Here is a 57,473-nt window from a genome sequence, read left to right on the forward strand (position 1 = left end):
CGCCGGTGTATCGGACGCGGCTGCGCCGCGGCTCGGCCGCCTGCGCTCCTTCCCGAGGACGTAGCACTTCTCCCATCCCAGGCCGGGCTCTGTCCGGACCGGAGATGTACGTCCGAGAAGGAGGAACGAAATGAGTTCTCAGGTTCGTGGCGGGACCAGATGGAAGCGCTTCGCGCTCGTCATGGTGCCGTCCATCGCGGCCACGGCCGCGGTCGGTGTGGGTCTGGCGCAGGGCGCCCTCGCGGCCTCGTTCAGCGTTTCCGGCCAGGACTTCAAGGTGTCGGCCGACGAGCTCGTCGGCCATGACCTGATCCAGTACGGCAGCGTCGCCGACGGTGCCACGCTGGGTTCGAAGGAGACGGCCCACCACCCGGTGACCATCTCCGGCTTCAGCTCCGCCAAGATCACGAACATGTGCCAGTCGCTGGTCACCCCGGTGCCGGTCCTCGGCGGGGCCATCACGCTGCAGCTGCGTACCGGCAACAAGGGCCGCTCGGCCGAGGCCACCAACCTCTACCTCGACGTGGCCGAGCTGGACGCGGATGCCAAGTTCGACCAGCTCGACATCGGTGTCGCGGTGGGCGACGGCAGCCACACGACCAAGCCGGTCCCCGGCACGGTCGCGGACAACGGCCTGTTCTCGCAGCGGGCCAAGACGGCCACGCTGACGAACGTCCGTCAGAAGGCGTGGGCGACGACGGCGGGTACCTTCACCCTGCCCGACCTCAAGCTGCGTCTGCTGAGCGGCAACCAGCCGTGCTACCAGGACGAGAAGTAGGCCGGTTCCGTCCTGTGAGGTGACCGGGCGGGCGGCGGCGGTCGCCGTCGTGCGCCCGTCCGGGCTCCACAGAGTTCTCCGTACCACCGTTTTCAGGGAGCTGTTGTCCATGAACCCCGAGGCCCCGGTTCGCGCCGCAGACGACCACTGGCTCACCGTCGTGTACTACCGGTTTCGCGCCTGGCGGGGCCAGCGTCCCTTCTGGGCGGGTCTGTTCACCCTTCTCGGTGGTGTACCCATCGCCTACTTCCCCTACGCGGACGTCCGGCTGGGCAACATCACCCTCGCGATGGCGACGACGGCCGGGTCCGGTTCGCTGATCATCGGCGTCCTGCTGATCACGCTGGGGCTGGCCGTCTGGTTCCAGAAGGGCATCCGCGTCTTCGCGGGCGTCGCCGCGATCCTGCTGGCCCTGGTGTCGATCCCGGTGTCCAACCTCGGCGGTTTCTTCATCGGCTTCCTCTGCTCCCTGGTCGGCGGTGCCCTCGCACTGTCCTGGGCGCCCGGAGTGCCCGTGGAGGAGGAGCCCCACGAGGGCGACGCGGAGCAGGCGCACGACCTGCCGGACGCCTTCCAGGGCATCCCGGCTCCCCGTGAGACGGAAACGCCGTACGTGACCGAGAAGACTGCCCACGCCGATGGCGGGAGGAACAGTGCGGGGTGACGAGACGCAGCGGGGCGTGGCCCCCGGTGCAGAGTCCCGTGAGAGAAGGGGCCGCCACGCGGCGCCCAGGAAGTCGCTGCTGAACAAGCTCCAGATACCCGTCGGCAAGACGATGGCGCTCGCGGCGATGCCGACGGCCGTGCTCGTCGGGATGGGCATGGCGCCCAAGCTGGCCCTGGCCGACGACAAGGAGATCCCCTTCGCGCCCGGCCCGTGCGTGACGCGCTCCGACGAACCCTCCCCGTCGGCCTCGCCGTCCCCGTCCGGCTCCCCGTCCGCCTCGCCCTCGCCCGGTACGTCGCCGGGCGCGAGCCCCGCGCCGGACGCGAGCAAGGCTCCCAAGCCCGGTGCGAGCCCCGCGGCGACCCCGTCGGCGAAGCAGCCCGAGGCCCCCAAGGAGCGCAAGCAGGAGACCCCGGCGGCCAAGCCGTCCGCCAGTGCCTCCCCGTCCCCCTCGGCGGCCAAGACGACGAACCCGCTCGACCCGCTGGGCGTCGGCGACGCCCTCAAGGGCCTGGTGGACGCCCTCGGCAGGCCCCTCCAGGGCGCGCAGAAGCCGGCGCCCGCCCCCAGTACGCCGAGCACCCCGAAGGCCCCCGCCGCCGACCCGCAGGCCGACGCGATCCGCGACGCCGCCCACCAGGCCGGCGCCACGGTCGAGGAGCTGCCCCAGTCGGTCAAGGACACCGTCAAGACCCCGAAGGACGAGACGGGCAAGACGGCGGACGACGCGGGCAAGGCGGACACCGACAAGGCCGACGGCGCCTCGCCCTCCCCCTCCACCACGGCGGACCCGAACGGCAAGCAGCCCTTCCCCTGCCCCACCTTCGACGCCAAGGCCCTGGCCGACGCGAAGCTGGAGCAGGGCATCCCGCTCCTGCCCGACGAGCCCTGGTACCTGGACAGCTCGCTGCTGACCCTCTACGGCCTGGACTACGAGGGCATCGTCGAGGTGAAGACGGCCGGCGGGCACACCAAGAAGGTCCTGAAGTTCACGGCGGACTCGCTGGACATCAAGGACCTCTACCAGACGGTCGGCAAGACGGGGAACGTCGCCCACCTGAAGTCGCGCCCGGGCTCCACGTCCAAGATCCGCGACGGCAAGGTGACGATGTACACGGAGAGCCTCAAGGGCAACCTCTTCGGGCTCATCCCGATCGAGTTCACCCCGAACAGCCCGCCGCCCCTGAACGTCCCCTTCGCGTTCTTCACGAACGTCAAGGTCGTCCAGGCCGGCCAGTTCGGCGGCAACCTCACGGTCCCGGGCCTGCACAACTACATCGGCCCGCCGGAGGGCTAGTCCGCGCCACGCCGCGCCGCATCCGAGCGGAAAGCACCGAGGGCGGCACCCCGGGTCCCTGTGACGGGACCGGGGTGCCGCCCTCGGTCTCTGTGCGGCGGAGTGGGGCGGCCCGGGGGCTCAGTCGCGGGCGGTGCCGCCCAGGTGGTGGACGCGGACCATGTTGGTCGTGCCCGGGACACCGGGGGGAGAACCGGCCGTGATGATCATGGTGTCGCCCGGGTTGAAGCGCTGGAGCTTCAGCACCTCGGCGTCGACCAGGTCGACCATGGCGTCGGTGCTGTCCGCGTGCGGGACGACGGCGGACTCGACGCCCCAGCTCAGGGTGAGCTGGTTGCGGGTGTTCACGTCGGTGGTGAACGCCAGGATCGGCTGCTGGGCGCGATAGCGGGACAGGCGGCGGGCGGTGTCGCCGGACTGGGTGAAGGCGACCAGGGCCTTGCCGTCGAGGAAGTCCGCGATCTCGCAGGCCGCGCGGGCGACGGAGCCGCCCTGGGTACGCGGCTTCTTGCCCGGGACCAGCGGCTGGAGGCCCTTGGAGAGGAGCTCCTCCTCGGCCGCCGTGACGATCTTCGACATCGTCTTGACGGTCTCGATCGGGTACGCGCCCACCGAGGACTCGGCGGAGAGCATGACCGCGTCGGCGCCGTCGAGGATGGCGTTGGCGACGTCGGAGGCCTCCGCGCGGGTCGGGCGGGAGTTGGTGATCATCGACTCCATCATCTGGGTGGCGACGATGACCGGCTTGGCGTTGCGGCGGCACATCTCGATGAGCCGCTTCTGGACCATCGGGACCTTCTCGAGCGGGTACTCGACGGCCAGGTCGCCGCGGGCCACCATGACCGCGTCGAAGGCCGCGACCACGGCCTCCATGTTCTCGACGGCCTGCGGCTTCTCCACCTTGGCGATGACGGGGACCCGGCGGCCCTCCTCGTCCATGACGCGGTGGACGTCCTTGACGTCGTTGGCGTCGCGGACGAAGGACAGGGCGACCATGTCGCAGCCCATCCGCAGGGCGAAGCGCAGGTCGTCGACGTCCTTCTCCGACAGGGCGGGGACGTTCACGGCGGCACCCGGCAGGTTGATGCCCTTGTGGTCCGAGATGACACCGCCCTCGATGACGATGGTCCTGACCCGCGGGCCCTCGACCTCGGTCACCCGCAGCTCGACGTTGCCGTCGTTGATCAGGATCTGGTCACCCTTGGCGACGTCGCCCGGGAGGCCCTTGTAGGTGGTGCCGCAGATGGACTTGTCGCCCGGGACGTCCTCGGTGGTGATGGTGAACTCGTCACCGCGCACCAGCTCGACGGGGCCCTCGGCGAAGGTCTCCAGACGGATCTTCGGACCCTGGAGGTCGGCGAGTACGCCGACCGCGCGCCCGGTCTCCTCGCAAGCCCTCCGGACGCGGTCGTACCGCTCCTGGTGTTCTGCCTGGGAACCGTGGCTGAAGTTGAATCGGGCCACGTTCATGCCTGCCTCGATGAGTGCTTTCAGCTGCTCAAGCGAGTCGACGGCGGGGCCCAGCGTGCAGACGATTTTGGAACGGCGCATGAAGCGGATCCTATCCGTTTGTTTCGTAGCGGAATATTCCGTCTGGTGGAAAGTCCAAGTGACTACCTGGTAACCAGCGCGTACGCCTGGGTGGCGATCTCCAGCTCCTCATCGGTGGGCACCACGGCCACCGCCACCCGCGCGTAGTCCGTCGAGATGAGCCGGGGCTCCGGGGAGCGCGCCGCGTTCGCCTCCAGGTCGAGCGCGAGCCCCAGCTCCTCCAGTCCGGAAACCGCCGCCTCCCGCACCACCGAGGCGTTCTCGCCGACGCCCGCCGTGAACACCACCGCGTCCACCCGGCCCAGCACCGCCGTGTAGGCGCCGATGTACTTCTTCAGCCGGTGCACGTACGCCGCCAACGCCAGGCGCGCCGACTCGTCGCCCTCGCCCGCCCGCCGGGTCACCTCGCGCATGTCGTTGTCGCCGCACAGACCCAGCAGACCGCTCTTCTTGTTGAGCAGCGAGTCGATCTCGTCGACCGAGAGCCCGCCCACCCGCGCCAGGTGGAAGACCACCGCCGGGTCCAGGTCCCCGGAGCGGGTCCCCATGACCAGCCCCTCCAGCGGGGTCAGCCCCATCGAGGTCTCCACGCACACCCCGCCGCGCACGGCCGAGGCGGAGGCCCCGTTCCCCAGGTGCAGCACGATCACGTTGACCTCCTCCACCGGCTTGCCCAGCAGCGCGGCCGCGGCCCGGGAGACGTAGGCGTGGGAGGTGCCGTGGAAGCCGTACCGCCGGATGGAGTACTTATCGGCGGTCGCCGCGTCGATCGCGTACCGGGCCACGTGCTCCGGCATCGTCGAGTGGAAGGCCGTGTCGAAGACGGCCACCTGCGGGAGGTCCGCGCGCAGCTCGCGGGCCACCTCTATGCCGGTCACGTTCGCCGGGTTGTGCAGCGGGGCCAGCGGGATCAGGCTGCGGATCTCCGCCAGCACCTCGTCGTCGATCACCGTCGGGGCGGTGAACCGGGTCCCGCCGTGCACCACCCGGTGTCCCACGGCGGCCAGTTCGGGGGAGTCCAGGCCCAGGCCGTCCGCCGCCAGCTCCTCGGCCACCGCCCGCAGCGCCTGCGCGTGGTCGGCGATCGCGCCGGTCCGTTCGCGCTTGCCGCCCGCGGCGCCCGGCCCGGCGAGCGGCTCGTGGACCAGGCGCGAGCCGTCCTCCCCGATCCGCTCCACCAGGCCCACGGCCAGCCGGGACGAGTCGGCCATGTCGAGGAGCTGGTACTTGACCGACGAGGAGCCGGAGTTGAGGACGAGTACGCGCGTTGCGGTCACGGCGGGAGTCTTTCCTTCGGACGGAGGGATGCGGGGGAGGCGGGGCGGGGTCAGGCGGTGGGCGCTGCCGCGCCCTGGGACTGCGCCTGGATCGCGGTGATCGCCACCGTGGTGACGATGTCCTGGACGAGCGCCCCGCGCGAGAGGTCGTTGACGGGCTTGCGCAGGCCCTGGAGGACCGGGCCGACCGCGACGGCGCCCGCCGAACGCTGCACGGCCTTGTAGGTGTTGTTGCCCGTGTTCAGGTCCGGGAAGATCAGCACGCTCGCCCGGCCGGCCACCTCGGAGCCGGGCAGCTTGGTCGCCGCCACCGAGGGCTCCACGGCCGCGTCGTACTGGATCGGCCCCTCGATCAGCAGGTCCGGGCGCTGCTCGCGGACGGTCTCGGTGGCCTTGCGGACCTTCTCCACGTCCGCGCCGGAGCCGGAGGTGCCGGTGGAGTACGACAGCATCGCGATCCGCGGCTCGACGCCGAAGGCCGCGGCGGTGGCCGCCGACTGGACGGCGATGTCGGCGAGCTGCTCGGCGTTCGGGTCCGGGTTGACCGCGCAGTCCCCGTACACGAGGACCTGGTCGGCCAGGCACATGAAGAAGACGGAGGAGACGATCGAGGCCTCCGGCTTGGTCTTGATGATCTCGAAGGCCGGGCGGATGGTCGCGGCGGTGGAGTGCACCGCGCCGGAGACCATGCCGTCGGCCAGGCCCTCCTGGACCATCAGCGTGCCGAAGTAGTTGACGTCGGTGACCACGTCGTGGGCCAGCTCGACGGTCATGCCCTTGTGGGCGCGGGCCTGCGCGTAGTACTCGGCGAACCGTTCCCGCAGGGGCGAGTCCGCCGGGTCGATGAGCTGCGCGCCCGAGATGTCGACGCCCAGGTCGGCCGCCTTCTTGAGGATCGCCTGCTCCTCGCCCAGCAGGGTCAGGTCGCAGACCCCCCGGCGCAGCACCACGTCCGCGGCGCGCAGCACCCGCTCCTCGGTGCCCTCGGGCAGGACCACGCGCCGCCGCTCCGAGCGGGCCCGCTCCAGCAGCTCGTGCTCGAACATCATCGGGGTGACGCGCTCGGAGCGGGCCACCGACAGCAGGCCGCGCAGCTCGGCGGTGTCCACGTGGCGTTCGAAGAGGCCGAGCGCGGTCTCCAGCTTGCGCGGGGTCGCGGAGTTCAAACGGCTCTGCAGGGAGAAGAGTTCGGCAGCCGTCGGGAAGCTGTTGCCGGCCACCGAGACCACCGGGGTTCCGGGCGCCAGCTTCGAGGCGAGGGTGAGGATGTCCTGCCCCGGGCGCTCGCCCAGGGTCAGCAGGACGCCGGCGATCGGCGGGGTGCCGGAGGTGTGCGCGGCCAGGGCTCCGACGACCAGGTCGGCGCGGTCCCCGGGGGTGACCACCAGGCAGCCGGGGGTCAGGGCGGCCAGGAAGTTCGGCAGCATCGCACCGCCGAAGACGAAGTCCACGGCATCGCGCGCCAGCCCGGCGTCGTCGCCGAGCAGCACCTCGCCGCCGAGGGCCCGGGTGATCTGGGCGACGGTCGGCGCGGAGAGGGTCTTGTCGTCCGGCAGGACGTAGCAGGGCACGGGCAGACGGGCGGCGAGCCGCTCGGCTATGGAGTCCCGGTCCGCCGCGGCGACCCGGTTGACCACCATCGCCACCACGTGGCAGCCCAGGCCCTCGTAGGCCCGGTAGGCGCCCTGGGCCTCGGCGCTCACGGCGCCGGCGGGCTGCTTGGTGCCGCCCACCACGGGGATGACGACCGCGCCCAGCTCGTTGGCGAGCCGGGCGTTGAGGGCCAGCTCGTCGGGGAGGTTGGTGTCGGCGTAGTCGGTGCCGAGGACCAGCATGACCTCGTAGTCGCGGGCCACCCGGTGGTAGCGGTCCACGAGCGTGGAGACCAGCTCGTCGGTGCCCTTCTCGGCCAGGACCGCGGCGGCCTCCCCGTACTCCATGCCGTAGGCGGCCGAGGCGTCCTGGTCGAGCCGGTAGCGGGCCTTGAGCAGGTCGAAGAGGCGGTCCGGTGCGTCGTGCAGCAGCGGACGGTAGACGCCGACCCGGCCCGTCTGCCGGGTCAGGAGCTCCATGATCCCCAGTTCGACGACCTGGCGGCCGTCCCCCCGCTCGATCCCGGTCACATACACGCTGCGCGTCACGCGTGCTCTCCGTCCATGCTGTGGCTGTCGGTTTTGGTCTGGCGGTTTTGGTCTGGCTCGACCTCTTGACAATACCCCGGTCAGTGGATAAAGCGCCCGCCGGAACAAAGGCCCGGGAGGCCGGGACCAAAGGCCTGGTGGCGCAGTGGTGCGGAGGGTGCGGCGCCCCGCCACCGTGGAACAATCGGACAGGTGGGATCAATACGCCCACCAGGTGCGGCCAGTACCAGGACCAGGAGCAGGAGACACAGGACGATGCGTATCGGAGTTCTCACCGCAGGCGGCGACTGTCCCGGCCTGAACGCCGTCATCCGGTCGGTCGTACACCGCGCACTGGTCGGCCACGGCGACGAGGTCATCGGCTTCGAGGACGGGTTCAAGGGACTCCTCGACGGCCACTACCGCCCCCTGGACATCAATGCCGTCAGCGGCATCCTGGCCCGCGGCGGCACCATCCTCGGCTCGGCCCGCATGGAGCGCGCCCGGCTGCACGAAGCCGCCGAGAACGCGGCGGAACTCGCGCGGCGCTACCAGCTCGACGCCCTGATCCCGATCGGCGGCGAGGGCACCCTGACGGCCTCGCGGATGCTCGCCGACGCCGGGATGCCGGTCGTCGGCGTCCCCAAGACCATCGACAACGACATCTCCGCCACCGACCGCACCTTCGGCTTCGACACCGCCGTCACCGTCGCCACCGAGGCCATCGACCGCCTCAAGACCACCGCGGAATCCCACCAGCGCGTGATGGTCGTCGAGGTCATGGGCCGCCACGCGGGCTGGATCGCCCTGGAGTCCGGCATGGCCGGCGGCGCCCACGGCATCTGCCTGCCGGAGCGGCTCTTCGAAGTGGACGCCCTGGTGAAGATGGTGGAGGAGCGGTTCGCCCGGGGCAAGAAGTTCGCCGTCGTCTGCGTCGCCGAGGGAGCGCACCCCGCCGAGGGCTCCATGCCCTACGAGAAGGGCGCCATCGACGCGTACGGCCACGAGCGCTTCGCCGGCATCGGCAACCGCCTGGCCGTCGAGCTGGAGCACCGGCTGGGCAAGGAGGCCCGCCCGGTCATCCTCGGCCACGTCCAGCGCGGCGGCGTGCCCACCGCCTACGACCGCGTCCTGGCCACCCGCTTCGGCTGGCACGCCGTCGAGGCCGTGCACCGCGGGGACTTCGGCAACATGACGGCCCTGCGCGGCACCGAGGTCGTCATGGCCCCGCTGGCCGATGCCGTCGCCGAGCTGAAGAGGGTCCCCGACGACCGCATGTACGAGGCCGAGTCCGTCTTCTGACCGGGCCCTGCGTCCCGGCCCGCCGGGACCTTCGTCCCCGGTTCCGCGCCGGACGGCCCCGGTCGCCCTCCCGTGAGAGGGGCGACCGGGGCCGTCGCGTACGGGCGCGGGGTGCCGGACGTGCCGTTGCGCGTGCCGCCGGACGTGCCGCCTCACGCACCGCCGCCGGCCAGCGACCAGAACCGCTCCGAGATCGCCTCCAGGTACTCCCGGCCGGCGTCGCCGGTCCAGGTCGCGCTGTCGCCGCCGCCCCAGCTGACCGTGGCCACCATCCGCTGCTGGTACTCGTTGTAGAGCAGCTCCAGGATCCGCTCCAGATGGGCCTTGGGTACCGGCAGCAGCTTGGCCAGCGGCTTCACGTACGCCTGCCAGCGGGTGGTCGCCGCGCTGCGCAGCAGCCCGTCGAGCTCGTCCTGCCTGCCGCTCACCCCCACGAACTGGGCCAGGCTCAGCTTCAGCACCGAGGCGAGGGCGGCGGACTGGCGCTCGTTGCCCCTCCAGCGCCCGCTCTCCTCCATCTTCAGGTACGCGCCCGGCTCCACTCCGACCCGGCGGGCCAGGTCCTCGGGGTCCATGCCCCGGGCCAGCCGGTGCTCCCGCAGGGTGACGGGCTCGGCGAGCAGCTCCCCGGGGGAACACCAGAGCACGCCGGCGAGGGCGGTGAGCTCGGCGGAACTGGGCGACTGCTCGCCCTGCTCCCAGGCCATCACGGTCTCGGGTGCGACGAGCAGGCCGTACTGCGCCCGCAGGCCGTAGGCGACATGACCGGGCGCCATGCCCAGGGCCGCGCGCAGGCGGCGCGCGGCGGGGGCATTGAAAGGTGGGCTGGAGTGCACACGGCACACGGTAGGAGTGGCCGAGCCTCGCCGACTACAGACTATTCAAACAAGCCAATAACTCGTAGGAAAGTCCTATGGAGTTCATGACTTTATGCGGTTTTCCCGGCGACTGTCCGGTAATCGGATGCAGGAAGATCCATTGACAGCGTACGGATCCGGCCACTGCGATGTGGGCGCCTTTCCCGGACCCGCCGCGTGATCCCCGCCACACACCGTGAACCGCACCCCCACGCCGTACGTGATCCATATCGGGGCCCTCGCATACGGGGGTGGCGAGGGCCCCCGCACGTCCCGCCCCGCAGCCCCTATCCCTGACGTCGGCGTCAAGGAATACGGTCGGCCCATGCGCATCGGCGAACTGGCGAAACGGGCCGGGACCAGCACCCGCACGCTGAGGTACTACGAGTCGCGCGGTCTGCTGACCGCCCGGCGGACCGGCAACGGCTACCGCGACTACGACGAGGACGACCTGCGGCTCCTGCTCCAGATCCGCACCCTCCAGGACTTCGGCTTCGACCTGGAGGACACCCGCCCCTTCGTCGACTGCCTGCGCGACGGCCACCCGGCCGGCGACAGCTGCCCCGCCTCGCTCGCCGTCTACCGCCGCAAGCTCGCCGAGCTCGACGGGCTGATCGGCCGGCTGGCGGACGTACGCGAGCAGGTCGCGCACCAGTTGGCGGCGGCCGAGGAGGCCGCCGGACAGGCACAGCCGCGCTGCGAGATGGCCGGCTGGGAGAGGGGAACACGATGATCCACGCCAAGGGTGTGGCCGAGGTGACCGACGCGGACTTCGCGGCGGAGGTGCTGGCCGAGCGGGACCGCCCGGTCCTGGTGGAGTTCACCGCGGACTGGTGCGGCCCCTGCCGCCAGCTGGCCCCCGTGCTCTCCGCCGTGGCGGCCGAGGAGGCCGGGCGCCTGAAGGTCGTGCAGATCGACGCGGACACCAACCCCGGCGCCGTCACGCGCTACGGGGTGCTGTCCATGCCGACCCTGCTCCTCTTCCGCGACGGCGAGCCCGTCCGGCAGCTCGTCGGCGCCCGGCCCAAGCGCCGCCTCCTCCAGGAGCTGGAGGAGGCGCTCGTCAGGGCCTGAGCCAGACCGTCGCCATCGGCGGGAGCGTCATCCGCAGGCTCCTCGCGCGGCCCTGGGCCGGGACCGGCTCCGGACGCAGCGGGCGGTCGTGGTGGACGCCGCTCCCGCCGTACACCTCCCGGTCCGTGTTGAGGACCTCCCGCCACACCGGGACCTCCTCCGGCACCCCGATCCGGTAGCCGTGCCGGACCACCGGCGAGAAGTTCGACACGCACAGCAGCGGCGAGCCGTCGTTTCCGTACCTCAGGAAGGCGAACACGTTGTCGTCGGCCGCGTCCGCCTCCACCCACGCGAAGCCCTCCGGCACCGAGTCCCGCTCCCACAGCGCCGGCGCCGCCGCGTACGCCCGGTTCAGGTCGCGCACCAGCTCCCGCACCCCCCGGTGGTCCCCGGCCGCCGGGTAGGAGGAGTCCAGCACCCACCAGTCCGGCCCGTAGGTCTCCGACCACTCCGAACCCTGCGCGAACTCCTGCCCCATGAACAGCAGCTGCTTGCCCGGATGGGCCCACATGAACCCCAGGTACGCCCGGTGCGTGGCCCGCTGCTGCCACCAGTCGCCCGGCATCTTCGACACCAGCGAGCGCTTGCCGTGCACCACCTCGTCGTGGGAGATGGGCAGCACGAAGTTCTCGCTGAACGCGTACACCATCCCGAAGGTCATGTCGTGGTGGTGGTACTTGCGGTGCACCGGCTCCTTCGACACGTACCGCAGCGTGTCGTGCATCCAGCCCATGTTCCACTTCAGCCCGAAGCCCAGCCCGCCCGAGTCCGTCGGCCGCGTCACCCCGTCCCAGGCCGTGGACTCCTCCGCGATCGTCACCACGCCCGGGCAGCGCCGGTACACCGTCGCGTTCATCTCCTGGAGCAGCGCCACCGCGTCCAGGTCCTCCCGGCCGCCGTGCTCGTTCGGCGACCAGTCGCCCTCGCCGCGCGAGTAGTCCAGGTACAGCATCGAGGCCACCGCGTCCACGCGCAGCCCGTCCACGTGGAACTCCTGGCACCAGTACACGGCGTTGGCCACCAGGAAGTTGCGGACCTCCTTGCGCCCGTAGTCGAACTCCAGCGTCCCCCAGTCCGGGTGCGCCGCCCGCCGCGGGTCCTGGTGCTCGTACAGCGGCCGCCCGTCGAACTCGGCCAGCGCCCACGCGTCGCGCGGGAAGTGCGCCGGCACCCAGTCGACGATCACCCCGATCCCGGCCCGGTGCAGCGAGTCCACCAGGAACCGGAAGTCGTCCGGGGTGCCCAGCCGCGAGGTCGGCGCGTAGAAGCCGGTGACCTGGTAGCCCCACGAGCCGCCGAAGGGGTGCTCGGCGACCGGCATGAACTCCACGTGCGTGAAGCCCAGCTCCTTGACATACGAGGGCAGCTGCTCGGCCAGGCTGCGGTAGCTCAGCCCCGGCCGCCACGACGCCAGGTGCAGCTCGTAGACCGACATCGGCGCCTGGTGCGCCGGCCGGCCCCCGCGCGCGGCCATCCACCGCGCGTCGCCCCACTCGTACCGGGACGCCGTGACCACCGAGGCGTTGGCCGGCGGGACCTCCGCGTACCGGGCCATCGGGTCGGCGCGCAGGGTGTGGCCGCCGTCCGGGCGGGTGATGTCGTACTTGTACAGGGTCCCCTCGCCGACCCCCGGCAGGAACAGCTCCCACACCCCGGTCGAGCCCAGCGAACGCATCGGGTACGCCACGGAGTCCCAGTACGAGAAGTCCCCGGAGACCCGGACGCCCTGTGCGTTGGGCGCCCACACCGTGAACCGGGTGCCGGCCACCCCCTGGTGCTCCATGACCTGCGAGCCCAGCGCCGTCCACAGCTCCTCGTGCCGGCCCTCGCCGATCAGGTGCAGGTCCAGCTCGCCGAGGGTGGGCAGGAACCGGTACGGGTCGTGGACCTCGATCTCGTCCTTCTCGTACGCCACCAGCAGCCGGTAGTCCGGCACCCCGGTCAGCGGCAGCAGCCCGGAGAACAGCCCGTCGCCCTCGTCGAGGAGCTCGGCCCGCAGCCCCTTCGCCACGATCGTGACGGCCTTCGCGTACGGGCGCAGCACCCGGAAGGCCACCCCGCCCCGCTGGGCGCGGGCGCCCAGCAGCGCGTGCGGGTCGTGGTGGCGGCCCTCCAGCAGCCGGGCCCGTTCCCCCGGGTCCAGCGCGGGGGCCGGCCGGACCCCGTGGGGCGGGGCGGTGCGGCGGGCACGCGGGGCGCGGGGGCGCTTCGCGGCTTCCGGGACCGCTGCGGCTTCCTCGCGGACGGTCGGTGACGGCTGTCGTGCGGCGCTCACGCGAGCGGCCTCCTCGGGGGCTTCGGGTGGGGGGCGGTGCCGGGAAGGGGCGGGGGCATGCGGTGTGCGGGGCGTTCGGGCGCCGACAGCCGGCGGATCGCCGCCATCGGGACGTGCAGCCAGTCGGGGCGGTGCCGGAACTCGTAGCGGGCCTCGTACACGGCCTTGTCGGTCTCGTACGCGCGCAGCAGGACCGGGTCCTCGCGCGGGTCGCGGCCGGTGGTGCGGGCGTAGCCCTCGCAGAACGCGGCCCGGCAGGCGTCCGCCCAGGCGGGGGCGAAGGGCCGGTGCGAGCGGGCGGCGTAGTCGAAGGAGCGCAGTATCCCGGCGATGTCGCGGACGGCCGGTTCGGGCCGGCGCCGGTCGGCCAGCGGGCGGGCCGGCTCGCCCTCGAAGTCGATCAGCGCCCAGCTGCCGTCGGCGGTGCGCAGGGTCTGGCCCAGGTGCAGGTCCCCGTGGATGCGCTGGGCGGGCACCCCGGCCCCCCGCGAGGCGGCCAGGGCGTCGAAGGCGCCGCGCAGCCCGGCCTCGAAGGGCCGCAGCGCGGGCACCTCGCGGGCGGTGGCGGCCAGCCGCGCGGTCATCCCGGCGGCGAGCCGGGCCGTCTGCTCGGGACCGAGGGCCAGGGTGGGCAGGGCGTCGGCCAGGGCGCTGTGCACCTCGGCGGTGGCCCGGCCCAGGGCGTGTGCCTCGGCGGTGAAGTCGGCGCCGGCGCCGAGCCGGCGCAGGGCCAGCTGCCAGCCGTCGTCGGAACCGCGCAGGTAGGGCTGGAGCACGCCCAGGGTCAACGGTTCTCCACCGCCCGGCGCCGCCTCGTACCAGGCCACCGGGGCGGGGACGCGGGCGCAGCCGGCGGCGGCGAGGGCTCTGGGCAGCTCCAGGTCCGGGTTGATCCCGGGGCCGACTCGGCGGAACACCTTCAGGATGTACGAATCCCCGTAGATCAGCGAGGAGTTGGTCTGCTCCCCGGACAGCGGCCGGGGGGTGAGCCCGGCCTCGATCGGGGTGTGCGGGTCCCGGTCGAAGCGCAGCGGCCCCAGGGTTCCGGGGGAGCGCAGCCGCTCCAGCAGCATGGCGGCGAGCCGGGGATCGCCCAGGGCGGCGTACACGGCCATCCCGGCGTACGGGCCGGACCGGGGGTGGCCGATCAGGGTGGGGGCGAGGGCGGGGGGCAGCGGGGACGGGCGGATGCCCAGCAGCAGTTGGTAGCAGTCCCCGTCCACGTCGAGCAGCAGGTGCAGCAGGCCCGGGACGGAGCCCGGCGGCAGCAGCTCGGCGGCCGAGACGGGCCTGAGCCGGCCGATCCCGCGTCCCTTTCCCGCGAACCAGCGTTGCGCGGGCAGCCATTCCCGCAGCATCGGTTCGAGCGGGCCGATCCCGGCGGCCGGGTCGGCCGTCAGCCGGCTCCGGGCGGATGCAGCCTCCGACATGGCGTCGCGTCCTTTCCCCGGGCCGTCACAGAATGCGCAGAGTGTCCCGGATGTGCGGCAGTTGCTTCTCCGGTAAGTGCGAGTGTCGGGTCAGGATGCTCCGTACAGGGGCGGGCGTTGACCCGTTGGAGTGCCCGCCCCGTTCCGGTGCCGCGCGGGTTCGCGCGGCCGGCCTTCGGCCGGCGCCTACTCCCGGCGCAGGCGGAACCAGTAGAAGCCGTGGCCCGCCAGGGTCAGCAGGTACGGCCATTCACCGATCGGCGGGAAGCGCACGTCACCCGTGAGCTCCACCGGTACCCGCCCGTTGAAGGACCGCAGGTCCAGCTCGGTGGGCTGCGCGAAGCGCGAGAAGTTGTGCACGCACAGCACCAGGTCGTCCCCGTACTCGCGCAGGAACGCGAGGACGGCCGGGTTGGACGAGGGCAGTTCGGTGTACGAGCCGAGTCCGAAGGCGGGGTTCACCTTGCGGATCTCGATGAGCCTGCGGGTCCAGTGCAGCAGTGAGGAGGGCGACGCCATGGCCGCCTCGACGTTGGTGACCTGGTACCCGTAGACGGGGTCCATGATGACCGGCAGGTTCAGCCTTCCCGGATCGCAGGAGGAGAAACCGGCGTTGCGGTCGGGGGTCCACTGCATCGGCGTGCGCACGCCGTCGCGGTCGCCCAGCCAGATGTTGTCGCCCATGCCGATCTCGTCGCCGTAGTAGAGGATCGGCGAGCCGGGCAGGGACAGCAGCAGGGCGGTGAACAGCTCGATCTGGTTGCGGTCGTTGTCCAGGAGCGGCGCGAGCCGGCGCCGGATGCCGATGTTGGCGCGCATCCGGGGGTCCTTGGCGTACTCGGAGTACATGTAGTCGCGCTCTTCGTCCGTGACCATTTCGAGGGTGAGCTCGTCGTGGTTGCGCAGGAAGATGCCCCACTGGCAGCGGTCCGGGATCGCCGGGGTCTTGGCCAGGATCTCCGAGACGGGATAGCGCGACTCGCGGCGCACGGCCATGAAGATGCGCGGCATGACCGGGAAGTGGAAGGCCATGTGGCACTCGTCGCCGCCGGCCGCGTAGTCCCCGAAGTAGTCCACGACGTCCTCGGGCCACTGGTTGGCCTCGGCGAGAAGGACGGTGTCCGGGTAGTGCGCGTCGATCTCCGCCCTGACCCGCTTGAGGAGCGCGTGGGTGCGGGGCAGGTTCTCGCAGTTGGTGCCCTCCTCGGCGTACAGGTAGGGCACGGCGTCGAGGCGGAAGCCGTCGATGCCGAGGTCGAGCCAGAACCGCAGCGCGGAGATGATCTCCTCCTGCACGGCCGGGTTCTCGAAGTTGAGGTCCGGCTGGTGCGAGAAGAAGCGGTGCCAGTAGTACTGCTTGCGGACCGGGTCGTAGGTCCAGTTCGAGGTCTCGGTGTCGATGAAGATGATCCGGGCGTCCTGGTACTGCTTGTCGTTGTCCGCCCACATGTAGTAGTCCCCGTAGGGCCCGTCCGGGTCCTTGCGGGACTGCTGGAACCACTCGTGCTGGTCGCTGGTGTGGTTCATGACGAAGTCGATGATCACCCGCATGCCGCGGCTGTGCGCGGCGTCCACGAACTCCACGAAGTCGGCGAGGTCTCCGAACTCGGGGAGCACGGCGGTGTAGTCGGAGACGTCGTAGCCCCCGTCGCGCAGCGGCGAGGCGAAGAACGGCGGCAGCCACAGGCAGTCGATGCCCAGCCACTGGAGGTAGTCCAGCTTCTGGGTGAGCCCCTTGAGGTCCCCGACGCCGTCGCCGTTGCTGTCGTGGAAGGAGCGGACCAGGACCTCGTAGAAGACGGCCCGCTTGAACCAGTCGGGGTCGCGGTCCTTGGCGGGGGTGTCCTCGAAGGTGTCGGGGACGGGATCGTTGATCATCATGTGGTGGGTGACCCTCCGGTGGGCGGGGACGGTCGCAGGGCGGCCAGTACGTGCGCGGGCGTGCGGCCCGGCTCCAGGCGTACGTAGTTCGCCCTGCCCCAGTGGTAGGTCTCGCCGGTGAGCTCGTCGCGCACCGCGAGGGACCCGTGCCAGTCGAGGCCGAGTACCGGCATGTCCAACGAGACCGTCGCCTCCTGGGTGTGGTGCGGGTCGAGGTTGACGACCACCAGTACGGAATTTCCTCCCGCGTGCTTCGAATAGGCGATCACCTGTTCGTTGTCGGTCGCGTGGAAGTGGATGTCCCGTAGCTGCTGGAGGGCCGGGTTGCGCCGGCGCAGCCGGTTCAGGGCCGTGATCAGCGGGGCGATGGAACGGCCCTCGCGGTCGGCCGCCGCCCAGTCGCGGGGGCGCAGTTCGTACTTCTCGGAGTTCAGGTACTCCTCGCTGCCCTCGCGCACCGGCTCGTTCTCGCACAGCTCGTAGCCGGCGTAGACGCCCCAGGTGGGGGAGAGGGTGGCGGCGAGGACCGCGCGGACCTCGAAGGCGGGACGGCCGCCCTTCTGGAGGTACTCGTGGAGGATGTCGGGCGTGTTGACGAAGAAGTTCGGCCGCATCACGGAGGCCGAACGGGTCCCGGACAGCTCGGTCAGGTACTCGGTCAGCTCGGCCTTGGTGTTGCGCCAGGTGAAGTACGTGTACGACTGCTGGAAGCCGACCGAGGCGAGCGCGCGCATCATCGCGGGCCGGGTGAAGGCCTCCGCCAGGAAGATCACGTCGGGATCGTTCTTGTTGATGTCCGCGATCACCTTCTGCCAGAAGACGACCGGCTTGGTGTGCGGGTTGTCGACGCGGAAGATCCGGACCCCGTGGTCCATCCAGTGGCGCAGGATCCGGCAGGTCTCCTCCACGATCCCGGCCATGTCGTTGTCGAAGTGGACCGGGTAGATGTCCTGATACTTCTTCGGCGGGTTCTCGGCGTAGGCGATCGTCCCGTCGGCCCGGTGGCGGAACCACTCCGGGTGCTTCTCCACCCAGGGGTGGTCCGGGGAGCACTGGAGGGCGAAGTCCAGGGCGATCTCCATCCGCAGCTCACGGGCGCGCGCCACGAAGGCGTCGAAGTCCTCCAGCGTCCCGAGGTCCGGGTGGACGGCGTCGTGCCCGCCCTCCGGGGAACCGATGGCCCACGGCACTCCGGGATCCCAACTCCCCGCTGACAGCGTGTTGTTGGGGCCCTTGCGGAAGGTCGACCCGATCGGGTGGATCGGCGGCAGGTACACCACGTCGAACCCCATCGCGGCGATGGCCGGAAGCCGGTCGGCGGCGGTCCGGAAGGTGCCGCTGACAGGGGCCGAGCCGGGCTCCACCACCGCTCCCTCGGAGCGGGGGAACATCTCGTACCAGGAGCCGAAGAGGGCCCGCTTGCGCTCGACCAGCAGCGGCAGCGCCTTCGCGGAGGTCACCAGCTCCCGGTACGGGCGCCGGGCCAGCGCCGCGTCGACGGCCGGGGCGAGCGCCGCCGCGTGGCGCGCCTCCACGGTCAGGTCCTCGTTGCGCATCGCATCGGCCGCGGCCAGCACGGCCTCGCGCCCGTCGCGCTTGGGAACCTTCGCGGCCGCCCGCTCGTAGAGCTCGGCGCCTTCCAGGAACAGCAGCCCGGTGTCGATGCCCGCCGGGACCTTGACCGCGGCATGGGCCCGCCAGGTGGCGACCGGATCGCTCCACGCCTCGACGGTGTACGTCCACCTCCCTTCGACCTCGGCGGACACCCGGGCACCCCAGCGGTCGGTACCGGGGGCCAGCTCGCGCATCGGCACCGGCGGGCGCAGCCGCCCGCTCGGATCGCGCAGGACCACATGGGCGGAAACGGCGTCGTGACCCTCCCGGAACACGGTGGCGGAAATCTCGAAGACCTCGTCCACCACCGCTTTGGCGGGTCTGGCGCCGCAGTCGACGGCGGGGAGGACGTCCAGCACGGGAATGCGACCGATCATGATGGGATCACCTGGGGGCAGTTCGCAGGGCTCGGTGACGGGCCGGCCGGGACCGCGGCCGGTAGTGCACGCTCTGTTCGCTCTGTTTCTAGCCGCTCGGAAGACGGCTGGGCTGCGGGCATGGCCGCTCCTGTCCGCGTTCACTCGGGTGGCGGGAGAAGGTCGGGGGTTTGCCGTGCGCGTACCGCGTGTACCCGCTGAGCCCTTCCCAATCCTCCAGCGCCCAATCCGTGCTGTGGGTCAACTACTCGTACGTAGGGAGCGCCCCATTCCCCAAGGGGCCGCTCGACATCGGTCGAGGCTCCGTCAAGTCGGCGAGGACCAGGTGACGTCCAACGTGTCACCCCTTCCACCCTCGTCCCGCTGACCCCCTCACTCCCCATGCGCACGCCCCGCACCGCAGCGCGGGCGCCGGCCGCACACCCCTCGGACTGACGGTGTTTCAGCACTTCGGAAGGGGTCACCCGGGCGCCTGATCCGCGCGAGAATGCGCGGCATGGGCCTGACCGAGCAGCTCGTGCATCCCGACCCCCGGCAGCGCGCGGAAGCCGCGAGACGGGTGAGCGGGGCGGTGTGGGACCCCGGGGCGGAGGCGGAACTGGCCGGGGTGCTCGTCGAGGCCGCCTGCGCCGAGGAGGACCCCGGCGCCCTGGAGGCCCAGACCGGCGCGCTCGTCGCCGTCGAAGGCGGGATCAGCGACCTCGGGCTCCAGCGGCTCGGGCTGGTCTGGCCCGCGCCGCCCGTGCTGGAACGGCTCCTCGCCCGGGCCGGCCGGCTCCAGGTCTCCGCGCGCGTCACCCCCGGCGGGGCCGCCACCCTCGCCGTGGTGCGCTGCCTGCGCGGGGCACCCCGTACCGGGTCGCGGCTGCGCACCCCCGGCGGGGCGTGGGTGGTCCTGGAACGGATCGAGCTCTACGGGCGGGCCGTCGACCGGCTCGACGCCGGCAGCACCGCCCGGGTCCTGCTGTCCGGCGCCGGGGCGCGCGGGCTGGAGGAGTGGGACCGGCTCGAAGCCGACCCCCGCGCGCGCGACTGCGTCCGCCGGATGGGCGACCCCGACCCGCGGGTACGGCGCCTGGCGGCGGAGGAGGCCGCCGACTGGCCCGACGCCTGGGACGGGGACGACGGCCGCCGGCTGTGCACCGCCCTGGCCCGCGCCGCCGTCACCGAGACCGACCCCGAGGCGCGCGAGGGAGAGCTGTACGCCCTGCTGCGGCTCGGCCACTTCGCCTCCGCGGCCGTCCTGACCCTGCTGCGCGGCCTCGAACGCCGCCTCGTTCCGCCCCCGCTGCGCCCCTACCTGGACGACCTGTTGGACGAACGGCCACCCGGCGACCGGGTCCGGCAGTAGCCTTCCGGGGGCGTTGCGTGCCTGCACAGCGTGGTGCGGCCGCTCCGATCCGTCATCCCCTGCGAAGGTGGAACACGTGAAGGCTATCCGTCGATTCACCGTGCGCCCCGTCCTCCCCGAGCCCCTCATGCCACTCGCCGAACTCGCGCGCAACCTGCGCTGGTCGTGGCATACGGAAACCCGCGAACTCTTCCAATCCGTCGACCCCGAGGGCTGGCGGGCCGCCGGCGGCGACCCCGTCCGACTGCTCGGCTCCGTCTCCGCCGCCCGGCTCTCCGAACTCGCCGCCGACCGGCGCTTCCTGCGCCGGCTCGCCGTCGCCGTCGCCGACCTCGACGACTACCTCCACGGCGGCAGGTGGTACCAGACCCACGAGAACAACGGCGGCCTCCCCGCCGCCATCGCCTACTTCTCCCCCGAATTCGGCATCACCGCAGCCCTTCCCCAGTACTCCGGCGGACTCGGGATCCTGGCCGGCGACCACCTCAAGGCCGCCAGCGACCTCGGCGTCCCCATCGTCGGCGTCGGCCTGCTCTACCGGCACGGCTACTTCCGCCAGTCCCTCTCCCGCGACGGCTGGCAGCAGGAGCACTACCCGGTCCTCGACCCCCAGGAGCTGCCCCTCAGCCTGCTCCGCCAGGAGGACGGCACCCCCGCCCGCGTCACCCTCGCCCTCCCCGGCGGCCGGTCGTTGCACGCGCACATCTGGCAGGCCCGCGTCGGCCGCGTCCCGCTGCTCCTGCTCGACTCCGACGTCGAGGACAACGACGCCGGCGCCCGCGAGGTGACCGACCGCCTCTACGGCGGCGGCAGCGACCACCGCCTCCTCCAGGAGATGCTGCTCGGCATCGGCGGCGTCCGGGCCGTCCGCGCCTACTGCCGCATCACCGGCCACCCCGCCCCCGAGGTCTTCCACACCAACGAGGGACACGCCGGCTTCCTCGGCCTCGAACGCATAAGGGAACTGGAAGGGGAGCGCGGCCTCGGCTTCGAGGCCGCCGTCGAAGCCGTCCGCGCCGGGACCGTCTTCACCACCCACACCCCCGTCCCCGCCGGCATCGACCGCTTCGAGCGCTCCCTGGTCGCCCGCCACTTCGGCGACGGCGGCGAACTCGCCGGCCTGCCCGTCGACCGGATCCTGGAACTCGGCGCCGAGTCCTACCCCGGCGGCGACCCCGGGGTCTTCAACATGGCCGTCATGGGCCTGCGCCTCGCCCAGCGCGCCAACGGGGTCTCCACCCTCCACGGCGCGGTCAGCCGCGGCATGTTCGCCGGGCTCTGGCCGGGCTTCGACGCGGCCGACGTGCCCATCACCTCCGTGACCAACGGGGTGCACGCCCCGACCTGGGTCGCCCCCGAGGTGATGCGGCTCGGCACCCGTCAGATCGGCGCCGGGCGCACCGAGGACGCCCTCGCCGTCGGCGGCTCCACCCGCTGGGACGCCGTCGCGCAGATCGCCGACCAGGACGTGTGGGACGTACGGCGCTCCCTGCGCGAGCAACTCGTCCAGGAGGTGCGCGACCGGCTGCGCGCCTCCTGGAAGCAGCGCGGTGCCGCCGACGCCGAACTCGGCTGGGTGGACGGCGTCCTCGACCCGGACGTGCTCACCATCGGCTTCGCCCGCCGCGTCCCCTCGTACAAGCGGCTCACGCTGATGCTGCGCGACCCCGATCGGCTGCGCGCCCTGCTGCTGGACCCCGACCGCCCGGTGCAGATCGTCGTCGCGGGCAAGGCGCACCCGGCGGACGACGGCGGCAAGCGGCTCGTCCAGGAGCTGGTGCGCTTCTCGGACGACCCGCGCGTGCGCCACCGGATCGTCTTCCTGCCGGACTACGGCATGGCCATGGCGCAGAAGCTGTACCCGGGCTGCGACGTCTGGCTCAACAACCCGCTGCGGCCGCTGGAGGCCTGCGGGACCAGCGGGATGAAGGCCGCGCTCAACGGCTGCCTCAACCTGTCCGTCCTGGACGGCTGGTGGGACGAGTGGTTCGAGCCCGACTTCGGCTGGGCCATCCCCACCGCCGACGGCCTCGGCACGGACGAGGAGCGGCGCGACGACCTGGAGGCGGCCGCCCTCTACGAGCTGATCGAGAACCGGGTGGCCCCCCGCTTCTACGACCGGTCGGGCCGCAGCGGGCTGCCCGACCGGTGGATCGAGATGGTCCGGCGCACCCTGGTGTCCCTGGGCCCGAAGGTGCTCGCGGGGCGGATGGTACGGGAGTACGTGGAACGGATCTACGCCCCCGCCGCGCTCTCCCACCGCGCCCTGACCGCCGACGCGGCCCGGGACCTGGCCTGGTGGAAGGGCCGGATCCGGGCGGCCTGGCCGAGGGTCGCCGTCGAGCACGTGGAGGCCGTCGCCGCGACGCCGGTGGGCGGTACCGCCGAGCTGGGGGCCACCCTCACGCTGCGGGTGCGGGTGGCGCTGGACGCGCTCGCGCCGGAGGACGTGGAGGTGCAGGCCGTCGCGGGACGGGTGGACGCCCAGGACGTGATCAAGGACGGGCGGGCCTTCCCGCTCAAGCCCTCCGCCGGTCCCGACCTGGAGGGGCGCTGGGTGTACGAGGGCCCGCTCGCCCTCGACCGGACGGGGCCCTTCGGCTACACGGTACGGGTGCTGCCCACGCACCCGCTGCTGGCGACCCCGGCCGAACTGGGCCTGGTCGCGGGCCCGGTGGTGGACGCCGAACGGGCGGGCGGCGTCCTGCTGCGGTGAGGGCCGGGTGGTGAGGCCCGGGCGGTGACAGCCGGGTGGTGACGGCCGGGGGTACGGCCGGGTGGTGAGGCCCGGGTGGTGAGGGCCGGGCCTCGCCGCCCGGGGGTCAGGGGGCGGGCGGCGGGTCCACCAGCCGGCCGTCCTCGACCAGCATCCCGGCCCGCTTGAGGGTCCGCAGGTTCGGGATCACCTCCACCTGCCCGATGCCCGGCACCGCGCCGATCCGCTCGGTCAGGTACGTGTACAGCGCGTCGGTGTCCCGGCACAGCACCACGGCCAGCAGGTTCGCCGCCCCGGTGATGGCCGCCGCGAACGGCACCTCCGGATGGCCCGCCAGCGCGGCCCCCACCTCCGCCAGCCGGGCCGGCGGCACGTTCAGCAGCAGGGAGGTGTCCGTCTCGAAGCCCAGGTGCTCGGGGATGATCTCCACGTCGAAGAAGACCGCCCCGCGCTCCCGCAGCCGCTCCAGCCGGCGCCGGGCCGTGGACTCCGACAGCCCCGAGGCCTTGGCCAGTTCCGGATAGCCCGCCCGGCCGTCCCGCCGCAGCACCCCCAGCAGTGCCAGCTCGGCCTCGTCGAGGGTGTAGCGTGCCTGCCCGTACTCCGGCGCGAGCGGCGGCGGGCGCAGGGCGGCCACCTGGTCCGGGCGCAGCCCCTCCAGCCCCGCCCAGACCCCGGGGCCGCCGATGTACTTGCGCAGGACGGTGTGCGCGCTGATGGCCGTCACCCGCCGGGTGCGGGGCAGCTTCTCCAGGAGCAGGGCGTCGCGGTCCTCCCGGGTCCGGGCCCGGGTCATGCAGTGGATCTCCGTACCGCCCGAGTTCAGCGACACCCACGCGATGTCCGGCCGCCGGGCCAGCGCCTCGGCCACCGCGACCGCCGCGTCGGGTGCGCACTGCACGCGCAGCCAGGACTCGAACAGCCCGACCCGGCTCCCGACGGGCAGTCCGACGACCCGCAGCAGGCCGTTGCCGCGCAGCCGGTGGTAGCGCCGCACCACGGTCTGGTCGGAGACCTCCAGCACCTCCGCGAGCCGGCTGAAGGGCGCCCGCCCGTCGATGGACAGGGCGTGCGCGAGGAGCCGGTCGAAGGCGTCCAGCTCGGTGGGGCGGTTTCCGGCCCGGAGTGTGGGATGCATGGTTTCCATCATTCCAGGCGCCTCGATAACGAGAATTCTGCGGAAGGGCCCTTCCGGGTGGGTGATTCGGGGACCCACTGCCACGGTGGGGCGACCACAGCGAAGATCCCGCCGGGCACCGACGACCCCGGCTCGGAAGAACCAAGAGGAGAAGACCCATGCGCAAATGGCTGCCGCTGACGGCGGTGTGCATCGGGGCGTTCATGCTCCTGGTCGACGTCACGATCGTGACCGTCGCCCTCCCGGACATGGCCGCCGACATGCACACAGGCTTCTCGGGGCTCCAGTGGGTGATGGACATCTACGCCCTCGCCCTCGCCGCCCTGCTGCTCGGCTCGGGCTCGCTCGCCGACCGGATCGGCCGCCGCCGGGTCTACCTCGGCGGGCTCGTGCTCTTCGCCGGCGCCTCCCTCGTCTGCGGCCTGGCCGACGGGCCGGGGGCGCTGATCGCCTTCCGTGCCGTCCAGGGCATCGGCGGCGCGGCGATGGCCGCCACGTCCATGGCCCTGCTCAGCGCCTCCTACCAGGGCCGCGACCGGGGGATCGCCTTCGGCGTCTGGGGCGCGGTCAACGGTGCCGCCGCGGCGGCCGGGCCGATCGTCGGCGGGCTGCTCACCGAGCACTTCGGCTGGCGCTGGATCTTCTTCATCAACCTGCCGCTGTGCGCCCTGGCGGTGTTCGTGACCCTCAGGGCGGTGGCGGAGTCCCGCGACCCGCGCGCCCAGGGGCTGGACCTGCCCGGCATGGCCACCTTCACCGTGGGGGCCGGGGCCCTGACGTACGCGCTGATCCGGGCCGGTGAGGACGGCTGGACCTCGCCCGCCGCCCTGGGGCTGTTCGCCCTGGCTGCGGTGGCGTTCGCCGCCTTCGTCCTCGTCGAGCTGCGCGGCTCCCGCCCGATGCTGGACCTCTCGCTCTTCCGCAGCCCGGCCTTCGCGGCGGTCATGACCGCGGGACTGCTGACTTCCGGGGCGGCGTTCTCGTACCTGATGTACGTCTCCCTGTGGCTGCAGTCCGCCGAGGGGATGACCCCGGTGGGCGCCGGTCTGGCGCTGGTGCCGATGAGCCTGGCGGCCTTCGTCGTCGCGGCGGTGGCCGGGCGGCTGCTGCACGGGGTCTCCGCACGGCTGACCATCGGCGGCGGACTGCTGCTGATCGGCGCGGGCGCGCTGCTCCAGGCCTGGATGCTGGACGCGGGCGACAGCTGGCCCGCGCTGGTGCCGGGGCTGGCGCTGACCGGGGTCGGCGTGGGCGTCTCGATGCCGGCGCTGGCGGCCACCGCCATGGGGGCGGTGCCGCCGGCCCGGGCGGGCATGGCCGGCGGTGTGCTGAACACCTCGCGGCAGCTGGGTACGGCCCTGGGCATCGCGGTGCTGGGCGGGGTGTTCCACGCCGGGCTGAGGGACGGGCTCGCCGGCCGGCCGGCGGGCACCGCCGACGCGCTGGCCTCCGGCGGGGCGGGGCGGCTGCTGGCCTCCGTGCCGGGGGCGCGGGCGTGGGTGGATGCGGCGTTCGCGAGCGGGCTGCGGGAGGCGTTCGTGGTCTCGGGGGCGCTGGGCCTGGCCGGAGGCCTGGTGGTCCTCCTCCTGATCCGCCGCCCGACGGCGCCCGCCGCCCCGTCCGGGGCGGCCGTCCCGGCCCAGGCGCAGCGCGTTTCCAGCCCCGCCGGCGACTGAGGCGCGGGGTCCGGGGCGGCCCCCGGAGAACGGGTGAAGGGCGGGGCGGGGAGGCGGCCCCGCGCGGCGGACCAGGAGGGTGAACCTCCGAACACCTGGCGCATGGCGCCACTGCGGAGCCCCCGCCGACTCCTAGGCTGCCCCGCGGACCCCCGCCCCGCGAGAAACGGACCCCGCCATGCGCCTGCGCCCCACCGCGACCGCCGCCGCCACGCTCCTCGCCTCCGCCGCCCTCGTCCTGCCCACCGCGGGCCAGGCCCTGGCCAACGGCCACGACGACCTCGGCGAGATCCATTACCGGCTCCCGGACGACGACGGCAGCCGGACCATCGAGCCGGCCGACAACGACACCTGCTACCGGCTGACGGGCACCGGCCGCGACCGCGCGGCCTACGCGGTGTGGAACGAGACCGATTCGCTGGTCCTCGTCTTCCGCGACGAGAGCTGCGGCGGCGAGGCCCAGGAGGTGCTGCGGCCGGGCGAGCGCGCGCACGACCTGAACGCCCGCTCGGTCTACCTCAAGCCGACCGACGACGACCACCACCACGGCCGCCACGACCGCGACGACGACTGGGGCGACGAGGACCGTGCCCGGCCCCGCCAGGAGCGCGGCAAGGACCGCGTCGTCTTCGACAAGGCCTTCCTCGAAGCGGCCTTCCGCTCGATCGGCTGACCCGCAGCAGCACATGGAACAGGGCCGCCCGGGGAGGTTTCCTCCCGGGCGGCCCCGTGGTTTCAGCGGTTCAGCCGTGGTTCACTCCCTGCCCCGAGGGGTCAGAAGGTGAGCTTCCAGCTGTCGATCTTGCCCGTGTCCAGGCTGGCGTTGTCGTTGACGCGCAGCTTCCAGACGCCGTTGGCGACCTCGGAGGAGGCGTCGACGGTGTAGCTCTTGATGATGTTGTCGGCGCTGCCGCCCGAGCGGTTGTGCAGGTTGTAGACGCTGCCGTCAGGCGCCACCAGGTCGACCTTCAGGTCGCCGATGTAGGTGTGCAGGATGTTGACGTCCACCTTGAGGGTGGACGGCGCGTTGCCCGAGCGGGTGACGGTGATCGGGGACTCGACCGTGGCGTTGTCGTTGATCGCGTAGTCGGTCGTGTTCTCGAACACGTTCTGCTGCGCGGTCCCGACGGTCCAGGTGAAGGACGCGGTGCCCGTCTTGCTCGCCGAGTCGGTGACGGTCACGGTCACGTTGGACGTGCCCGCGGTGGTCGCCGTACCGGAGATCAGACCGGTGGAGGAGTTGATCGACAGGCCGGCCGGCAGGCCGGTCGCCGAGTAGGTCAGGGCGCCCGCGTTGGTGCTGGTCGCCTGGACCTGGAGGCTCACCGGGGTGTTGATCACGGTGGTCTGGTTCGGGATCGCGGTGACGGTGACCCCGTCGTTGATGCGCGGGCCGACGTTGATGGCGGCCCAGGCGTTGGCCACGTTGTTGTACGTGGCCGAGCCGGCGCCGTACAGGTCGGCGGCGGCCTTCAGGGTCTGGACGCGGGCGTCGGCGTAGTTGGTGGTCGACTTGAAGTAGCCCACCGTCAGCGCGCGGAACCAGATCTTCGCGGCGGCGTCACGGCCGATCGCGGTGACCGGGAGGCCGTCGGAGGTCGGCGAGTTGTAGCTCACGCCGTTGATGACCTTGGCGCCGGAGCCCTCGGAGGCCAGGTAGAACCAGTGGTTCGCCGGACCCGAGGAGTAGTGGACGTCGATCGAGCTGATGCCGGAGTACCAGGCGTCCTTGGACGCGCCGTCCTTGCTCGGCTTGTCCATGTAGCGCAGCGGGGTGCCGTCGCCGTTGATGTCGATCTTCTCGCCGACGAGGTAGTCGCCGACGTCGGCCGGGTTGTTGGCCCAGAACTCGACGGCCGCGGCCATGATGTCGGAGGTGGCCTCGTTCAGACCGCCGGGCTCACCGCTGTAGGTCATGTTGCCGGTGACCGAGGTCAGACCGTGGGTCATCTCGTGCGCGGCCACGTCGATGGAGGTGAGGGGCTTGTTGTTGCCCTCGCCGTCACCGTAGGTCATGCAGAAGCAGGAGTCGTCCCAGAAGGCGTTCACGTACGCGTTGCCGTAGTGGACCCGGCTGTACGGGGCCACGCCGTCGTTGCGCAGGCCGTTGCGGCCGTGGACGTTCTTGTAGTAGTCCCAGGTCAGCTGGGCGCCGTAGGCGGCGTCCGCGCCGGCCGTCTCCTTGTTGGAGGGCAGGCCGTTGCCCCAGACGTCGGTGGTCTTGCTGAACAGCGTGCCGGTGCCGGACGAACCACCGTTGAGGTTGTACGTCTTGTGGCCGCCGCGGGTGCCGTCGGTCAGCGTGTAGTTGCTGCCGGACAGGGTGGTGCCGAGGGTGACCTGGCCGCTGTACTGCGTGTTGCCCGTGCCGGTCTCGACGGACTGCCACTGGCTGATCTTCGCGCCGGTCTTGGCGTTGGTGATCACGTGCAGCCGGCTCGGGGTGCCGTCGTCCTGGAGCCCGCCGACGACCGTCTCGTAGGCGAGGACCGGAACGCCGTCCGCGGCCCAGATCACCTTGCGGGCGCCCTTGTCGGCCTTGGACTGCTTGGAGCCCTCGGAGTTGGCGGCGGCGACCGCCTGGCCCTCCGCGTCGGCCGCGCTGACCGTGGCGTTGGTGTCGGAGACCTTGATCTCGTGCTGAGTCGCCTTGGTGACGCTCTTGGTCACCCCGCCCTTCGCGTGGACGGTCAGGTCACCGCCGAGCACCGGCAGACCGTCGTAGGTCCGCTCGTAGGTGGTGTGGGTGGTGCCGTCGGCGTCCTTGACCACATCGCGGACGATCAGCTTCTCACCGCTGCCGAGGCCGAGCGCCTTGGCGGCCTGCGCGGTGGTCGAGTTGGCCTCGCTGATGAGCGTCGCACGCTCCGAAGCGCTGAGTACGACATTGGCCGCGCCCGGGTTGGGCTGGGCGGCCGTGCGGGTCTGCGACGCGGTGGCGTCGGCGGCGGCGGTGGCGGTACCGGCCTGCATACCTACGGCGACCAGGGCCGCCGCGGCTACGAGTGCGCCGGCCGCGGTGGCACGCCGCTGGGGGGTGGGACTCAACGCAGACTCCTTCTGCAAGGGGGGTTCCGGATGGCTGGGTGGGCCACCGGGCAGATCAGGGCTGTGCGATGAACGGATCAGAGCGTGACAGCTGGAGTGTCCAATGTCAGGGCCACATCAAAAGGTTGGCTGGAAACGGTTCGTTGTCCGAAGAGACGTATCCGGTATCCGAACCATTCACCTTCGCGTGCGAAGGAACTCCGGATGCGGTGGAACGGTTGGTACCGGTTGCTAACCCTTGGGTAACAAGAGGCCCCGTTCACCCAAACGGCATTTACCGTACGGGTGTTTGTCGTACTGTTTCCCGGTGCGACAGATGTTCGTTGCCTGGGGAAGCAGCGGACATGCGCCAGCGACATAGACCACGTGCCAGGGGGGCCCATGAGGCATGTCCATTTTCCTGCGCAAAGAGTGGCCGCGGCGGCCGGTGGTTCGGACGGGCCCCAGGACGCCCCCGCGCGGCGCATCGGTGACAAGGCCCGCTGGTACCTGCCCGCCGCCGTGGGTGCCGACTTCGCCGGCGCTGCCGTGCCCGTCGGCCTGGTCTTCGACGCGGCGCAGCAGGCCAGGCCCGTGTACTGCGCCCTCGGTGCGGCCCTCGCCTGGGCCGGCGTACAGGCCCTGCGGCGACGTTACGCCACCCGGGCCCTCGGAGAATCCCGCGGAGTGCTGCCCGTCGTCCACGACTGGCTGATTCTCATCGGCGTCCTGGCCGTCGTCCGCGTGCTCACCGGGGAGAGCACGCCCCGGCTGGCCGCCCTCGGGGCACTGCTGCCCGCCCTCCTGGTCACCGTCGCCTGCCGCAAACTGACCTACCGTCACCTCCACGCCGCCCGCCGCGAGGCCCAGGCCGTCAGCCGGGTCCTGGTCGTCGGCGAACCGGCGGCGGCCGACCACGTCATCGCCCACCTCGCGGCGCGCACCGACCACCCCTACGTGGTCGTCGGCGTGTGCCCGGTCGGCGAGGGCGCCCCCGAAGGCGGCGTGCCCGTCGCGGCCCGGCTCGGCGCCCGGATGCCCGAGGCCCCGACCGAGGACCCGGCCGCCGTGCTCGGCGCCGTCCGCAGCCACCACGCCGACCTGGTGCTGGTGGTGCCCGGGGCGCGGATCGCGGGGGAGCGGCTGCGCCGGGTGGCGTGGGCGCTGCACGACGAGGGGCTGGAGATGGCGGTCTTCCCCGGCCTGGTGGAGGTCTCCGTCAAGCGGCTGGAGACCCTGTCCGCCGGCGGGCTCGCCGTGCTGCGGGTCGCCCCGCCCGTGCGCCGGGGGGCCCAGCCCCTGCTCAAGTCGGCGCTCGACCGGGTGGCGGCCGCGGCCGGACTGCTCCTGCTGTCACCGCTGTTCCTCGGGCTGGTGCTCGCCATCCGCCTCGGCTCGCGCGGCCCGGCCTTCTACAGCCAGCGCCGGATCGGGCGCGACGGGGTCCCGTTCGTCATGTGGAAGTTCCGCACCATGGTGGAGGACGCCGACCGGCTCAAGGCCGAGCTGTCGGCGTCCAACGAGAACGACGGGCTGATGTTCAAGATGCGCCGCGACCCCCGGGTGACCCGGGTGGGCCGGCTGCTGCGCCGCACCTCGCTGGACGAACTGCCCCAGCTGTACAACGTGCTGACGGGCAGCATGTCCCTGGTCGGCCCGCGGCCGCCGCTGCCCGAGGAGGTGGCGCAGTACGACGAGGTCGAGCTGCGCCGGCTCACCGTGCGGCCCGGGATGACGGGGCTGTGGCAGATCAGCGGACGCTCCGACCTCTCCTGGGACGAAACGATTCAGCTCGATCTCCAGTACGTGGACAACTGGTCCTTCACCAGCGACGTCGACGTCATGGGCCGTACCCTCCGCGCCGTCGTCGACGGTCGCGGAGCGTACTGAGGGGCCGGCGGCGTTGACGTCAGTTCTGCTCCAGCCACCACCGGTAGGTGGAGGCGATGCCCTCGCGCAGCCCGATGCCGGGCTTCCAGCCCAGCGCGTTCAGGCGGGACACGTCGAGCAGCTTGCGCGGCGTGCCGTCCGGCTTGGAGGTGTCCCAGGCGAGCCGGCCCTCGAAGCCGGTCACCTCGGCGACCGTCTCGGCCAGCGCCCTGATGGTCAGGTCCTCGCCGCAGCCGATGTTGACGGGCTCGTCCCCGTCGTAGCGCTCCAGCAGCACCGCGCAGGCGGCCGCCAGGTCGTCCACGTGCAGGAACTCGCGGCGCGGGGTGCCGCTGCCCCACAGGGTGACCTCGTCGCGGCCCTCGGCGGCGGCCTCGTGGAAACGCCGGATGAGCGCGGGCAGCACGTGCGAGGACTCGAGGTCGAAGTTGTCCCCGGGGCCGTAGAGGTTGGTGGGCATGGCGGAGATGTAGGAGGCGCCGTACTGCTTGCGGTACGACTGGACCTGCACGATGCCCGCGATCTTCGCCAGGGCGTAGGCCTCGTTGGTCGGCTCCAGCGGTCCGGTCAGGAGGGCGTCCTCCGTGATGGGCTGCGGGGCGAGCTTGGGGTAGATGCAGGAGGAGCCCAGGAACAGCAGCCGGCCCACACCCGCGGCGTGCGCGCCGCCGATGACGCTGAGCTGGATCCTGAGGTTGTCCTCCAGAAACTGCACCGGGTAGGTGCTGTTGGCCATGATCCCGCCGACCTTGGCGGCGGCCAGTACCACGGCGTCGGGACGGACGTCCCTCAGGTACGCCTCCGTCGCGGCGGCGTCGCGCAGGTCGAGGTCGGCGCGGCCGCGGGTGAGCACCTCGTGCCCGTCGGCGGTCAGGCGGCGGACGACCGCGGAGCCCACCAGGCCGCGGTGTCCGGCGACGAAGACGCGGGCGTGCGGGGGCAGGAGCGGCTGCGGATTAGTCATACCGCCGATGATGCCAGTCCGCCGCGGCGGGCCGGTGCGGGCTTAGGGTGTCCCACCCGCCCCACAGACCACACACCGAGGCGAAGCCTCACAAAGAACAGCAACAACGGACCCCAGGGGGACCCATGGGCAAGACCGCACTGATCACCGGCGTCACCGGACAGGACGGCTCGTACCTCGCCGAGCTCCTGCTCTCGAAGGGCTACACGGTGCACGGGCTCGTGCGGCGGTCCTCCAGCTTCAACACGGAGCGGATCGACCACGTCTACCAGGACCCGCAGACGGCGAACCGTTCCTTCGTCCTGCACCACGCCGACCTCTCCGACGGCGTCGCCCTGGTGAACCTGCTGCGCGACATACGCCCCGACGAGGTCTACAACCTCGGCGCCCAGTCCCATGTCCGGGTCTCCTTCGACGCCCCCCTCTACACGGGCGACGTCACCGGCCTCGGCGCGCTGCGGCTGCTGGAGGCCATCCGGGCCAGCGGCGTCGACACCCGGATCTACCAGGCCTCGTCCTCGGAGATGTACGGCTCCACCCCGCCCCCGCAGAACGAGGACACCCCCTTCCACCCGCGCAGCCCCTACGGCGCGGCGAAGGTCTTCGCGTACTGGACGACGGTCAACTACCGCGAGGCGTACGACATGTTCGCCGTCAACGGGATCCTCTTCAACCACGAGTCCCCGCGCCGCGGCGAGACCTTCGTGACCCGCAAGATCACCCGTGCGGTCGCCCGGATCAAGGCCGGCCTCCAGGACCACCTCTACCTCGGCAACCTCGACGCCGTCCGCGACTGGGGGTACGCCCCCGAGTACGTGGAGGCCATGTGGCGCATGCTCCAGCAGGACGAGCCGACCGACTACGTGGTCGCCACCGGAGTCGCCGCCACCGTACGGGAGTTCGTCGAGTCCTCCTTCACCCACGCCGGCCTCGACTGGAACGAGCACGTCCGCTACGACCCCAAGTACGAGCGCCCCAGCGAGGTCGACGCCCTCATCGGCGACGCCTCCAAGGCGCGCGAGATCCTCGGCTGGAAGCCGATGGTCCTCGTGCCCGAACTGGCCCGCATCATGGTCGACGCGGACGTCCGGCAGGTCGAGGACCAACTGGCGGGCGCCACCGTACGCATCGACCGCTGAGGCCGTATCCTTCGCCTACGATTCGCCTACGATTTGCCGTGTCCCGGTCATGTCTGCGTTGTTCCGCGGCTCTGACCGGGGCCAACCTGCCGTATGTCGGCGTGGACTCCTCCGAACCGGCCCCCGTTGACCCCAAGTTGGTATGCAGTGGGTCAAGTGAGGTGACCGGGACGTCACCCGAGTCCTAGTCTGCGTCGGATACACACGGCTGTTCGTACAGTTCCAGCCATCAGACCGGGCGATTGCCCTGGGGGGCTCATGCGTAGATCCAGAGGGCTGACTGCTGCCCTCGTCCTGTCACTGGCCGGCGCCGGCGCCGGCATGGGGGTGGTGCTGATGCCCTCGGCATCGGCCCTGACGCCGCCAGTGGCCTTCACCGCCGACGAACTGCCCACCTGGCAGCCGGACGGCGTCGTCTTCGCCATGGCCCAGGCGAACGGCACCGTCTTCGCCGGCGGCACCTTCTCGGCCGTCCGCCCGCCCGACGGCGCCGCGGGCACCGAGCAGGAGGCCGTGAACTTCGTGGCGCTCGACGCCGCCACCGGCAACCCCACCGCCTGCAAGCTGGCCTTCACCGTCGGCGACGGCACCGCGACCGTCCGGGCGCTGACCGTCTCCAAGGACGGCAAGACCCTCTACGCGGGCGGCTACTTCGGCGCAGTCAACGGCACCCCGGTCTCCAGCCTCGCGGCCGTCGACATCGAGACCTGCACCCCCAAGGCCTCCTTCCACCCCGCCGTCCCCGCCACCGTGCGCGCGCTCGACGTCACCGACGACACCCTCTACATCGGCGGCGACTTCGCCACCGTCGAGGGCCAGACCCGCGAGCGGTTCGCCGCGGTCGACGCCGCCTCCGGCGCCCTCAAGCCCTTCACCGCCAACGCGGACGAGCCGGGCCGGGCCGTCAAGGTCAGCAACGACGGCAAGAACGTCCTCCTCGGCGGCGACTTCTTCACGGTCAACGGCTCCAACTCGCACGCCCTGGCGGTCGTCAACGCCACCACCGGCGCGGTCACCAAGACCTACGGCAACATCCCGTCGAACTCGGTCGTCAAGGACATCGCCGCCGACGCCACCGGCTACTACACCGGCAACGAGGGCTCCGGCGGCGGCGTCTTCGACGGCCGCATCGGCCTGGGCCTCGACTTCAACGAGAAGTGGCGCGACCGCTGCCTCGGCGCGACCCAGTTCGTCCTCCCCTACGACGGCGTCCTCTACAGCGCCTCGCACGGCCACGACTGCTCCACCGAGCTGGAGTTCCCCGACGGCAAGCGCAACTTCCTGATGGCGCAGCCCACCGACCACACCGGCACGCCCCCCGCCCCCGTGGACGGCTTCGTGCGCGGCCCGCGCAAGCTCGGCTGGCACCCCACCGCCAACGACGGCATCGGCGAGGGCATCGGCCCGCGCGTCATGGCCGTCGCGGAGAAGGCCGACGTCAAGTACCTCTGGGTCGGCGGCGAATTCACCCAGATCAACGGCAAGCCGCAGGCGGGCCTGACCCGCTTCGCCAACACCGGCGACGTCGGCGCGCCCACCACCCCGGTCGCCAGCGCCGCCGCCATCAAGCCCGGCGAGGTCCAGGTCCGCTGGCGCACCAGCTACGACCAGGACGACAGCAAGCTGACCTACCGGATCTACCGCAACGGCTCGGCCACCCCGATCCAGACCATGACCGCCGACTCCCTGGAGTTCGAGCGGCCCCAGGCCTCCTGGACCGACACCACCGTCAAGGCCGGCCAGTCCTACACCTACCGGGTGACCGCCACCGACGGCGCCGGCAACACCAGCGCCCTGTCGGCCACCGCCTCCGTGACCGTCCCGGCCTCCGTCGCGGCCTACCCGGACAAGGTCCGCGCCGACGGCGCCAGCCTGTACTGGCGCTACGACGACACCGTCAGCCCGTACGTGGCCGACTCCTCCGACGGCGGCAACACCAGCGGCATCCAGGTGGGCGCCCCGGCGCTGAACCAGAGCCCGGGCGCCGTCACCGGCACCAGCACGGCCATGGGCTTCAACGGCACCAGCCAGCAGGTGTACAGCGACCACCGCCAGTTCGTGAGCAGCAGCTTCACCGTCGAGACCTGGTTCAAGACCAACACCACGCGCGGCGGCAAGCTGATCGGCTTCGGCAACAACACGGTCAACAACAGCGGCTCCTACGACAAGCAGCTGTACATGACCAACACCGGCCGCCTCGCCTTCGGCGTCTACAACGGCTCGACCCGCACCATCACCACGGGCCTGTTCGAGACGTACAACGACAACAAGTGGCACCACGTCGTCGGCACCCAGGGCCCCGGCGGCATGACGCTCTACGTCGACGGCCAGAACAAGGGCACCAACAGCGCCACCACCTCCACCCCGTACGCCGGCTACTGGCACGTGGGCGGCGACAACCTCAACAGCTGGCCGAACCGCCCGACGAGCAACTTCTTCGCCGGCCAGATCGACGAGACCGCCGTCTACCCGACGGCCCTCACCCAGGCCCAGGTCAAGAGCCACTACGACCTCGCCAAGGCCCCGGCCGACACGGTCTCCAAGGTCCCCGCGGCCGAGGACACCTACATCAACCAGGGCGCCCCGGCCACGGCCTACGGCACCTCCACGCAGCTCGCCGTGCGCGGCACCTCCGCGTACGAGTCGTACCTGCGCTTCACCCTCCCGGCCGCCCCGGCCGGACAGGTCCTGAAGGCCGCCTCCCTCCAGTTCAAGACCTCCACGCAGACCGGCGCCGGCACCGCCGACACCGTCTCCGTGGTCCCGGTCACCGGCACCTGGAGCGGCGCGGGCACCACGTTCAACACCAAGCCCACCCTCGGCACCACCCCGCTCGGCAGCATCGGGGGCGTGCCGGACGGCTCGGCGATCCAGAACGTCGAGCTCGACACCGCCGCGCTCTCCGCGGCGCTGGGCAGCAGCTACAGCCTCGGCCTGACCAGCACGGGCACCGACGCGCTGTGGCTCTGGTCATCGGAGTCGACCGCCGCGGACGCCGCTCCGCAGCTGGTCCTCACCTTCGGCCAGAAGTAACCACCCGAGACGTACGGGGCCCGGCGCTTCGGCTGCCGGGCCCCGTACGCCTTCTCCTCTCCACGGGAGCCCCGATGCACCTCCGCTCCGCGGCGGCGACCACCGCCCTCCTCCTGGCCTCCGCCCTGACCCTCACCGGATGCAGCTCCTCCGGCGACACCAAGGCCGACGCCGCCCCGGCCAAGCCGAAGCCGCCGGCCGCATCACCGGCCCCCGACCCGGCGGACGCCACCACGCCCCCCGCCACCGCGGACCCGAACGCCAAGCCGACCGGCCCGGTCCTCCCGGACGCGCAGCTCACCCCGAAGACGGGCAGCTTCAAGGCGAACGAGAAGCAGTACCTGAGCGGCCGCGTCCCGAACAAGACCGACCCCGCGGCCGTCCTCCAGACCGGCCAGGAAACCTGCCAGCGCGTGGAACGCACCGCCAAGCACGACAAGGACGCCGCGGCCGCGGCGATCGCCTCGGGCGAGCTGACGGGCGCGAGGGACGCGATCACCTACCTCTGCCCCGACCAGAAGCCGATCCTGGCGACGGCGGAAAGGGGCTTCCCCGACGGCTCCAGCAAGGACCCAGCCTCGGGCATCTACCGCGCCGTCACCCAGTCCACCACCTGCACCTGGGAGGCCAAGGACACGGACGGCATCGCCCTCGCCTGGGGCCCGGATGCCCCGCCCAAGCCGGGCGACAGGATCACGGCCGCGATCCCCGCAGGCACAGCCACCTTCACCTCGACGAACTGCTACGCCTGGCTCCCGGCGTAACCCCACCCGCCCCCGGACGCCGCCGCACCCCTTCCCGGTCGGCGGCGTCCGTGCGTCGTCAGGAGAGCAGCGAGATGTTGCCGAGCGCCGTGGACCACTCGATCCCGGAGGCGGGCCGGATGTAGGCAAGCCGCACCCAGTGCTCCTGCCCTCCGAAGGTGCACACCTGTTCATACACGACGGCCATCAGCCGGCCCGTCCCCTTGCTCGGGATGTCCATCACGGTCCGCCCGAGCCATGGGTGCCACTCGTGTCCGAAGGCGTCGTCATAGGTCATGGGAGTCACCAGCCATCCCGCTCACTCCTGGTCGGGGAGCGGCAGAGGCGAGGAACCGTGCCCAGCCGCGTGCGGCCCGCGCGAGCAGGTGGGGGCTCGGGTCGGGAGGGGGTTGGTGCAGGGGAACCTTGCCGTCGCTGCCCGTGCGCGTTTCGTCCATGACTGCAGGAAACCGCTCGAAGTAGTGGACGCATCACGGTCCGTATGGACGTTAAGGGACGTCTCGATCTACGGTGAAAACGTCCTGGCGTCCCGGAGGGAAGGCCAAGTCCATGGCCAACGAGCGTCTACGCGCCGCCATTTCGGCGAGCTCGGCCACCATCCAGTCGGTTGCCGCCCAAGTCGGGGTGGATCCGAAGACGGTGGAGCGCTGGATCACGACGGGCCGGACGCCGCACCGGTCCCATCGCTGGAAGGCCGCGACGTTCCTCGGTGTCGACGAGCTCTACCTCTGGCCGACGGTCGCGCGGCAGGCCGAGACGGCGAGCGCCTCCGAGCTGGTCACCTACTACCCGCACCGCGGTGTAGTACCGGTCGACCTGTGGTCGTCGTTGATCGACAACGCGGTGAGCCACATCGAAGTCCTCGTCTACGCGGGCTTGTTCCTCTTCGACGGCCATCCCGAACTCGCGGACTGGCTGGCCCGGAAGGCGCGGGCCGGAGCACAAGTGCGCATCCTCCTCGGCGATCCCGCCTCCGAGGTGATCCGGCAACGAGGCGAGGAGGAAGGGATCGGCGCGGACCTCGCCGCGCGCTCGCGCATGACGCGGCGCTATCTCGATCCGGCCATGACGACCCCCGGAGTCGAGGTCCGACTGCACGAGACGATCCTCTACAACTCGCTGTACCGCTTCGACGACGACGTACTCGTCAACCCCCACGTGCTCGGAGCGCCCGCAGGCCAGAACCCGGTCCTGCACTTCCGCTACATCCCGGGCGGCCGGAGCTTCCGGCACTACATGAAGAGCTTCGACTACGCCTGGGAGCGCGGTACGGCGGCCTAGGCTGGTCGGCATGGCCCGAGTGGACTACTTCAACGACCCGAACGCGCCCGAGGCGAACAGCATCGTCCCGTCCGTGACCGTCGTGGCCCTGGACGGTGAGGGGCGGGTCCTGCTCATCCACAGAACCGACAACGGCCTGTGGGCCCTGCCCGGCGGGGGTGTGGACACCGGCGAGTCCGTCGCGGAGGCCGCCGTACGCGAGACGCGTGAAGAGACGGGGTTCGAGGTCGAGGTGACCGGCCTCGTCGGTCTGTACACCAACCCGCGCCACGTCATCGCGTACGACGACGGAGAAGTCCGCCAGCAGTTCTCGATCTGCTTCTCGGCCCGCATCGTGGGCGGCGTCCGCCGGACGAGCAGCGAGAGCCGAGAGGTCGCCTTCCTCGCCCCCGGCGACCTCGATGACATGCGGATCCATCCGTCCATGCGGTTGCGCATCGAGCACGGGCTTTCCCGGCGGACCGAGCCCTACATCGGCTGACCGGCCAAACGGGCGTGGGTACGGGCGACCGCTGCCGCCAAGGCCGGCACCGCCGTGCTGATCGCCGTGTGGACCTCACTGCCCGGCGGGTACCTGGTGAGGATCTCGCCGATGCGGTCCGCGAAGACGAGGCGCTGGCCGGCCGGTCCGGTCGTCATGTCGGCGCAGGTGAGGGCGTCCAGGAGCACCGGATCACCCCGGTCGTACGCGTCGAGTTCCGCCGAGAGCCCCCGCTGCTCGGCCTCGTACACAGCTCCCGAGTGGTGGGCGACCAGGCTCACGAGCCGTGCCGGGACGCCCCGCGTCGCCAGGTACCTGGCGCCGTCGAGGGGGTGGAACCCGGTGTCACGGAGCGCAGGGGCGTACCCGATGTCGTGCAGCCACGCCGCCGCCACCAGCAGTTCCCCTTGCGCCGAGGGAACGGCCGCGGCCAGCTCACGCGCGCGCTCCGCGACTGCCTGAGTGTGCAGCCAGCGGTCGCCCAGCGGAGGCAGGAGGGACGCGGCCAGCCCGGCCGCTCCCCGGGCGGAGTCCAGTGCGGATGGAACCATGGCATCCACCGTATCGATCTGCGCCCCTCCCGCCCCTAGAGCCCGTCGTCAAAGTGATCTTGGATTGTGGATCACGGAGTGGTGATATGCCGCCATGAACTGTCCGATGCCGAATGGGGCCTCATACGTCCGTTGCTGCCCCGGCCTGCGCTGGGGCGGCTCCGGCTGGACGACCGGATCGTCCTCAACGGGATCGTGTGGAAGTTCCGCGCCGGTGTTCCCTGGCGGACGTCCCTGAGCAGCAACGTCGTGGAACGGTGCTTCAACCGCCTCAAGCAGTGGCGAGGCATCGCCACCCCCTACGACAAGACCGCCCAGTCCTACAAGGCAGCCGTCACCCTCGCATCGATCCTGATGTGGACGGATCTTTGATGCCGTCCCTAACCGACAAGGCGGCGGCGCCAGTCCAGGGGGCTGACGGTGATGGCCCGGCCGGGGTCACGGTCCCACTCGGCGTGGAGGCCGACTGCTGTGAGGGCAGCCACGACCTCGTGGCCGATGGCTGCAGTGGTCTCGGACGAGCCGTCGAAACCGCCGTAGAGGAGCATCAGTCCGTGGCCAGCTGCGGCAGAATCTGTGCACTGGGTGTGGAAGTAGACGAAGCCGCGGGCTTCGGTCCCTCCTTCACCGTCGATCTCGGCCTGGCCGCAATTACGGCAGCAGGTGAAGTTTTCGCGGGAGGTGATTCCGGCCTCCTGCAGGGCGGTGAACGCGCGAGTGAGCCGTTCAGGGTCGGTCTCGCCCTGCCATGCGGCTTGCTCCGCGACCCGCTCCAGCCACAACCGGTCGGCCAGCGCCTCCGCCTGCTCGCGCGAAACGGGCCGGCGGTCCTTGGTGACCAGGTATTCCTCCGCAAGCTCGGCCAGTTCGGCGCGGGAGGCGTAGCCGCAGACCAGCACTTCGCGGACGCGCTTCTCCAACTCCTCGCGTTCGTCTTCGTCGAGGTCGAGCGGTGGCACCTCGCGGGCGGGGCCCATGTCCAGCAGCGACCAAGGCAGGCCATCGCCCCAACCGGCCTCCTGGCGGGCCCAGCCGGTAATCGCCGCAACCACGTCCTCGGGCCCGTCGGCCATCGCCTGGAAATGCCGTTCAGCTGAACCGTCGCGGTACTCGAGCGTGTAATCAGTACCGGCCTTGTGCCAGACCTGGGCGAAGACATCAGGCAGGTCGGGTATCCGCTGGACCACCAGGAACCGGTCACCCTCGCCACCGATACGCCGGACCAACCCAGCCAGCTCCTCGGCAGACACACGGACGTACCGCTCCCAGTTCTCCGTCTTCACCACGATCTCGAGCATGCGCAGACTCTGACATACCCCTCTGACTGCGAACCTACCGGGATTCGATCAGCCCTGATCCTGGGTGGCCGGCGGCCAAGGATTGACGACAGGCCCTAGCGGCTGATGTCCTCGTACACCCCGAGCAGGGTGTCCAGGACCGACGTCATCGAGAAGGACTTCGCCGCCAGTTCTCGGGCCGCCGCCGACGCCGCGGCGTTTTCGGACGGGGCCAGGAGGGTGAGGACCGCCTCCGAGACGCCCTGCGGGCCCGGGTCCACCGCTCGGCCCGCGCCCGAGGTCGCGATGTCGCGGGCCAGGCCGTTGGAGTGGGTGACCACCGTGGGGACGCCCACCGCCAGGGCCTCCAGGACCGACATGGGGAAGGGTTCGTCCACCGAGGGGAGGACGTAGACGTGGGCGCGGCGGAGTTCCGTCAGGACCTCCGCGCTGGAGAGCGGGCCCGGGACCGTGAAGCGGGCTGTGAGGCCCAGGGCGGTGATGCGGGCGCGGACGGCGGCCAGTTCGCCCTCGTCGGGGCCCGCCACCACGAACTCCGCCTCCGGGTGGACCGCCAGCACCGCCGGGGCCGCGTCCACGAAGTCCACCGGCCGCTTGCGAGCCTGCAGGCGTGCCGAGTACAGGATGCGGGGCGGGCCGCTCAGAGGCGGGCGCTCCTCCTGGGACGGGGTGCCGTTGACCAGCCGGACCGCCTGGGAGAGGGGCGGGGTGCCGACCACCGCGTCCAGACCCGTCCGCTCGTGCGGGGTCAGGTACAGGAGCGCGTCCGCGCCGCGCAGCAGGCGGCGTACCGCCACCGCGTCCAGGACCTTCGCCAGGAGCCTGTCGCTCGGGTCCACCATGCCGTGGGTCTGCAGGACCAGCGGCTTGCCCGCGCGCAGGGCCGCCAGGGCCAGGGGCAGGGTCACCAGATCGCGGGCCAGGTGGACGTGGACCACGTCCGCGTCCCGGACCAGGCGGGAGGCCGAGGCCAGCAGGGCCGGGGAGGTCATCCCGCTGAAGCCGAGGGGGAGCAGACGGCGGGCCGGGAAGAGCTTCGCCGGGACGCCCTCCACGGACGTGGGCCAGGGGTCGAAGCCCTCCCCGAGGGCCAGCAGCCGCGCCTCGTGGCCCCGTTCCCGCAGCCCCTTGGCCAGGTTGAGGGCCACCCGCACCGGGCCGCCGAAGGCGTGCGAGGGGGAGTGCAGCGTGACGGCGTGCAGGATCTTCAATTCGGTTCCTCCACCGGGCGGCGGCGGCCGTCCTGGGTCTGCAGGGTCAGGGCGGGCAGGTCCTTGTGGACCACCGAACCGGCTCCGGCCACCGCGCAGCGGCCCACCGTCACCCCCGCCAGCACCGTCGCCCGCACCGCCACCCACGCGCCGTCCTCGACGGTGATCGGAGCGTTGCGGTAGCGGAAGTCGGCGGCCCGGTGGTCGTGCGATCCGGTGCACAGCATCGACTCCTGCGACAGGCACACGTGCGAACCGATCGTCACCGGCTCCAGGTTGAGCAGCCAGGCACCCTCGCCGATCCACGTGTGGTCCCCGACCTTCAGCTTCCACGGCCACAGCACCCGCACCCTGTGCCGGATCAGCACCCCCTCGCCGATCTCCGCCCCGAACGCCCGCAGCAGCGCCACGCGCAGCCGGGCGGGGCAGAACCACGACATGAACAGGGTGTTCATCACCGCGAACCACAGGGCCTGCGTCAACAGCCCCCGCCCCTTGTCGTATCCGGCCAGCGTGAAGGCAGGAAGATTGCGCACCGGTCGCCCCCGTCGTCCCACGCGCCTCCCCTGGCGCGGAACGCTCAGACTAGACTGCGCGCGGATCACGCACATGGGGTGGGGGCAAAGGTGGCTACGGACATACGCACGCCCAGCGTGAAAGCGGCGCCCCCGGCATCCGTGGACGAGGCCCAGTGGGGGCGGGTCACCACCCCGCGCACCCTCCTCTCCCGCGCCCTGTCCGTGCCGCTCGCGCTCGGATTCACCGTGTTCCTGCCGGTGTTCGTCGCCGCGCAGTCCGGCGACGGGCAGGAGGACGCCGCGTTCTGGCTCCAGCTCGTGCTCACCATGTACGCGGGTGCGCGCCTCTCCGCCATGGTGCTGACCAGCCGCCGCAAGCTGCTCCAGGGCTCCTTCTGGCTGTTCGTCTACATGGCCATGGGCGTGGCCCCGCTTGCCCAGGCCGTCCTCGGCCGCGTCCCGACCCCCGTCGTCGGACCGCGCTCCGACCTCACCCTCGCCGTCGGCCTGGTCCTCCTCGGCTGCACCGCCTTCGACGTCGGCGTGCTCCTCGCCCGCCACCGCCCTGCCGGGCGCGCGGGCGGCTCCCCGAAGGAACCCCGGCCCGTCATGGCACACCGGCGCCGGCTCCAGCTCCTGACCGCCATCGCCTTCGTGTGCAGCGCCGCGTTCATCCTCAAGCTGGGCGGGCCCGCCGTCTTCTTCTCCAGCCGCCAGGAGATCATCGCCGGCATCCAGGACGCGGGGGTCTCCAACGGCGACGGCCAGGCCGGCCAGGCCCTGCTGCGCGGCTTCGGCACGGTGCCGGCGCTGCTCGCCATGCTGCTGTACACGCGCTGGCTGATCACCTCGACGTACGCCCGCCGCAAGGTGTCCGTCATCGTCACCTGGGCGGGGCTCCTCGCCCTCAACCTCGTCGTCAACAACCCGATCTCGAACCCGCGCTACTGGTTCCTGACGGTCATGTTCGCGATGCTGTTCACCCTCTTCCCGGTCAGCGCCGCCATGTACCGCGTCGCGCTGTCCATGGCCGTGGTCGTCGCCCTCCTCGTCTTCCCCTTCGCGGACCGCTTCCGCTACGACGAGAAGAACTACAAGCCCGTCGAGACGACCTCGTTCCTGGAGCCGATGGCGCTCAAGGACTACGACCAGATCGGCATGTTCGCCAACACCATCACCTTCTCCGAATCCGGCCCCGGCCACTTCTACGGCCGCCAGCTCGCCGGCTCCGTCTTCTTCGCGGTGCCCCGCTCGGTGTGGCCGGGCAAGCCGCGCGACACGGGCGTGATGGTCGGCCAGTGGATGGGAACGGTCAACACCAACCTCTCCTCCCCGATCTGGGCCGAGCTGTGGCTGGACTTCGGCCCCCTCGGCATGGGCGCCGGCCTGCTGGCCATCGGCTACGCCGCCGCCCGCGTCGACCGCCGCTACGCGAAGCGCGCCACCCGCCGCTCACCGCCGGGCAGCCTGATCTCGGTGGTGGTGCCGCTCGTCGCGGGCTACTCGTTCATCCTGCTGCGCGGCCCGCTCCTGCAGGCCTCGGGCCGCGTCGCCATCGCCGCGATGTGCCTGGCGCTGGTGGCGACGTACCGCACGGACAGGAACATCACCCTGCGCTGAGGCCGGGTGGGGGCCCGCCATCTCCCCCTCGAGGGGCCGGGCGTTGGACGGCGCCTGCCCACCCACCTCGCGGCGGGGTCCGGGCGGCCCGGAACGGACCAGCGGACCGGCACCCGGAAGGCCGGGACCACACTCAGCGGTCTCAGGGATGGGTTGGGGCTTTCCCGTCAGTCTCATCGTCCTTCCGCGTCGGGCCACCCTGTCAAGGGCGCTCCTTCGTCGCGTCGCTTCGCGATCGCCTGCGGCGACCCTTGACAGGGCGTCCCGCCACGGAAAAACGAAGACTGCCGGGAAACCCCCAAAGGAACGGGACGGACGTTCATAGGACATGCGGCCGTATCAGCGACCAGGCGGGGACGTCGGGGGCCGCCTCGCCGGGCATCCGGGCCGCCAGGATTGCCATCCGGGGCCGCGATCCGCGCCAGATCGCTACGCGCTCCTCCCGCCTCGGCGGCCAGCGGCCGTCTTGGGCCGGGATGCTCTGCGGATCGGCTTTTGGTACCGTCGCCAGCCCCAGGCGGCCGTGGACGCCGGATTTCGGCAGCGCGTAGCGATCTGACGCGCCCCCAAGCCCGGATGCTGCTCAGTTCGTCATTTGGTGCAGGTATCAGCGCCAGGCGGGACGCGGACGCTAAGAGGTCGTTTTCGTCCGATGTTTCATCCCGAGATGAGTTGGTTGGCGGTCTTCTTCGGTTCGCGCCAGGAGATGGTGTTCTCGCTGGTGAGGCGGCGGGCCATGAGGTCGGTCATCGCGAGGTGAATCAGGGCTTCGGAGCGGGCGGGCAGGGTTTCATAGTCGCGGGCCAGGCGGCGGTGCAGCATTAGCCAGCCGTAGGTCCGCTCGACCGCCCACCGCTTCGGTATGGGAGCGAATCCCCTGGTGCCGGGCTTGCGGGCGGTGATTTCCATGTCGATGCCGAGAGTTGCGGCATGCTCGACGAGATGCTGGCGGTAACCGCCGTCCACCCACACCTTGCGGATGCCTGGGTGCTCGGCGGCGACCTGGTCCACGAGCCGACTGCCGGCGGTGGAGTCCTGCACGCTCGCCGCGGTGACCAGGACGGCGAGGAGGAGTCCGAGTGTGTCGGTGACGATGCTCCGCTTCCGTCCGACGATCTTCTTGCCGGCGTCGATGCCCTGGCTGGAGACATGGACGCTGGTGGAGGTCTTGACGCTCTGGGCGTCGATCACACACGCCGACGGCTCGCCGTCCCGTCCCTCCTTCTCCCGTAACAGTTGCCTGAGCAGGCCGTTGAGCTGGGCGAACACGCCCTCGTCGGCCCATTTGGCGAAGTATCCGTAGACCGTGTTCCAGTGCGGGAAGTCGTGCGGGAGGTACCGCCACTGGACTCCGGTGCGGTCCACGTACAGGATCGCGTCCATGATGTCGCGCAGGTCGTGCTCGGGCGGCCGGCCGATGTCTAGGGCCCTGGCCCGGCGCTCGGAACGCCAGGCGGCAAGGACCGGCTCAATCAACTCCCAGCGGGCATCGGACAGATCACTCGGATACGGACGTCGCGTCGGCATGCTTCCGGCGTACCGCGCTGGACAGAATGCGCCCAGGCGCACAGCGATGACGCCGGAAGCACACTGCCACGAAGACCAGACGTCTTGGGATGAGACAGACACAAGCCGAATCCCGCCCCACTCGTCACACCACCCGACCCACCAGTACCAACCACCCCTGCGACCTCAGCCGCACCACAATCCCGCACCTCGGAAATCCACAGATAAGCGCATATCTCAGGTGAAAACGACCTCTAAAAGAGCGTTTTATCCTGGCGTGGGTGTTTGGTGGGTTCTTGGGTGAGTGGCCTATCTGTGATAGCCGAGGCTGGTGGTCGCCTTCGTGGGATCTGTGGCGGGTGACGGCGGTCGAGGATCCATTTCGACCCCTTCGCTCCTGTCTGATCCCAAGGCGCCCCCACTCACCCCCGTTTGCGCCCTGTGATCGAGGGACTGGTCCCGGTACTACCGAAACATGTGCCCACCTCGACCGTATCCAAGTGACCTGTCCGATGCCCGGTGGGGGTTGATGGAGCCCATTCTGTCGGCCTGGCGGGCTGAGCGGAGAGGCAAGGGCCTGGACATAGGCCGGCCGCCCGAGCACGACCTGCGGCGGATCATGGACGCGGTCCTCTACGTCGACCGCACCGGCATTCCCTGGCGCTACCTGCCACACGACTTCGCACCGTGGGAGACGGTCTACGGCTACTTCGCTGCCTGGCAGAAGGACGGCGTGTTCGACCAGCTCAACGGAGCTCTGCGGCGACTGGTACGTGAGGCCGAGGGCCGCACCCCCGAAGCAAGCGCCTGCGTGCTGGACGCCCAGAGCGTCAAGACCTCCGCGAACGTGCCCGCAGCCAGCCAAGGCATCGACGCCGGTAAGAAGATCGCAGGCCGCAAACGACAGCTCGGCGTCGACACCCTCGGCCTCCTCCTGGCGGTCCTCGTTACCGCAGCCAGCACCTCCGACAACGCTGGGGGAATCCAGGTACTTTCACAGATCGCGAAGGCCCACCCTCGTGTGACCAAAGCCTGGGCGGACACCGGCTACCGCACCACGGCCATCGACCACGGCGCCCGCCTCGGCATCGACGTTGAAGTCGTCCACCGCGACCCCGGCCAGAAGGGCTTCAAGGTCATCCCGCGGCGCTGGGTCGTCGAGCGGACCTTCGGATGGCTCATGCACCACCGCCGCCTCGCCCGCGACTACGAGACCCACCCGCATCGCTCCGAGGCGATGATCCGCCTCGCAATGATCGACCTGATGAGCCGCAGACTCACGCGAGAGTCAACTCCGAACTGGAAAAACTCATAACCACAGAATGAAGAGCGGCCGCTCACACCTACCACTCCGCCACCGACCGTCACGTCGTGGACGCTTCGGACCTCGATAGGGTGACGCACATGGCCGATGTCATCCCCACGAATCCGCAGGAAGAAGCCGCGCAAGGCCGCATAGCTCTCTGGCTCACATCAGAGGACCTTCGGTGGCTGGCGGGCCACTGCTGCTGCCCAGAAGACGCATCACCCGAAGAGAAGGACCGGTGCGGCCGCCTCCGATTCCGAGCGAGCGCCGCCCTGCACAAGCACAGCCAGTCCGACTGACGCTGCGACGACTTCTCAAACAGCCATGAGGGGACAAAACGCTCTTTAAGAGGTCGTTTTCGTCCGATGTTTCATCCCGGGATGGGGCGTTTGGTGGTCTTCGCTGGGTCGCGCCAGGAGAGGGTGTTCTCGTCGGCGAGGCGGCGGGCCATGAGGTCGGTCATGGCGAGGTTGATCAGGGCTCCGGAGCGGGTGGGCGGGGTCTCGTAGTCCCGGGCCAGGCGGCGGTGGAGCATGAGCCAGCCGTAGGTCCTCTCGACCGCCCACCGCTTCGGGATCGGAGTGAAACCCCTTGATCCGGGCCTGCGGACGGTGATCTCCATGTCGATGCCCAGGGTCGCGGCGTGCTCGACGACGTGCTGGCGGTAGCCGCCGTCTACCCCCACCTTGCGGACGGTGGGGTGCTCTGCAGCGACCTGGTCCAGGAGCCGGGTGCCGGCGTCCGAGTCCTGCACGCTGGCCGCGGTGACCAGCACGGCCAGCAGGAGACCGAGCGTGTCGGTAACGATGCTCCGCACACGTCCGACGATCTTCTTGCCCGCGTCGATACCCTGTCCGGCGGCGTGGACGCTGGTGGAGGTCTTGACGCTCTGGGCGTCGATCACACAGGCCGACGGTTCGCCGCCCCGCCCCTCCTTCTCCCGCAGCAGCTGCCTGAGCAGGCCTTGAGCTGGGCGAAGATGCCCTCGTCGGCCCATTTGGCGAGTAGCCGTAGACCGTGTTCCAGGGCGGGAAGTCGTGCGGGAGGTAGCGCCACTGCACGCCGGTGCGGTCCACGTACAAGATCGCGTCCATGATGTCCCGCAGGTCGTGCTCGGGCGGCCGGCCGAAGTCCAAGGCCCGACCCCGGCGCTCGAAACGCCAGGCAGCAAGGACCGGCTCTATCAACTCCCAACGGACATCGGACAGATCGCTCGGATACGGACGTCGCTTCGCCATGCTTCCGGCGTACCGCGACAGACCGAGTGCACCCGGGCGCACACCCGCGACGGTGGAAGCACACGACCGCAAGGCCAGACATCCTGGGATGAGACAGGATTAGGCCGTCTTCCATCCCATCGGCCACCTCACATGCGCCAAAGACATCGACCGCCTCCACGACGTCGCCGGCACCATGATCCGATACCCGGGGAATCAGTACGTACACGACCAGTCCAGGTGAAAACAACCCCTTGGGGCAGAGGCCTGGCGCCTGGCCGGACGGGCATCGCGCAGCGCAACCCATGGGGCAAGTCCAGGTAAGTGCTTCTGGGCTGGTCGGTAGGCGGTTCGTTCACGACCCGTGCCGGGCAGCGTAGATCACTTCAATGGCTGGACCGCACCCTGCCGGCAGCCCTGCCACCACAAGCCCTACGGCCTCCTCGGCTGTGTCGACGATGCTTATGGGAAAACTCGGATCATACAGCCTGATGACCCTCCAGATTCCCTCTCCAGCTGGGAAGATGCTGGGAACGTCACTTCCGGGAGTCGAGATCGTGCGGCGACGGAATTGCAGGGAGCCGTGGGTGACCCTGGGGAACAGTGAGCGCAATTCGGGTGTGGCGTAAGCGGCTTCCACCAACTCCTGGTCAATCAGATCGGGTGACATGCGGCGGATCGCCGCCCATTCGTATTCCACGCCTCTTCCCTGATCATGCGCCACTGCTTCGGGGGACACCCTTAAAAATTTCCAGCGGAGGGACATATCGGCGAGCGGGGTTCCTGATTGCCAAGCGTGAGCAATCTCGACGGCAACGTCCAGGGATGCAGTGGAACCGAAAGCCGCGACTCCAATCAGGGGCATCTCAATCGCGATCTTTACTTCTCGATGCTCTGGGGTCAGCTCCAGTCGGGCATCTCCAAATTCCGCCTCAACGGCGGCGGCGAAATGAGTTGACAGACCTTCTGGCGCATGTGCCTCATTGAGGTCGACTAGTGAAAGCCCCAACCGCCCACTCGTCACCCGTAGGGCAGCGACCAGACTCCCGTCCTCAGCTGCCAGTTCCGGATACAGACTGGGATCCGGTTTCATCACTCCATCATTCATAACGTCGCCCTCCACCCCTCACAATAAAAATCTCAAACTATACGATCCGATCCCGGTGCGTGCTTGCCAGCACGCACCGGGATGCATATTTTCAGGAAACCCGAGAATGACGGGCTCGAGACTCCTATGAGAGCCCAATCTTTCAGCCGCCTGTCGGAATTCCTTAAACGGGTCGTCGATGCGTGCCTCTTCACCCTTCCAGTAGAACTTGACCGATCCCCAGCTTTGCTCGGAAACCGAACCAGGTGTCAACTTCCTCATGATGATGCCCAACTCCCAAGCCGTTTGCTGTCCGTCTGACGCCTGCGTCTGCCAAGGCTTTCCAGCAAGCGTGCGCCCACGAGCCCAGGTGAATTGGAAGGCTGCCTGCGCATCCGTGAACTATTCATGTTGTTATCGAGAAGATGATCTAAGGAGGACGCGATCTTCACCGAGGGATTCGCTGCCGCCTGGTTCGTGCCCGTGGCGAATCTGTTCCTGCCCCACCGGGTCGCGCGGCAGACCTGGCGTGCCAGCACTGAAATCAGAGGAGGGCGTAGCGATTTGATGCGCCCACCGGCCCCGGATGACGATCCTGTCGTCCTTCCCTGCGGGCAGCGGCCCCAGGCGGTCGTCGGACGCTGAGGAATGAGGAGCGCGTAGCGATCTGTCGCGAATCGCGGCCCCGATTCACCGCCTCATCGGCCCGGATGCTTGGCGAGGCGGCCCCCGACATCCCCGCCTGGTCGCTGATCCCGCCGCATGTCCCATGAACGTCCGTCCCGTTCCTTTGGGGGTTTCCCGGCAGTCTTCGGCATTTCGCGGCGGGACGGCCTGTCAAGGGTCGCCGTAGGCGATCGCGAAGCGACGCGACGAAGGAGCGCCCTTGACAGGGTGGCCCGACGCGGAAGGACGATGAGACTGACGGGAAAGCCCCAACCCCTCTCTGAGACCGCTGAGGGTGGTCCCGGCCTTCCGGGTGCCGGCCGCTATCCGGTTCCGGGCCGCCCGGACCCCGCCGCGAGGTGGGTGGGCAGGCGCCGCCCAGCGCCCGGCCCCTCGAGGGGGAGATGGCGGGCCCGTCACGCCGCCGTGCCCACCTCCGCCGGTGCCTCCATGCGTACCCGGCCCACCCGGGTCCACGCCGCCGCCGCCTTTGCCGCCGAGCCCGCCGCCAGGCCCCAGGCGGCGCCCGTTACGCCCCACGCCGCGTATCCGCCCAGCAGCAGGGCCACCGACAGCAGGGAGAAGACGACCTGGAGCGACAGCGTGGCCCTCGGGTTCAGCACCCGCAGGGTCAGCAGTGCGCAGGTTCCCAGGCCCATCACCGCGTACTGGGCGCCCGTCGCCGGGAGCAGGGCGGACGCCGCCGCCCAGGTGTCGCCCAGCAGGTGCCGGCCCAGCCGGTCCGGCAGGGCGTACAGGACCGCCGCCCAGCCGGCGCCGACCACCGCGAGGGCGGCGCCCATCAGGGCGGTCAGCCGGACCACGCCCCGTTTGCCGGACGCCCGGCCCACGATCGGCGGGCCGAAGGCGTTGGCGGAGTTGAACAGCACGTTCAGCGGCCCGAACAGGGTCGTGGCCCCGCGCAGGGCGCCCACCGCCAGCGGGGTCGCGAAAGCGCCCAGCCCGAGCACCGCGAGCTGGCTGGAGCCGTTGCCGACGGCGAACTCGACCACGAACCGCTGCCCGAGGTGCCCCCGGCGCAGGTACGGGCGGACGTCCCCGCGCGCCCCGCGGACGTATGGCCGCAGCAGCCACACCCCCAGCCCCAGCGCGGGCAGCGCGGACACCCCCCACACCAGCACCAGCCGCCCGGCCGAAGCCCCCTGCGGCTGCACGGCCAGCGCCGCGACCACGCACACCAGCCGCAGCGCGTCCGCGGCCAGCGCCCGCCCGGGCACCCGCAGGGCGGAGAAGCAGTACCGCAGCCCGTCCTGGACGAGGACCAGCGGCAGGACGAGTCCCAGCGCGAGGAACGCCCACCCGGCGTCGCCGGGCACGACCAGACCCGCCACCGCCAGCACCAGCCCGGCCACCCCCGCCGCCCCGGCCGTGAACAGCACCGACGACCGGCACACCGTCCCCAGCCGGCCGGCCGCCTCCTTCTCCAGCACCACGGTCTGGCCGACATAGGCCATGTTCAGTCCGAGGAGCACGCTGAAGGTCACGTACACCATCGAGAAGTCGGCGAAGCCGGACGCCGAGGACAGCCGGGCGGCCAGCACCAGCACCAGGATGTTGGTGGCGCTGGAGGCGGCCTGGTCCAGGACCGAGGCGACCGCGGCGAGGCCCCGACGGCTCACCTCCGGCCCGTGCGGACCGTGCGCAGGGCGACGGTGTCGCCGCCCTCACCCGGCAGCCGCCCGCCGGTCGCGTCCGGCCCGTGCGCCGGACCGGCCTGCGCGGAGCCCGGCGCGGGGGCGGCGGAGGCACCGGGGGAGGTGTCCCGCTTGGACCTCTGGCCCGGCAGCGGGTGGTGCAGCACCGCGCCCAGCACGGTCCCGCCGGCCCCGCTGATCAGCTCGCGGATCCGGGCCAGGTCGCTGCGGTGCACCGCCCGCGGGTCGCAGACGACCAGGACCCCGTCGACGCGGTCGACGAGCGCGAGCGCGTCGGCGTACGAGAGCACCGGCGGCGCGAGCACGACGACGGTGGAGTTGGGGGAGTCGGCCTCGGAGATCAGCCGGGTCGCGCGCGGGGAGGTCAGCGCGCGGGCCACGTTGCGCACCCGGTCGCCCGGGATCAGGTCGAAGGCGCCCGACTCCCCGGCGTCCACCACCAGCTGCCGCCCGTCCGGCCAGTCGCTCTCCCCGGCTCCGCCGCCGAAACCGTCGCCCAGCAGGCCCGTGCCGCCCGTGCTCCCGGCACCGCCCGGCAGCCGGCTCCACCGCGGCCGTCCGCCCGCGTCCGTCGGCAGCTGGCTGGCCAGTACCGGGGTGCGCAGGTCGGCCTCGATGAGCAGGACGTCCTTGCCGGTCTCGGCGAAGGAGGCGGCCAGGTTCACGGCCACCGCGGCGGCCGTGACGCTGCTGCCGCGCGGTGCGACGACCAGCAGGCGGCGTCGGTCGGCGAAGCGGGAGTCGTAGGCCAGGCGGAAGGCCACCGAGCGGTACTCCTCGGCGAGCCGGGGATCCGCCTCGCCGGCCGCGAGCAGCGGGCCGCCGCCCGTCTTGTCCCGGGGCAGGTAGCCCAGTACGGGCGCCCGCAGGGCCCGGGCCACGTCCCCCTCGGAGCGCGGCGCGGGGTCGAAGACCAGCCGCACCCAGGCGGCGAGCAGGCCCAGGGCCAGGCCGGTGGCCGCGCCGAGTGCGAGGGACATGGGGATGCCCGGCCCGTCGGGTGCGCCGGGCGGGGCGGCCGGGCTGGTGATCCGGCCCGGCGTCATGTCCAGGGCCTGGAGCTTGCTGATGTTGTTGTTGAGGGTGTTGACCTTGCTCTGGAGGTCGGTCTTGGAGCCCAGCGCCGCGTCGCGGGCGGTGCCCGCCGGCATGTTGTTGATCTGCTTGGCGAGGTCGTCGAGCTGCTTGGCGACGGGGTCGCGCTGGTCCGCGTAGCCCTTGACCATCGTGTCGCGGGTGACGTCGAGGGCTTCCTGCCGCTTGAGCAGGTAGGCCTGGGCCATGCCGTTCGCCCGCTTGGCGGCCTCCTTGGGGGAGGAGGCGGTGTAGGTGAAGCGGAGCAGCATCGTCTGCGGCGGGTTGGTCACCTGGAGGCCGGCGCGCAGCGCGGCGACGTCCTTGTCCGCGACCCCGAGCTTCTTCGCCGCCTGCTCGGCTATGGAGCTGGAGAGGGCGACCTGCCGCTCGGAGCCGATGTTGATGGCTTTGTCGGGTGCCAGGCTCGGGTTGAACGGGTCGTCGGTGGGGGCGCGCAGCACCACGTCCGCGACGGACACGTAGGTGTCGGCGGTGGAGATGCCGAGGTAGACGCCGCCCAGCAGGCCGATGCCCACGCCGGCGCCGAGCAGCCTGCGGTAGCGGAGCAGCTGCTTGAACTGGTCCCTGAGGAGGTCCGGTTCGTCCTCGGGCGGGGCCGCTGCCGGGCGGTTCGTCTCGGTCACGACTGGGGACCCCCAAGTGCTTCGTCGATCAGTGCGTCGATGCGGGCGAGGCCCGCCTCACGGCTCAGGTGGGCCGCCACGTGGACGGGTCCGGCCGCGCCCAGCGCGTCCGCGCCCCCGGGGTCCTCCGCCAGGGCCCGGACGGCCTTCAGGAGGGCCTCGGGGTCCTCCGGCGGTACGAGGACGCCGGCGCCCGAACGCTCCACCTCCTGGGCGGTCCCGCCCTGCGCCGCGACGGAGGCGACGACGGGCCGGCCGGCCTGGAAGTAGGAGGTGAGCTTGGACGGAACGCTCATGTCCAGCACGGCCGCGTGCTGCGTGACCGCGAGCACGTCCGCCGCGGCGAGGATATCGGGGAACTCCCCGTCGGCGGCAGGGGGGATGATGTCCAGGTTGGGCACGTCGGCGGCGAGCTCGGCGAGGGCCGCGCGCCGGCTGCCGTCGCCCATGAGGACGAAGCGGACGCGCGGGTCGAGCCGGGCGGCGCCGACGAGGACTTCCAGGCCCTGCTTGAGGCCCATGTTGCCGGAGTGCAGGACCACGGTCTGGTCCGGCGCCCAGCCCAGGTGGCGCCTGGTCTCCCCGCGGGGCTTGGTGGGCCCGGGCACGTGCGACCAGTTGGGCACCACGCGGATCCGCTTCGGGTCCACTCCCATGCCCACGACCCGGTCCACGAATGTCTCGTGGATGACGCCGACCAGGGCGCCCCGCTTGAGGGCGTACGCCTCCGCCCGTCCGGCCAGCGCGGCCGCCTTGTCCCCGCCGCTGATGCCGCTCTGCGCGGCGGCGGCCCCCATCAGGTCCTGGACCACCGGGACGAACGGGACCTTCCAGCGGGCGGCGAGCCGCGCGGCCAGCACCCCGCCGGCCAGGCTGGGCATCTGGGCCATCACCGCGTGCGGCTTCGGCATCCGGGGCGGGGCCACCGCCCCGTGCAGCAGAATCGATCCTTCGAACAGGGCCCGCTTCACGGCGGTCTGGTGGGCCGGGACGGTGTGCGCGCGCCGGTGCACGGTGACGCCCGCGCGCCGTTCGGTGCGCCGCAGCGCTCCCTTGTACTCGGGCTCCAGGGACCAGGCCGGATAGTGCGGCATACCGGCCAGAACGTGGGTGTCATGGCCGGAACTCGCCCAGTGCTCCGCGATCTGGGTGGCATACGGGCCTATACCCGCGTGCTCCGGGGCGTAGTTGGTGGAAACCAGCAACAGCCGCCGGTGGCCGGATGTGGACACTGAACGTCCCCTTCTCCCCTGGATGATGCGCACGTCACCCTATGCGTTCACCGACAGGCTGTGGAACGTGCGCGCTATTGTCTGCTAATCCGCCGCGCCGGGGGGCGCGGCCTGTGGGGGGTAACTGATGACGGAGCACCACATGTCCGATGCCGTGCCGTCCGCGCGCCGGCCGTACCGGGTGGGCTACGCGCCCGGCGCCTACGACCTGTTCCACATAGGCCACCTCAACATCCTCCGGCACGCCCGCAGCCAGTGCGACTACCTGGTGGCGGGCGTGGTCTCGGACGAGATGGCCGAACTGGCCAAGGGGCGCCGCCCGATGATCCCCCTGGTCGAGCGGCTGGAGATCGTCCGCAGCGTCAAGTACGTCGACGCCGCCTTCGTCGAGACGGTCCCGGACAAGGTGGAGACGTGGAAGCAGGTCCGCTTCGACGTCATCTTCAAGGGCGACGACTGGCGTGGCACGCCCAAGGGGGCCAAGCTGGAACGGGACTTCGCCGCCCACGGGGTCGACGTCGTCTACTTCCCCTACACGGTGCACACCTCCAGCACCCAGCTGCGCCGGGCCCTGGACGCCCTCGCCCAGCCGCAGCCCGTGCCCCTGCACCAGCCGCTGGCCGAGCCCCTCACCGCCGAACGGCGCTGAGCTCCCGGAACCACTTCGCCAGGAAGGCGAGCAGGAACAGCGCGGCGACCGCGCCCAGCCCCGCGTACGCCCAGCGGAACAGCGCCCCGCCGCCCAGCAGCAGGAACACCAGGCAGAACACCCCGTAGTCCACGGGCAGCAGCGCCACCGCGCGCAGCGTCGACGGCGCCGCCGCGGGGCTCCCCGGGGCGGCCTTGGGCTTGAGCTTCTCGGTGAGCAGCCCGCCGAAGAAGGTCACCACCGCGGCGAACTGGAAGCTCAGCGGCACCAGCAGCCAGCCGTGCGCACCCGTCCCGTACGCGTCGGGGAAACGGAAGAAGGCGATGAGCACGCAGGCGTGCAGCGCGGTCAGCTTGGCGGCGTCCACGACGTGGTCCAGCCATTCGCCCGCCGCGCTGCCGCCCCCGCGCAGCCGGGCCAGCTGCCCGTCGGCGGAGTCGAAGGCGAAGCCGACCGCGAGCGCGGCCCACACGGCGACCCCCAGCCCCCACGACGGCGCGGCCAGGGCCACCGCGGCGACGGCGGCGAAGCTGAACGCGGCGCTGACCAGCGTCACCTGGTTCGGGGTCAGCCCGAGCGCGTAGGAACCGGCGGCCAGGTACCGTCCGGCGGGCCGGTTGACGAACCGGGAGTAGAGCGACACGCCCTTCGCCGACTTCTGCGCCCCGCGCAGCTCCCGCAGCGCCGTCCCCACCCTCGACATGCGTACTCCCGTTCGTGTGCCCGTGTGTTCGTGTGTGCACGGAAGGGCACATCATCGCAGGGCGGGCGAAGGCTTCCGCTCCGGATGCGCGCGCACGTCTGCGACCAGCAGGACGGACAGGTTCGCCGCCGCCACGAGCACAGCGGCCACCAGCAGCGGGGCCGTGGTCCCGGTGACCGCCGCGAGCGGGGCCGCCACCGCGAGCCCCAGGGGGCGGGCCGCGAAGGAGATCAGGGAGTCGAAGGAGCCGACCCGCCCCAGGGCCTCGGCCGGCACCCGCCGCTGGATCTCCGTCTCCCACAGCGGGCTCAGCAGGCCCACCCCGCCCATGCCGATCAGGTACGCGAACGCCGCCGCTGCCGCGGGCAGCCGCAGCGCGAACGCCGCCAGCGGGAGGGCGAACGCCGCCGAGGACACCGCGACCCACACCAGCGGCCGGCGCACCGGCAGCCGCCCGGCCGTCCACGCCCCGGCCAGCAGCCCGGCCGTACCCGCCTGGGCGACCACCACCCAGGTGCCCTCGCCGCCCAGGGACTCCACGGCGATCAGCGGTCCGAGGGTGAGGAGCAGTCCGGCGGTCAGGTGCCAGACGCCGTGCGCCATGACGTTCGCCAGGAACCACGGGTGCGCACGGGTCTGCGCCCACCCGGCGCGCAGCTCCGCCGCGAACCCCGGCCGGGCCCCGCCCGCGCCGGCCGGACCCGGGGTGCGCAGCCCGCCCAGCGTGAGGGCGGAAGCGGTGAACAGGGCCCCGGTCAGCAGCGAGGACCAGCCTGCCCCGACGGCCAGCATCAGGGCGCCCGCGGCGGCCGGACCCGCGACGCTCGCGAGCCCCTGGGCCACCATCAGCCGGGAGTTCACCCGCAGCCGCTCGGCCCCGTCGGTCACGGCGGCGACCAGGGTCCGGGCCGAGGGGCCGCCGAAGGCGACGGCCGCGCCGGTGACGGCCGACAGGGCCGCGAGCGCGGGGATCCGTACCGGCCCGGACAGCAGCAGCGCCGCGATGCCCAGCTGGGCGGCGGCCCGTACCAGGTCCGCGGCGAGCACCACGCGGCGCGCCGGGAAGCGGTCGGCGGCCACGCCTGCGACGGGCAGCAGGAGCAGCATCGGCAGCAGCTCGGCGGCGAGCACCAGTCCGAGGTCCCCGGCGGAACCGGTGCGGACCACGGCGAGGGTGAGGGTGGTGGGGATCAGGGCGGTGGCGAAGGCGGCGAAGGTGCGGCCGGCGAGCAGCCGCCAGAGCGTGGGGGTCATGATCGCGACAGTATTTCGCCAGCGAATCATTCGTCAACGAAATACTTTGTCATGGCCGGTGGACGGGATAATGCGCCCATGGGCACAGAAGCGGTCACTCCACCTGCGACGACGCCGGCACCGGCCGAGGACTCCGTTGACCGGCACATCGCCCGGTGGACCGGCAAGGTGCCCTTCGACGTGACCACCGAGGCCGTCATCACCCGCATCCAGCTCCTCGCCAAGCACGTCGCGCACGGCAAGGAACGCGCCCTCGCCGAGACCGGGCTCCAGGCCTTCGAGTTCGAGACCATGCACCGCCTCGCCTCCCGGGGCGCGCCCTGGCGCGCCCCGTCCTCCCAGCTCGCCGCCGAACTGCTGCTCTCCCCGGCCGGGATGACCGGCCGCCTCGACACCCTGGAGCGCTCCGGCCTCGTCCGGCGCACCCGTGCCGCGGGGGACCGGCGCCGGGTCGACGTCGAGCTCACCGAGGAGGGCCACCGCCGCTGGAGCGAGGCCATGCGCTGGCGCGGGATTGCCGAGGCCGAGATGATCCACCCGCTCGACGACACCGACCGCCGGGCCCTGGCCGCCCTCCTCAAGCGGATGCTGCTCCAGGTCGAGACCCGCGACGGGACCTCCTGACCCGCGACGGGACCTCCTGACGCGCGACGGAGCCGCTGACCCGCGACCGGGCCCGCGACCGGACCCGCCGCCCCGCCGCGCCCCTCAGCCCGCCACCCGCAGCAGCAGCACCGACCGCGCCGGAACCGTCAGCGGCTGCCCGGCCCGGTACCGCGTCCCCGGCGCGTCCTCCTGCTCCTCCCGCGAGGTGTCCAGCACCAGCTCGTACTCCCCGGCCCAGGGCGGCCCCGGCAGCACCCACTCCACCGGCCGGTCCCCGGAGTGCAGCAGCGCCAGGAAGCTGTCGTCCGTCACCTGCCGGCCCCGCTCGTCCCGCCCCGGGATGTCCCGCCCCGACAGGTACAGCCCCAGCGCGGCCGACGGCGCGTACCAGTCCCGCTCCGTCATCTCCGCCCCCGCCGGGGTGAACCAGGCCAGGTCCCGCAGCCCGTCCGAGCCCTGCGCCCGTCCCGAGAAGAAGGCCCTGCGGCGCAGCACCGGGTGGGACCGGCGCAGCGCCACCAGCCGCCGGACCAGCGCGAACAGCCCGCTCCACGCCGGATCGTCCAGCAGCGACCAGTCCACCCAGCCCGTCTCGTTGTCCTGGCAGTACGCGTTGTTGTTGCCGCCCTGGGTCCGCCCGAACTCGTCGCCGGCCACCAGCATCGGCACGCCCGTCGACAGCAGCAGCGTGG

The 57,473-nt window shown here is 71.4% G+C and carries 45 protein-coding genes and 1 pseudogene (1 of these 46 cut by a window edge); 21 read left to right on the forward strand and 25 right to left on the reverse strand.

Annotation, left to right across the window (positions count from 1 at the left end):
* Positions 1–130 precede the first annotated feature (130 nt).
* The 3 genes from BX286_RS25295 to BX286_RS25305 all read left to right on the forward strand — a co-directional run bounded on the left by BX286_RS25295 (position 131) and on the right by BX286_RS25305 (position 2,742).
* Positions 131–778, forward strand: a complete 648-nt coding sequence (locus tag BX286_RS25295; RefSeq protein WP_079429824.1) for a DUF6230 family protein — start codon at positions 131–133, stop codon at positions 776–778.
* Positions 779–887: 109 nt separating this feature from the next.
* Entirely contained in the window at positions 888–1,442 is a 555-nt protein-coding gene (locus BX286_RS25300; RefSeq protein ID WP_100862849.1) for a DUF6114 domain-containing protein, read from the forward strand.
* On the forward strand, positions 1,432–2,742 hold the full coding sequence (locus tag BX286_RS25305) for a hypothetical protein (RefSeq protein ID WP_079429826.1): 1,311 nt from the start codon (positions 1,432–1,434) through the stop codon (positions 2,740–2,742). Before BX286_RS25300 ends, BX286_RS25305 begins: the two co-directional genes overlap by 11 nt.
* A 120-nt stretch (positions 2,743–2,862) precedes the next feature.
* On the opposite strand, the gene pyk is transcribed toward BX286_RS25305, so the two are convergent.
* From pyk to pta, 3 genes are all read right to left on the reverse strand, one after another.
* Positions 2,863–4,293, reverse strand: a complete 1,431-nt coding sequence (gene pyk, locus BX286_RS25310; RefSeq protein ID WP_079429827.1) for a pyruvate kinase — start codon at positions 4,291–4,293, stop codon at positions 2,863–2,865.
* 62 nt (positions 4,294–4,355) lie between these two features.
* Complete coding sequence (locus BX286_RS25315) at positions 4,356–5,570, reverse strand: acetate kinase (RefSeq protein WP_121016386.1); 1,215 nt, start codon at positions 5,568–5,570, stop codon at positions 4,356–4,358.
* Positions 5,571–5,620: 50 nt separating this feature from the next.
* Positions 5,621–7,711, reverse strand: a complete 2,091-nt coding sequence (pta, locus tag BX286_RS25320; RefSeq protein WP_079429829.1) for a phosphate acetyltransferase — start codon at positions 7,709–7,711, stop codon at positions 5,621–5,623.
* A gap of 255 nt (positions 7,712–7,966) precedes the next feature.
* Between pta and BX286_RS25325 the strand changes: the two genes are divergently transcribed.
* On the forward strand, positions 7,967–8,992 hold the full coding sequence (locus tag BX286_RS25325) for an ATP-dependent 6-phosphofructokinase (RefSeq protein ID WP_079429830.1): 1,026 nt from the start codon (positions 7,967–7,969) through the stop codon (positions 8,990–8,992).
* 152 nt (positions 8,993–9,144) lie between these two features.
* Here BX286_RS25325 and BX286_RS25330 read toward each other — a convergent pair whose 3' ends face one another.
* Positions 9,145–9,837, reverse strand: a complete 693-nt coding sequence (locus BX286_RS25330; protein ID WP_079429831.1) for a helix-turn-helix transcriptional regulator — start codon at positions 9,835–9,837, stop codon at positions 9,145–9,147.
* Between the two features lie 337 nt (positions 9,838–10,174).
* Between BX286_RS25330 and BX286_RS25335 the strand changes: the two genes are divergently transcribed.
* Together BX286_RS25335 and trxA are read left to right on the forward strand one after the other, a co-directional pair.
* Complete coding sequence (locus BX286_RS25335; protein WP_100862846.1) at positions 10,175–10,582, forward strand: MerR family transcriptional regulator; 408 nt, start codon at positions 10,175–10,177, stop codon at positions 10,580–10,582.
* Positions 10,579–10,923 (forward strand): thioredoxin, encoded by a 345-nt coding sequence (trxA, locus tag BX286_RS25340; protein WP_079429833.1) that lies wholly within the window; start codon positions 10,579–10,581, stop codon positions 10,921–10,923. The genes BX286_RS25335 and trxA overlap by 4 nt, the downstream gene beginning before the upstream one ends.
* Here the strand turns inward: trxA and glgB are convergent.
* From glgB to BX286_RS25360, 4 genes are all read right to left on the reverse strand, one after another.
* Positions 10,913–13,198 carry a 1,4-alpha-glucan branching enzyme gene (gene glgB, locus BX286_RS25345; RefSeq protein ID WP_121016388.1) on the reverse strand — a complete coding sequence of 762 codons (2,286 nt, stop codon included), beginning with the start codon at positions 13,196–13,198 and terminating at the stop codon, positions 10,913–10,915. The two genes, trxA and glgB, sit on opposite strands and share 11 nt — an antisense overlap.
* Complete coding sequence (locus tag BX286_RS25350; RefSeq protein WP_079429835.1) at positions 13,195–14,628, reverse strand: maltokinase N-terminal cap-like domain-containing protein; 1,434 nt, start codon at positions 14,626–14,628, stop codon at positions 13,195–13,197. The genes glgB and BX286_RS25350 overlap by 4 nt, the downstream gene beginning before the upstream one ends.
* 186 nt (positions 14,629–14,814) lie before the next feature.
* Complete coding sequence (gene treS / locus BX286_RS25355; RefSeq protein ID WP_079429836.1) at positions 14,815–16,509, reverse strand: maltose alpha-D-glucosyltransferase; 1,695 nt, start codon at positions 16,507–16,509, stop codon at positions 14,815–14,817.
* Positions 16,506–18,500 (reverse strand): alpha-1,4-glucan--maltose-1-phosphate maltosyltransferase, encoded by a 1,995-nt coding sequence (locus tag BX286_RS25360; RefSeq protein WP_121016389.1) that lies wholly within the window; start codon positions 18,498–18,500, stop codon positions 16,506–16,508. The genes treS and BX286_RS25360 overlap by 4 nt, the downstream gene beginning before the upstream one ends.
* A 496-nt stretch (positions 18,501–18,996) precedes the next feature.
* Here BX286_RS25360 and BX286_RS25365 point away from each other — a divergent pair, with 496 nt between their 5' ends.
* Together BX286_RS25365 and glgP are read left to right on the forward strand one after the other, a co-directional pair.
* The gene (locus BX286_RS25365) at positions 18,997–19,851 is read left to right on the forward strand and encodes a hypothetical protein (RefSeq protein ID WP_148710295.1); all 855 of its coding nucleotides are present in this window, start codon (positions 18,997–18,999) and stop codon (positions 19,849–19,851) included.
* Positions 19,852–19,927: 76 nt separating this feature from the next.
* Positions 19,928–22,567, forward strand: a complete 2,640-nt coding sequence (glgP, locus tag BX286_RS25370) for an alpha-glucan family phosphorylase (RefSeq protein WP_079429839.1) — start codon at positions 19,928–19,930, stop codon at positions 22,565–22,567.
* 106 nt (positions 22,568–22,673) lie between these two features.
* Here glgP and BX286_RS25375 read toward each other — a convergent pair whose 3' ends face one another.
* The gene (locus BX286_RS25375; protein WP_121016393.1) at positions 22,674–23,705 is read right to left on the reverse strand and encodes an Lrp/AsnC family transcriptional regulator; all 1,032 of its coding nucleotides are present in this window, start codon (positions 23,703–23,705) and stop codon (positions 22,674–22,676) included.
* 158 nt (positions 23,706–23,863) lie between these two features.
* On the opposite strand from BX286_RS25375, the gene BX286_RS25380 reads away from it, so the two are divergent.
* Both BX286_RS25380 and BX286_RS25385 read left to right on the forward strand, forming a co-directional pair.
* Complete coding sequence (locus tag BX286_RS25380; protein WP_121016394.1) at positions 23,864–25,381, forward strand: MFS transporter; 1,518 nt, start codon at positions 23,864–23,866, stop codon at positions 25,379–25,381.
* A gap of 178 nt (positions 25,382–25,559) precedes the next feature.
* Entirely contained in the window at positions 25,560–26,054 is a 495-nt protein-coding gene (locus tag BX286_RS25385; protein ID WP_121016396.1) for a hypothetical protein, read from the forward strand.
* A gap of 101 nt (positions 26,055–26,155) precedes the next feature.
* Here the strand turns inward: BX286_RS25385 and BX286_RS25390 are convergent, their stop codons facing one another.
* Entirely contained in the window at positions 26,156–28,429 is a 2,274-nt protein-coding gene (locus tag BX286_RS25390; protein WP_079429843.1) for a M4 family metallopeptidase, read from the reverse strand.
* A 381-nt stretch (positions 28,430–28,810) separates the two neighbouring features.
* On the opposite strand from BX286_RS25390, the gene BX286_RS25395 reads away from it, so the two are divergent.
* Positions 28,811–30,298 (forward strand): sugar transferase, encoded by a 1,488-nt coding sequence (locus tag BX286_RS25395; protein WP_079429844.1) that lies wholly within the window; start codon positions 28,811–28,813, stop codon positions 30,296–30,298.
* A 19-nt stretch (positions 30,299–30,317) separates the two neighbouring features.
* Here BX286_RS25395 and BX286_RS25400 read toward each other — a convergent pair whose 3' ends face one another.
* Complete coding sequence (locus tag BX286_RS25400; protein WP_079429845.1) at positions 30,318–31,262, reverse strand: GDP-L-fucose synthase; 945 nt, start codon at positions 31,260–31,262, stop codon at positions 30,318–30,320.
* 125 nt (positions 31,263–31,387) lie between these two features.
* On the opposite strand from BX286_RS25400, the gene gmd reads away from it, so the two are divergent.
* The 3 genes from gmd (at position 31,388) to BX286_RS25415 (ending at position 36,198) form a co-directional block, all read left to right on the forward strand.
* Positions 31,388–32,401, forward strand: a complete 1,014-nt coding sequence (gmd, locus tag BX286_RS25405; RefSeq protein ID WP_121016398.1) for a GDP-mannose 4,6-dehydratase — start codon at positions 31,388–31,390, stop codon at positions 32,399–32,401.
* Positions 32,402–32,659: 258 nt separating this feature from the next.
* The gene (locus BX286_RS25410) at positions 32,660–35,434 is read left to right on the forward strand and encodes a LamG-like jellyroll fold domain-containing protein (RefSeq protein WP_121016400.1); all 2,775 of its coding nucleotides are present in this window, start codon (positions 32,660–32,662) and stop codon (positions 35,432–35,434) included.
* A gap of 74 nt (positions 35,435–35,508) precedes the next feature.
* Positions 35,509–36,198 (forward strand): hypothetical protein, encoded by a 690-nt coding sequence (locus BX286_RS25415; RefSeq protein WP_121016402.1) that lies wholly within the window; start codon positions 35,509–35,511, stop codon positions 36,196–36,198.
* A 58-nt stretch (positions 36,199–36,256) separates the two neighbouring features.
* On the opposite strand, the gene BX286_RS25420 is transcribed toward BX286_RS25415, so the two are convergent.
* Complete coding sequence (locus BX286_RS25420) at positions 36,257–36,475, reverse strand: hypothetical protein (protein WP_100862840.1); 219 nt, start codon at positions 36,473–36,475, stop codon at positions 36,257–36,259.
* A 272-nt stretch (positions 36,476–36,747) separates the two neighbouring features.
* On the opposite strand from BX286_RS25420, the gene BX286_RS25425 reads away from it, so the two are divergent.
* Positions 36,748–37,479, forward strand: a complete 732-nt coding sequence (locus BX286_RS25425) for an XRE family transcriptional regulator (RefSeq protein WP_079429850.1) — start codon at positions 36,748–36,750, stop codon at positions 37,477–37,479.
* Between the two features lie 10 nt (positions 37,480–37,489).
* Positions 37,490–37,960 (forward strand): NUDIX hydrolase, encoded by a 471-nt coding sequence (locus BX286_RS25430; protein WP_079429851.1) that lies wholly within the window; start codon positions 37,490–37,492, stop codon positions 37,958–37,960.
* Here the strand turns inward: BX286_RS25430 and BX286_RS25435 are convergent.
* Positions 37,948–38,511, reverse strand: a complete 564-nt coding sequence (locus BX286_RS25435) for an HD domain-containing protein (RefSeq protein ID WP_079429852.1) — start codon at positions 38,509–38,511, stop codon at positions 37,948–37,950. The two genes, BX286_RS25430 and BX286_RS25435, sit on opposite strands and share 13 nt — an antisense overlap.
* 81 nt (positions 38,512–38,592) lie before the next feature.
* Here BX286_RS25435 and BX286_RS25440 point away from each other — a divergent pair, with 81 nt between their 5' ends.
* Positions 38,593–38,883: a transposase gene (locus tag BX286_RS25440; protein WP_261993645.1), complete on the forward strand. Its 291-nt coding sequence runs from the start codon at positions 38,593–38,595 to the stop codon at positions 38,881–38,883.
* Positions 38,884–38,891: 8 nt separating this feature from the next.
* Here BX286_RS25440 and BX286_RS25445 read toward each other — a convergent pair whose 3' ends face one another.
* The 3 genes from BX286_RS25445 to BX286_RS25455 all read right to left on the reverse strand — a co-directional run bounded on the left by BX286_RS25445 (position 38,892) and on the right by BX286_RS25455 (position 41,556).
* Complete coding sequence (locus BX286_RS25445; RefSeq protein WP_121016404.1) at positions 38,892–39,809, reverse strand: DUF6891 domain-containing protein; 918 nt, start codon at positions 39,807–39,809, stop codon at positions 38,892–38,894.
* 95 nt (positions 39,810–39,904) lie between these two features.
* Positions 39,905–41,020, reverse strand: coding sequence for a glycosyltransferase (locus tag BX286_RS25450; protein WP_121016406.1), 1,116 nt, complete (start codon positions 41,018–41,020; stop codon positions 39,905–39,907).
* On the reverse strand, positions 41,017–41,556 hold the full coding sequence (locus BX286_RS25455; protein WP_079429858.1) for a WcaF family extracellular polysaccharide biosynthesis acetyltransferase: 540 nt from the start codon (positions 41,554–41,556) through the stop codon (positions 41,017–41,019). Before BX286_RS25455 ends, BX286_RS25450 begins: the two co-directional genes overlap by 4 nt.
* Before the next feature lie 117 nt (positions 41,557–41,673).
* Between BX286_RS25455 and BX286_RS25460 the strand changes: the two genes are divergently transcribed.
* Positions 41,674–43,158: an O-antigen polysaccharide polymerase Wzy family protein gene (locus BX286_RS25460; protein WP_261993510.1), complete on the forward strand. Its 1,485-nt coding sequence runs from the start codon at positions 41,674–41,676 to the stop codon at positions 43,156–43,158.
* A 657-nt stretch (positions 43,159–43,815) separates the two neighbouring features.
* Here BX286_RS25460 and BX286_RS25470 read toward each other — a convergent pair.
* A complete protein-coding gene (locus BX286_RS25470) occupies positions 43,816–44,685 on the reverse strand; it encodes an IS5 family transposase (protein WP_121016412.1) in 870 nt (289 codons plus the stop codon).
* Positions 44,686–45,139: 454 nt separating this feature from the next.
* On the opposite strand from BX286_RS25470, the gene BX286_RS25475 reads away from it, so the two are divergent.
* Entirely contained in the window at positions 45,140–45,979 is an 840-nt protein-coding gene (locus BX286_RS25475) for an IS5 family transposase (protein ID WP_121016414.1), read from the forward strand.
* A 361-nt stretch (positions 45,980–46,340) separates the two neighbouring features.
* Here BX286_RS25475 and BX286_RS25485 read toward each other — a convergent pair.
* The 5 genes and pseudogenes from BX286_RS25485 to BX286_RS25505 form a co-directional block, all read right to left on the reverse strand.
* A pseudogene (locus BX286_RS25485) lies at positions 46,341–47,208 on the reverse strand (IS5 family transposase).
* Positions 47,209–47,542: 334 nt separating this feature from the next.
* Entirely contained in the window at positions 47,543–48,295 is a 753-nt protein-coding gene (locus BX286_RS36140; protein ID WP_148710296.1) for a DUF6193 family natural product biosynthesis protein, read from the reverse strand.
* A gap of 1,061 nt (positions 48,296–49,356) precedes the next feature.
* Positions 49,357–50,580: a hypothetical protein gene (locus tag BX286_RS25495; RefSeq protein ID WP_121016418.1), complete on the reverse strand. Its 1,224-nt coding sequence runs from the start codon at positions 50,578–50,580 to the stop codon at positions 49,357–49,359.
* The gene (locus tag BX286_RS25500; RefSeq protein WP_100862836.1) at positions 50,577–52,337 is read right to left on the reverse strand and encodes a lipopolysaccharide biosynthesis protein; all 1,761 of its coding nucleotides are present in this window, start codon (positions 52,335–52,337) and stop codon (positions 50,577–50,579) included. The genes BX286_RS25495 and BX286_RS25500 overlap by 4 nt, the downstream gene beginning before the upstream one ends.
* Complete coding sequence (locus BX286_RS25505; protein WP_079431963.1) at positions 52,334–53,539, reverse strand: glycosyltransferase family 4 protein; 1,206 nt, start codon at positions 53,537–53,539, stop codon at positions 52,334–52,336. The genes BX286_RS25500 and BX286_RS25505 overlap by 4 nt, the downstream gene beginning before the upstream one ends.
* A gap of 157 nt (positions 53,540–53,696) precedes the next feature.
* On the opposite strand from BX286_RS25505, the gene BX286_RS25510 reads away from it, so the two are divergent.
* Positions 53,697–54,218 carry an adenylyltransferase/cytidyltransferase family protein gene (locus tag BX286_RS25510; RefSeq protein ID WP_079429862.1) on the forward strand — a complete coding sequence of 174 codons (522 nt, stop codon included), beginning with the start codon at positions 53,697–53,699 and terminating at the stop codon, positions 54,216–54,218.
* Here the strand turns inward: BX286_RS25510 and BX286_RS25515 are convergent.
* Both BX286_RS25515 and BX286_RS25520 read right to left on the reverse strand, forming a co-directional pair.
* The gene (locus BX286_RS25515; RefSeq protein ID WP_079429863.1) at positions 54,199–54,921 is read right to left on the reverse strand and encodes a CDP-alcohol phosphatidyltransferase family protein; all 723 of its coding nucleotides are present in this window, start codon (positions 54,919–54,921) and stop codon (positions 54,199–54,201) included. The genes BX286_RS25510 and BX286_RS25515 overlap by 20 nt on opposite strands.
* Positions 54,922–54,972: 51 nt before the next feature.
* Positions 54,973–56,175 carry an MFS transporter gene (locus tag BX286_RS25520; protein WP_079429864.1) on the reverse strand — a complete coding sequence of 401 codons (1,203 nt, stop codon included), beginning with the start codon at positions 56,173–56,175 and terminating at the stop codon, positions 54,973–54,975.
* Positions 56,176–56,253: 78 nt separating this feature from the next.
* Between BX286_RS25520 and BX286_RS25525 the strand changes: the two genes are divergently transcribed.
* Positions 56,254–56,799, forward strand: a complete 546-nt coding sequence (locus tag BX286_RS25525; protein ID WP_100862834.1) for a MarR family winged helix-turn-helix transcriptional regulator — start codon at positions 56,254–56,256, stop codon at positions 56,797–56,799.
* Positions 56,800–56,883: 84 nt separating this feature from the next.
* Here the strand turns inward: BX286_RS25525 and glgX are convergent, their stop codons facing one another.
* A protein-coding gene (gene glgX / locus BX286_RS25530; RefSeq protein ID WP_237293360.1) for a glycogen debranching protein GlgX crosses the window boundary here: on the reverse strand, positions 56,884–57,473 show its 3' portion. The gene runs 1,615 nt beyond the window's last position; the window shows 590 of its 2,205 coding nt (coding positions 1,616–2,205); the start codon falls outside the window, past its right edge — the gene reads right to left on this strand; its stop codon occupies positions 56,884–56,886.

Origin of the sequence: Streptomyces sp. 3211.6 (assembly GCF_003634815.1) — a bacterium.
GTDB lineage: Bacteria > Actinomycetota > Actinomycetes > Streptomycetales > Streptomycetaceae > Streptomyces > Streptomyces katrae_A.

What these genes read in the sequence shown, in the direction of transcription:
- BX286_RS25295 (WP_079429824.1), top strand. Translation starts at nt 131, where the DNA reads ATGAGTTCTCAGGTTCGTGGCGGGACCAGATGGAAGCGCTTCGCGCTC.
- BX286_RS25375 (WP_121016393.1), bottom strand. Translation starts at nt 23,705, where the DNA reads ATGCATCCCACACTCCGGGCCGGAAACCGCCCCACCGAGCTGGACGCC.
- BX286_RS25415 (WP_121016402.1), top strand. Translation starts at nt 35,509, where the DNA reads ATGCACCTCCGCTCCGCGGCGGCGACCACCGCCCTCCTCCTGGCCTCC.
- BX286_RS25515 (WP_079429863.1), bottom strand. Translation starts at nt 54,921, where the DNA reads ATGTCGAGGGTGGGGACGGCGCTGCGGGAGCTGCGCGGGGCGCAGAAG.
- BX286_RS25300 (WP_100862849.1), top strand. Translation starts at nt 888, where the DNA reads ATGAACCCCGAGGCCCCGGTTCGCGCCGCAGACGACCACTGGCTCACC.
- BX286_RS25365 (WP_148710295.1), top strand. Translation starts at nt 18,997, where the DNA reads ATGGGCCTGACCGAGCAGCTCGTGCATCCCGACCCCCGGCAGCGCGCG.
- gmd (WP_121016398.1), top strand. Translation starts at nt 31,388, where the DNA reads ATGGGCAAGACCGCACTGATCACCGGCGTCACCGGACAGGACGGCTCG.
- BX286_RS25510 (WP_079429862.1), top strand. Translation starts at nt 53,697, where the DNA reads ATGACGGAGCACCACATGTCCGATGCCGTGCCGTCCGCGCGCCGGCCG.
- BX286_RS25475 (WP_121016414.1), top strand. Translation starts at nt 45,140, where the DNA reads ATGTGCCCACCTCGACCGTATCCAAGTGACCTGTCCGATGCCCGGTGG.
- BX286_RS25420 (WP_100862840.1), bottom strand. Translation starts at nt 36,475, where the DNA reads ATGACCTATGACGACGCCTTCGGACACGAGTGGCACCCATGGCTCGGG.
- BX286_RS25350 (WP_079429835.1), bottom strand. Translation starts at nt 14,628, where the DNA reads ATGTCGGAGGCTGCATCCGCCCGGAGCCGGCTGACGGCCGACCCGGCC.
- BX286_RS25380 (WP_121016394.1), top strand. Translation starts at nt 23,864, where the DNA reads ATGCGCAAATGGCTGCCGCTGACGGCGGTGTGCATCGGGGCGTTCATG.
- BX286_RS25425 (WP_079429850.1), top strand. Translation starts at nt 36,748, where the DNA reads ATGGCCAACGAGCGTCTACGCGCCGCCATTTCGGCGAGCTCGGCCACC.
- treS (WP_079429836.1), bottom strand. Translation starts at nt 16,509, where the DNA reads ATGATGATCAACGATCCCGTCCCCGACACCTTCGAGGACACCCCCGCC.
- BX286_RS25395 (WP_079429844.1), top strand. Translation starts at nt 28,811, where the DNA reads ATGAGGCATGTCCATTTTCCTGCGCAAAGAGTGGCCGCGGCGGCCGGT.
- BX286_RS25400 (WP_079429845.1), bottom strand. Translation starts at nt 31,262, where the DNA reads ATGACTAATCCGCAGCCGCTCCTGCCCCCGCACGCCCGCGTCTTCGTC.
- BX286_RS25470 (WP_121016412.1), bottom strand. Translation starts at nt 44,685, where the DNA reads ATGCCGACGCGACGTCCGTATCCGAGTGATCTGTCCGATGCCCGCTGG.
- BX286_RS25360 (WP_121016389.1), bottom strand. Translation starts at nt 18,500, where the DNA reads ATGATCGGTCGCATTCCCGTGCTGGACGTCCTCCCCGCCGTCGACTGC.
- pyk (WP_079429827.1), bottom strand. Translation starts at nt 4,293, where the DNA reads ATGCGCCGTTCCAAAATCGTCTGCACGCTGGGCCCCGCCGTCGACTCG.
- BX286_RS25385 (WP_121016396.1), top strand. Translation starts at nt 25,560, where the DNA reads ATGCGCCTGCGCCCCACCGCGACCGCCGCCGCCACGCTCCTCGCCTCC.
- BX286_RS25520 (WP_079429864.1), bottom strand. Translation starts at nt 56,175, where the DNA reads ATGACCCCCACGCTCTGGCGGCTGCTCGCCGGCCGCACCTTCGCCGCC.
- BX286_RS25335 (WP_100862846.1), top strand. Translation starts at nt 10,175, where the DNA reads ATGCGCATCGGCGAACTGGCGAAACGGGCCGGGACCAGCACCCGCACG.
- BX286_RS25445 (WP_121016404.1), bottom strand. Translation starts at nt 39,809, where the DNA reads ATGCTCGAGATCGTGGTGAAGACGGAGAACTGGGAGCGGTACGTCCGT.
- BX286_RS36140 (WP_148710296.1), bottom strand. Translation starts at nt 48,295, where the DNA reads ATGAATGATGGAGTGATGAAACCGGATCCCAGTCTGTATCCGGAACTG.
- BX286_RS25325 (WP_079429830.1), top strand. Translation starts at nt 7,967, where the DNA reads ATGCGTATCGGAGTTCTCACCGCAGGCGGCGACTGTCCCGGCCTGAAC.
- BX286_RS25430 (WP_079429851.1), top strand. Translation starts at nt 37,490, where the DNA reads ATGGCCCGAGTGGACTACTTCAACGACCCGAACGCGCCCGAGGCGAAC.
- BX286_RS25435 (WP_079429852.1), bottom strand. Translation starts at nt 38,511, where the DNA reads ATGGTTCCATCCGCACTGGACTCCGCCCGGGGAGCGGCCGGGCTGGCC.
- trxA (WP_079429833.1), top strand. Translation starts at nt 10,579, where the DNA reads ATGATCCACGCCAAGGGTGTGGCCGAGGTGACCGACGCGGACTTCGCG.
- BX286_RS25525 (WP_100862834.1), top strand. Translation starts at nt 56,254, where the DNA reads ATGGGCACAGAAGCGGTCACTCCACCTGCGACGACGCCGGCACCGGCC.
- BX286_RS25410 (WP_121016400.1), top strand. Translation starts at nt 32,660, where the DNA reads ATGCGTAGATCCAGAGGGCTGACTGCTGCCCTCGTCCTGTCACTGGCC.